This is a genomic window from Thermoanaerobacterium sp. PSU-2, from assembly GCF_002102475.1.
GTDB lineage: Bacteria > Bacillota > Thermoanaerobacteria > Thermoanaerobacterales > Thermoanaerobacteraceae > Thermoanaerobacterium.
This window is the reverse complement of sequence record NZ_MSQD01000001.1, coordinates 57,672-115,342: the sequence shown is the minus strand read 5'-3', so window position 1 is coordinate 115,342 and position 57,671 is coordinate 57,672. Positions and strand designations below refer to the sequence as shown.

Sequence of the window (57,671 nt, the reverse complement as noted above, 5' to 3'; positions counted from 1 at the left end):
ACTCCTGAGGAAGCTTACCTGTACTTAACAAAACTGAAAAGCGTCCTTGAATACTCTGAAGTATCTGACTGCAAAATGCAGGAGGGATCTTTGAGGGTTGATACAAACGTATCAGTAAGACCTGTTGGCAGCAAAGAGTTTGGGACAAAGATCGAGCTTAAAAACTTAAATTCATTTAAAGCAGTTCAGAAGGCATTGGAATACGAAATAAAAAGGCAGATAAAACTCATAGAGGGCGGAGAGACAATAGTGCAGGAGACTCGCCGTTGGAACGAGCAAAAAGGCATTACAGAGTCGATGCGCTCCAAAGAGGAAGCCCACGATTACAGGTATTTTCCAGATCCAGACCTTGTGCCAATAATAGTCTCTGATGAATGGAAAGAGGAAATAAGAAAATCACTTCCTGAAATGCCTGAGCATAAGAAGGAAAGATTTGTCACACAATATGGCATTCCAGAATACGATGCATCTGTAATTACTTCATCAAAACCATTAGCAGACTTTTTTGAGAAGTGCGTTTTAGAGTACTCATCAGCTAAAACAGTAAGCAATTGGATAATGGGTGAAATGATGAGGCTTTTAAAGGAGACGGGAAAAGAAGTCGAAGAAGTTTTGATTAAGCCACATCAGATGGCTTCGCTTTTAAACTTGATAGATAATGGTACTATTACGGGTTCTATCGCTAAAACGGTCTTTGAGGAAATGTTTGCGACAGGTAAAAATCCCGAAGAAATCGTAGAGGAGAAAGGTCTAAAGCAGCTTAGCAATGAAGATGAACTTAGAGAGATTGCATTAAAGGTCATCGAGGATAATCCAAAATCTGTTGAAGACTATAAAAATGGCAAAGACAAGGCAATAGGCTTCTTGGTTGGACAAATAATGAAAGCAACAAAGGGGAAAGCAAATCCACAATTGGCAAATAAAATTTTATTAGAAGAGCTCTCAAAATAAATATTATTATTTTTTAAATTTAAGCATACACTATTAGAAACGGTGTATGCTTTTTAAATTTAATATTATTTCAGAATATACTAAAAAATACAAGATAGTAGTATTACATAAACAATTTTCACTGAATTTTTAATATATACTTGTATAGCAAAACATCTAATGATATAATAAATAAAAATCCTCGTAAATTGTTTTAAAATTGTGAACAGTAAATTTATCTCAATATCGCATGCATAGTATATTATGAGTAAAATGTTCTTAAACATGCAGTAGATTTTGATTTTCGGTTGTACTTTAAATTAAAATTTTGTGTTGCCAAAGAAGTTCTTCAAATAAATCATACATAGCTGGGGGTGAGAGATGAGGACTTATTTTTGGGGGGAGTAAAATCAAAAATATTATATTTTGATGGGAGGAAATTTTTGATGAAGAGAAAAAATTGGTTAGCTTTATTGTTGACATTGGTATTAGCACTTTCTGCTTTATTGGCAGGGTGTTCAGCAAATAATAACAGCAGCTCTCAAAGCAAAAACAATAGCAGTTCAGGTACTCAAACTGCAAAGACAGATGAGCAAGTTCTGACATTAAATTTAGCAGCAGATCCGCCAAACTTAAACCCATTTACTTCAACAGATGTTGCATCATTTGATGTATTGAATGATGTTCTTGAAGGATTGACAAGGTATGACAAAGATGGACAGCTTAAGCCAGGTTCTGGCCTCGCAAAAAGCTGGGATATATCAAGTGATGGTCTAACTTATACTTTCCACTTAAAAGATGGGATAAAGTGGAGCGATGGAAATCCAATAACAGCTTATGACTTTGAGTACTCTTGGAAGAAAGTATTAGATCCTAAGACAGCATCACAGTATGCATATCAATTTTATTACATCCAAGGCGCTGAGGAGTACAACTCTGGCAAAGGCAGTGCTGACCAAGTAGGAATAAAGGCCCTTGACGATAAGACGTTACAAGTCAAGTTAAAAGCTCCTGCGCCACAATTCTTAGGTCTTACTGCATTTGGAACATATTTGCCACAAGAGAAGTCTTTTGTAGAAAAAGTAGGAGTCGATAAATTAGGTTCAAGTCCAGATACATTAGTTTATAGTGGTCCATTCGTATTAAAGCAGTGGAATCACGATCAAAATCTCGTTTTAGAGAAAAATCCTGATTACTGGGACAAAGACAGTGTTAAGCTACAGAAGGTTAATCTTTTGATAATAAAAGACGCAAATACACAAGCTCAAAATTATGACAATGGTACGCTTGATCAGATGAGGGTTCCAAGCGATCTGATGGATAAGTACAAGAATACAAAAGAATTTTCAATAAAGCCTGTTGCTACCAACTGGTATATACAATTCAATGACAAGAAAGGCATATTTAAAAACGTAAATATCAGAAAAGCATTTACATTGGCTATAGACAGAAAAGCATTTACAGAGCAGGTTTTGAAGAATGGCTCTATACCGGCAGAGTCGATAGTGCCGCCAGGTGTACCTGGATATAACGGGGAGGATTTTTCAAAGCAAGACGGTTCACCATTCTTTAAAGACAATGATGTGCAGGCTGCAAAAGATTATCTGAAGAAAGGGCTTGAAGAATTAGGCTTAAAAGAATTGCCTACAATCACATTTACAGCAGATGATACAAGTGCAGCTAAAAAGAATGCTGAAGCGTTGCAGCAAATGTGGAATCAAAATCTTGGCGTAAATGTGCAGATAAAGAATGAGGCATTTAAGATAAGATTAGACGATATGAATAAAGGAAATTACGATATGGTATTGGCTGGATGGGGCGCAGACTACAATGACCCAATGACATTCCTTGACATGTGGGAGACAAACAACGGTAATAACACTGCTTTCTACAGCAATCCAGAATACGACAAGTTGATTGATGATGCAAAGTCGACGCCAGACTTGAAGAAGAGAAACGATGACATGATACAGGCGGAGAAGATTGCCATGAATGATATGGCTATAGGTCCACTTTACTTCCAAGCTTATGCAATTGTCACAAAGAGTTATGTTAAAGATCTAATTGTGCCGAATTTTGGTACTGATTGGGAACTTAAGTGGGCATATATAGAAGGTAAGAACCAATAAGAATTCATCAATGAGGATGAACCGGGGTCAATTCCCCGGTTTTTGCATGTTTGCAAATTTTCGTGCAATTCAACAAAGATTTTAACCAACTCTAAAAAATTGCCGAAATGCTTTAAAATATTGAGATTGATTGCCAATGGTGCTATACTTAAAAAGTATTTAGTTTACAAATAACAATATTTTCGTGAAATTTTTGTGGCAGAATTTTTCATAGTTTAAAATAAGTAAATTATATCGGTTTCTTTGTAAATGTAACGGGTAAAAATTTGTTATTGATTAATAAATCTAAATGTAATAAAATTTATGTATATAAAAAATTCAATTATCATATAAATCAAAAAATACAAATAGCGGGGGGTGTTTTTAGGTATAGCTGGGGGTAAGTACTATTTATTTTCACTTTTATTTACTATAGGAGGAAAATTGATAAAGTGACATAAGAATATATTCACAATCAGTGAGCGCGATTGTTACAGTCCGCGGGGGGATTACTGCAAACAGTATGTAAAATATCAACAATGATAAACAGGTATTGAATCTAAATTTAGTTAACATATATATGGTAAACGAATATTTATAGGAGGTGTTTTGGTTGCTAAATTATTCAATTAAAAGATTTGTATACATGCTGATTACAATATGGGTAATCATAACATTGACATTTTTCTTGATGCACATGATACCAGGTGATCCTTTTACGAGTGAAAAAAAGGTTCCACCGCAAATAAGACAAAATATGTTGGCAAAATATCATCTCGATAAACCTCTCATTGTACAATATGGGTATTATTTGGATAATTTAATGCATGGTGATTTAGGAATCTCCCTCAAATATTTAAATAGAACAGTAGACGATATAATTAAGCAATCTGCTCCAGCTTCATTCCAGCTTGGAGTGCAATCAATTTTCCTTGGTGTTGTCTTCGGATTATTTTTTGGAATTGTTGCAGCATTGAAGCGTGGAGGCGGTTGGGATTATTTTTCGATGTTTTTAGCGATAATTGGAATTTCCGTTCCAAACTTCATAATAGCTACGCTTTTGCAGCTTCTTTTGGCATCTAAGCTAAAGTTGCTTCCTGTGTCGGGATGGGGTTCATTTAAATACACCATATTGCCATCCATCGCTTTGTCATTCGCTACACTATCTATAATTTCTCGTATGATGAGAACAAGTATGTTAGACGTCATTGGGCAGGATTATATAAAGACGGCAAAAGCGAAAGGACTTTCACAGTTGCAGATAATATGGAAGCACATGGTTAGAAATGCCATTATGCCTGTTGTGACAGTATTAGGTCCATTATTTGCTGGAATAGTGACAGGAACGTTTGTCATTGAACAGATTTTCAGCATACCAGGTCTTGGAAAGTTCTTTGTGCAAAGCATATACGATGAAGATTATTCCATGATATTAGGTACGACCATATTTTATAGCATCATATTGGTAGTCATGATGTTCATAGTGGATATTGCCTATGGACTTATAGATCCAAGAGTAAGACTGGCAAAGGGAGGAAAGTAGAATGGTGGACATAAGCAAGGATAAATTTGAAATAGTAGGAGCAAATGCTTCTGAAAGCCAGTCGATTGTAAGACCAAGCATTAGTTACTGGCAAGATGCATGGAGAAGGCTTAGAAAGAACAAGGTTGCTATGGGATCTTTGATTTTCTTGATACTTCTCGTTATAATGTCGATAATAGGTCCACATTTGAGGCCTTTTGACTACGCTCATCAGGATCTGTTCAATACAAATAAGCCATTTTCTAAAGTTCATTGGTTCGGGACAGACTACCTTGGAAGGGATCTTTTTGTAAGAGTTTGGATGGGTGCAAGGGTATCTTTATTTATCGGTGTCACGATTGCCTTACTTGATGCGGTAATTGGAGTTACGTATGGCGGTATAGCCGGTTATTTTGGCGGGCAAGTTGACAATATCATGATGCGTATTGTCGATATACTTTATGGCATACCTTACTTAATACTCGTAATTCTTTTGATGGTTGTGATGGGTCAAGGTTTATGGACTATCATTACTGCAATGGTTATGACGGGATGGGTAGGTATGGCCAGAATAGTTAGAGGTCAAGTGCTGCAGCTTAAGGAGCAGGAGTTTGTGTTGGCTGCTAAGACACTTGGAGCTAGCCCAGGCAGGATAATATTGAGGCATTTGATACCGAATGCACTGGGTCCAATAATAGTGTCAATGACGTTTGATGTTCCTAATGCAATATTTGCAGAAGCATTTTTAAGTTACATCGGTCTTGGCATAAGGCCGCCTCTGGCAAGCTGGGGTACGCTTGCGAATGATGCTACACAAGTTTTGCTAATGTATCCAATGCAGCTTTTCATACCGGGCTTCTTCATAAGCATAACGATGCTGGCATTTAACATGCTTGGTGATGGCTTGAGAGATGCATTAGATCCAAGGCTTCGCCGTTAAAGGAGGTAAGTATTTTGGGAGATAGAGAAGTATTGTTGGATGTACAAAATTTGGAATATTCATTTGACACGTATGCAGGCGAAGTAAAGGCAGTAAGAGATGTCAGCTTTCAAGTTATGAAAGGTGAATCGTTAGCCATAGTCGGAGAATCAGGATGTGGAAAATCAGTCACGATGCAGGCTGTCATGAGGTTAAACCCTGAGCCTCCAGGTAGGTTTAAAGGTGGAAGAATCATATTCGACGGGAAAGAGATATCAAAGTTTAGTGAAAGGCAAATGCAAGCAATAAGAGGATCAGAAATAGGCATGATATTCCAAGATCCTATGACATCTTTAAACCCGACAATGACAATTGGAAAACAAATTGCCGAAGTGATTTTGAAGCATCAGAAGGTTACACGAGCTGAAGCGATGAAAAAAGCTAAGGAAATGTTGGACGTAGTAGGTATACCAAATGCTGAAAGGCGTATAAATCAGTATCCACATGAATTTTCGGGTGGCATGAGGCAGAGGGCCATGATTGCTATTGCATTGGCATGCAGGCCGAAACTTCTCATTGCTGATGAACCTACTACTGCGCTTGATGTTACGATACAAGCGCAAATTCTCGATTTGATGAAAGATCTGCAAAGAGAATTCAATACGTCTATAATAATGATTACGCACGATTTGGGTGTTGTTGCAGATATAGCAGAGAGAATCATAGTCATGTATGCAGGTAAAGTTATAGAGACAGGCACATCTGATGAGATATTTAAGCATCCACAGCATCCTTATACATGGGGACTTTTAAAATCTGTTCCAAGACTTGATGCTCAGAATAAAGAGAAGCTTGTGCCGATTGTCGGAACGCCTCCAGATTTGTTTGCGCCTCCTGTAGGATGTCCATTTGCTGCAAGGTGCAACTATGCTATGAAAATTTGCTATGAGGCTCAACCAGAGTATACCAATGAAACTGATACGCATAAGGTTGCCTGCTGGTTGAAGCATCCATACGCGCCGAAGGTTGAAAATCCTTTTGAAAAGGAGGCGTACGCAGGTGAAAGATAATGTAATACTGGAAGTTAAGAATTTGAAAAAATACTTTCACGTCAGCGGCGGTGTGTTAAAAGCTGTTGACGATGTAAGTTTTAGCATAAAAAAAGGTGAGACATTGGGGCTTGTTGGTGAGTCGGGATGTGGAAAGTCTACTACAGGTAGAACTATAATTGGTCTTTATGAGGCTACAGGTGGTTCGGTGATATTTGACGATATACCTGTTCATAAAATGAACAATGAAATAAGAAAGAAATTTGCAAGAAAAGCTCAGATGATTTTTCAGGATCCTTACGCATCGCTGAATCCTCGCATGACTGTTGGCGATATCATAGGAGAGGGGATAGACATTCATGGTTTGTACACTGGAAAAGAGAGGAGAGAAAGGATATACAGCCTTCTTGAGATGGTAGGTTTAAATAAAGAACATGCCAATAGGTTTCCTCATGAATTTTCTGGTGGACAAAGGCAGAGGATAGGCATAGCAAGGGCAATGGCAATTGAGCCAGAGTTTATAGTCTGCGATGAGCCTATATCAGCATTAGATGTGTCCATACAAGCCCAGATTGTAAACTTGCTTATGAATTTACAAGAAGAAAAGGGATTGACGTATCTCTTTATTGCTCATGATTTAAGCATGGTAAGGCATATAAGCGATAGAGTTGCAGTTATGTATTTAGGATCGATTGCAGAACTTACACAAAGCGGTGAACTGTATACAAATCCATTGCATCCATATACACAAGCGCTTCTTTCTGCTGTTCCAATACCTGATCCGGAAGTGGAGAGAAAGAGGGAGAGAATCATACTTGAAGGAGATGTGCCAAGCCCAATTAATCCTCCTTCAGGATGTAAATTTAGAACAAGGTGTAAATATGCCATGGACATATGTAGCCAAGTTACGCCACAATTGAAAGAGGTTGGAAGTGGACACTTTGTTGCATGTCATCTTTTTGATAAATAAGGCACTCGTTTGAGTGCTTTATTTTTTTGCATTGTAGTTTTAATTTCAAAGTAATAACGTTTAACATCTTAATAAAATCTTAATATGTTTGTAACTTGTCTGTAATATATGTATAATAATATATAAATATGATGAAAAAAATGCCGATTTTATATGCAAAGGGGGGAAAATGTTGAAAAAGGTCATCGCTTTTTTTGCGCTTTTACTGCTTTTGTCTACGTTTTACATAACTGCCTATGCATATAAAGCTACGATTGTACTTGATAACAAACCTATAAGCTACAATGTGCCTGACGTGTCGATTACCGTCGATGGAGGAAAATTTGACACTGGCAATAATCCGCCGCTTATCATTGACAATAGCACAATAGTGCCGCTTAGAGCAATTAGCGAAGGATTAGGTCAAAAAGTCGACTGGGATGGTAAGACTCAGACAGTTACTGTGACTTCAAAGGACAAAGTAATTAAATTGGTTATAGGTAAAAATTACGCTACAGTAAACGGCAATAATGTATCGTTGGATGTTCCAGCAAGGCTTATAAACAACAATACGACGTATGTGCCTATGAGGTTTTTGTTTGAAAACTTAGGTTATGATGTGAAATGGGTCGCAGACAAATACCTAATTCAAGCTACTAAGAAAGTAGATCCTCCCTCTGCAAACAATGTTAATATTGTGAGTTTTACATCAAATTACACAAATGGTATGTATACCATAACTGTTAAAGGTGATGGACCTCTAACGTATACGCGTGGTTCTGTAAATGATGACAGCAGCATAAGAATTTACTTTGACTTCAACAATGCGATAAATACTGTTGCTAATAAGCAGATAAAGATAGACAAAAATGGCTTAAATCAGGCCTACATAGGGCAGAACAAGTTACAACCAGCAGTAACAAGACTTGTTGTGAATATGGACTATTCAATGCCATATACTATAACACAGTCACAAGATAAAAAAGAATTTGACATATCGTTTAAAATAGGGCAAAATAAGGTGACGAACATTTTAGCTGCTAAGGTCAACAATGGCGATCAGATAACGATAAATACAGATGCCGACCACTTTAGCCCATCCAGATATGGTGATAACAAGATCATTATAGATGTGACAGGTGCAAGTCTGACAATGTCTGATGGTAAACTGGCAGGTAGCATATCGTATACCGGAAACGTAGTTACAGGGATTAGGTATTCTCAGCTTGATGCCAATACAGTAAGGATTGTTGCGGAGACAAGCCTTAAAGCAGATTTTAGTGTTCAACCAACTCCTCAGGGCGTATTGCTTACAATAACAAAACCAGACCCTAACAAAAAGCAGTTAGTATACATAGACCCAGGGCATGGAGGTTCTGATCCAGGTGCTGTAGGTGTCGGAGGGATACATGAAGCAGATATTAATCTTGCCATTGGATTAAAATTGAAGACGCTGTTGGACAATGGAGGATACAGGACTATGATATCCAGGACAACAGACACTGATGTGGGTCTTTATGACAGGCCTTCACAGGCAAATAATGCAGGTGCAGATGTCTTTGTAAGCATCCATTCTGATTCTTTTGAATCGCCGTCAGCAAACGGCACAACAGTTTTGTATTACCCAAACGGTTACAATGGCGATACAAGAGATGAAAAGACATTTGCACAGATAATTCATGATGATCTGATGAAACAGATAAATACCACTGACAGAGGGCTTTCAGAAAGGCCTAATTTAGTCGTTCTCAATCAGACGAAGATGCCTGCTGTTTTGGTGGAGACTGGATTCGTCACAAGTCCTACGGATGCTCAGCTTTTGACTGATGAAAATTTCCAGTGGAAAGTTGCACAAGGAATATACAATGGGATTGTCGATTATTTTGACAAATTATCTAATGGCAGCATAAGCATGACTGTTTCAAACTCCGTATATGGCGGCAATTAAAACAGGCAACAAATCGCCTGTTTTTTTTATATGCTTTCTTGTAAATTGATTTAAAAGGTTTTAAAATAATATTATGGTTTGCGCTCTGGATAATGAAAATTAAATAAGGCTAAAATTATAATATAAAATATAAAGGAGCTGAAGAAATGAAAAGAGTAGATGGAAGGGATTCCAGATCATTAAGACCTATAAAGATAACGAGAAATTTCAACAGATACGCAGAAGGATCTGTTTTGATAGAAGTCGGCAATACAAAGGTCATTTGCACAGCATCAATTGAAGATAAAGTACCGCCATTTCAAAAAGGGACTGGCAAAGGATGGATTACAAGTGAGTATTCAATGATTCCGAGAGCTACTGAAACCAGAACACAGAGGGAGTCAACAAAAGGCAAACAATCAGGACGCACCATGGAAATCCAAAGGCTCATTGGAAGAGCATTGAGAGCTGTTGTTGATCTAGATGCGTTAGGTGAGAAGACAATATGGATTGACTGCGATGTAATACAGGCTGATGGTGGAACAAGGACTGCTTCTATCACAGGTTCGTTTGTGGCACTTGTAGATGCCATGAATAAACTTAAGGAAAAAGGCGCTATAAGTAAACTCCCTATAAAAAGTTTTGTCGCTGCCGTAAGCGTAGGAATTGTAGGCAATGAGAAGCTTTTAGACCTTTGCTACTTAGAAGATAGCAATGCACATGTTGATATGAACATCGTCATGACGGATAAAGGCGAATTCATCGAGATACAAGGAACTGGTGAAGGTGGGCCTTTTAGCAAAAGTGATTTTTCAGAGCTTTTAGAATTGGCGGAGGAAGGCTTGAATAAAATCATACAGGTTCAAAAAGAATCATTGGGAGATATATCATTAGAAATTGGAGTTGAAAGCGATGAAAATAGTTGTAGCGAGCCACAACAAGCATAAAGTGGATGAGATAAGGGAATTTTTTAAAGAAGATTATGAAGTATTGTCGGCAGACGACATTGGATCATATGATGAAGTAGAAGAAACAGGGAAAACGATTGAAGAAAATGCTCTTTTAAAGGCCAGGGCTATAGCAGATTTAACTGATGAACTTGTAATTGCTGATGATACAGGTTTGTTTGTGGACTATTTAGATGGTGAACCAGGAGTTTATACTGCAAGATTTGCCGGTGTAAATGCCACATACGAAGACAACAACAACAAGCTTTTAAACTTATTAAAAGGTGTTCCGATGGAAAAGAGGAAAGCTACTTTTAAAACCGTAATAGCATTGATTTACAAAGGAAGAGAAGCTATAATAGAAGGAAAAGTGGATGGTAGGATAATTGATGCTCCAAGAGGACAATATGGCTTTGGGTATGATCCTATATTTTATGTTGATGAAATAGGAAAGACATTAGCAGAGCTTAGCTTAGAAGAAAAAAATAAAGTAAGTCATAGGGCAAATGCTTTGAAAAAATTAAAAGAATATATAAAAAATAATTTGGAGGACCGCAAATGAGACTATTTGTTACAAGTGATACTCACGGAATGTTGCAATCAGTCAGGAATATTTTAAAAAATATTAAAAATATTGATTACATTATACACTTAGGTGACTATTACAAAGATGCAGAAGCGCTGGATAAAGAGTTTGGAATACCAACTGTATATGTATATGGTAATTGCGATTTTGGCGACAAAGAGAAGTACGAAAAGATTATTGAAGTAGCTGGTAAAAAAATATTATTAACACATGGGCATAAGTACTATGTCAAATTTGAAAAAAGCATCATAATAGAAAAAGCCCGGGAATACGGGGTTGATGCTGTGTTTTATGGCCATACCCATGTGCCGCTAATATATAGGGCTGGTGATATGCTTGTATTGAACCCTGGAAGCCCTTCAATGCCGCGTGAAGGGTCATCACGGACAGTATCCATAGTAAATATAGAGGATGGCATCATTGTGCCGCAACTAATAAATATAGATGATATGGAGGAATACATTGGAAATAAAAAAAGTGGAACAAAATTTGAATTTTAGGTGTTGACAAAGATAAATATTCCTGATATAATTTAAAACTGTCAGAGCGATGAGGCAGAAACAAGCGATGACAACTGTATATGCGGGTGTAGCTCAATGGTAGAGTTCTAGCCTTCCAAGCTAGCTACGTGGGTTCGATTCCCATCACCCGCTCCAATATGCGCCTGTAGCTCAGTTGGATAGAGCAACGGACTTCTAATCCGTGTGTCGGGAGTTCGAATCTCTTCAGGCGCACCATTTTTTGGAGAATATGATTTATGTTTATAATATGGTGGGTATAGTTCAGTTGGCTAGAGCGCCAGATTGTGGCTCTGGAGGTCGTGGGTTCGAGCCCCACTACCCACCCCATTGATGGGATGTAGCCAAGTGGTAAGGCACCAGACTTTGACTCTGGCAGTTCGTAGGTTCGAATCCTGCCATCCCAGCCAGCATGACCCATTAGCTCAGTCGGCAGAGCACCTGCCTTTTAAGCAGGGTGTCCCGCGTTCGAATCGCGGATGGGTCACTTAAAAAGATATTGAAAGAGAAACAATCTGGCGTTAATGCGGGAGTGGCGGAATTGGCAGACGCGCTAGATTCAGGTTCTAGTGCCAGTCATGGCATATGGGTTCAAGTCCCTTCTCCCGCACCATATATCATGCGGACATAGCTCAGTTGGTAGAGCATCACCTTGCCAAGGTGAGGGTCGCGAGTTCGAGTCTCGTTGTCCGCTCCATAACAATATGCGCCATTAGCTCAGTTGGTAGAGCAGCTGACTCTTAATCAGCGGGTCTGGGGTTCGAGTCCCTAATGGCGCACTAGTATTTAAGGATTTTAAAATAAAAAAAGTGCTTGAGAAGTGCTTAAAAATTAAAAGTGTAAAAAGTGCTAATGTGAAAATGAAGGGGTATCCGTTAAAAGGCGGATATCTTTTTTTATTTCCGCTTTAATAATTATGCAAATGATGGTTAACTGTAAAAGCTATGTGTACAAAAATCTACAGAGTATATTGAAGTTAGTATAAGCTACTAAAAAAGTTTATACTCCCTTTTTTGACAGTTAAAGAAAAGAAAAAGCTTAAGAAGCATTGAAAATATTACATTTTGCAACTTATTGATGCTTATAAAAAGTGAGTAATGTTTTTGAAAGTCCTCAAGAATACTGCAATTAACGCTATTTTAAATATCGGAAATTTCAATCAGAAAGTTAAGATATTTTTTTAAAAAATTATTCATATTACTCATTTTTAAATAAATGAAATTTGACACAAAAATGGGCTAATTGTAAGGCTTTAGGAACTATTTGAAATGCTGTAACTGTCAAAAACCTGGGAAATTATTAATTGAATTCCTTATTGAATAGTGCAATAAAAATAAAAAAATATATTGCATTTGAATTTCGATATGATATAATAAAGTAAATAATATGAAAAATTTGGTTTAAGGAGGAAACTAAGATGAATAAAAAAAGCTTTAACTTTGAATAGTTCAAGTGTTTGTAATATTGTTTAATATGATAATGGTTTAATAATTTGGCAATACTATTAAAATCGTGCAATTAAATCCAATAAAAGGTGGAAAAATGTGAGTAGAAATATTTTTCTTTTCATATCATTACAGGTAATTTCTGATATAGGGGATTGGATAGATAGAATTGCTGTTTTAACATTAGTATACAACATTAATAACTCATCTATAGATATGTCGTTTTTGTCTATTATGATGCTATTGCCCTCATTAATCTTTGGAGTATTTGCTGGAAAAATAGTTGATATTTATAATAAGAATAAAATTCTAATTTTAGGAGATTTTTTTAGAGCTATCTTAGTTTTTTTAATACCTTTTTTTAAAGAATATGTTTTTATTATAATTTTTATTGTATCTAGTATTTCTATATTCTATGATACAGCTAAAAGTAGTATATTGCCGGAAATAGTTAAAAAAGACAGATTAAGACAAGTGAATAGTTTAAGCAGTTCATATAGTTCATTAATGATGGTATTAGGGCCTTCAATTAGTGGTTTTATTATTTCAAAATTTGATATTAAATATTGCTTTTATATTGATTCTTTGACTTTTCTATTATCTATGGTAATGATTTTCTTGATAGAATTATATAAAGATGAGTCCCAAAATGATGTAGAATTGGATCGAACAGAAAAGATTTCATTTATCGAAGGATTAAAGTATATAAAAGATAATTGTATAATTTTCAATACATTATCAATAAATATGATAGTTGGATTAGCCGCTGGCATGTTAAATGGATTGCTAATCATGTATGTTTATAAATTTTTAAAAACAGATTCGCAGGGATATGGTGCAATTCTTACTTTTAAAGGGTTAGCAATGATACTGACTTCACTTGTTTTATATAAATATCTAAAAAATGTGTCAGTTGATGTTATTTTTAAGTTAGGATTGATAGGGTTAGGAATTTCTACTACTGTATTTCCATTAAATACATTCTTTGTTTTAGCAATTTTGATACAATTTTTTAATGGAATATTCAATGCATTATATTCCATTTCAAGGACTACAATTATACAGGAAAATTGTGATAATCAATACCTTGGGAGGACATTTAGCATGAATACAATGTTAATAAATATAACATCGATTATTTCATTAGCATTTGGGGGTATTGCAGCAAAATTTTTGGGCGTAAGGGCAGTACTGTTAATAGGTGGTTTTATAGTATTAATTAGCGGATTTGTAGCACGAAATAAAATACATTTAGAGTTAACATCTTGAAAAAGCAAAATATATATTCTAATGAAATAAAAAACGTAAATTCATTAAATGTTTTATCTTTTATACCAATAGTCTTTAGAAATCATTTATTGTATAATAGATATTAATTTAAGACTTAAGACAGTATATAAAAAAGAAAGTGGGAAATTTATATGGAATTTTCAACTCAAGGTGAAAGGCTAAAGAAAATTAGGAAAATGCTTAAGATGAAACAGAGAGAACTACAGGATAAAAACATTACCAGAGGCTTTATAAGCATGATTGAAAGCGGTAGAAGCACTATGAGCAAAGAAACAGCTTCTGTCATAGCAGAGAAATTTAATAAAAGAGCCAAAGAGATTGGCATAAATCTAAACATAGATGGTGAATACCTTTTAATGACGCCTGCTGAAGAAGCCGAATATTATTGTGTCCAAAAATTAAAAGAGATTAACAATGAAGATGATTTAAGCAAAATAAATGAATTGCTTGAAATTGCAGAAAAATACGGAAGAAAGCGAGTAAACGCACTGATAAGCATTAAAATTGGCGACATAATGTATAATGCAAATAAATATATAGATGCAATATTGAACTACAACAAAGCCCTTGAACTATTGATGATGTATGGATTCAAGGAACAGATACCATACGTTTATAATATGTTAGGCGTTTGCAAGATGAATATAACTGATTATGCAGAAGCAATATTTTACTTTGATAAAGCCATGAGTTTTGCTGATGAAATAAACGATAAAAGCATAAGAAATAAAGCGATTTATAACATTTCATTATGTTATAAACACATTGGCAAATATGATGATGCAATAGAATATGCTGAGAAATTTCTTAAAGATTGTAACAAATCAGATGAACTTATTAACTATATTTATGCAAGTTCTATAAAAGCCAATTGCTTTAGAACGATGGGCTTTCTTGAAAAATCTTTAGACGTATATAAAAATTTACTAAACGGTGTTAATGATGAAAATTCAATAGCAGGATTTATTTACAGCAATATTGGCGAAATTTACGCAGATCTAAATGATTATGAAAAGTCTTTAGAGTATCTTGATAAAGCAGAGAAGATAAGGCGCAGCAAAGATGAAAAATCATTGTCCCATACACTTATTGAAAAAGCCAACGTGTTATTTAAAATAGGGGACACCAAAGAATCTATAAGTCTCATGGAAGAAGGCATTTCGATAGCTAATAAAAACAATGACATAGAATACATCATAATGGGAAATTACAGATTGGCTGATATTTATAAGCAATTAAACGATAGAGAAAAAGAAATAAACACATACAACAAAATATTGGAAGTTGTCAAAAATATAAACAGCGTAAAAGAATTGTTAAAAGTTCACATAAAGCTATCAAAATTGTATTTAGAAGATGATAATGTAGACAAGTGTAGAAATCATTTGAGTGAGGCTGATAAAATTGCAGGATCAATGAGACTGTATTCGAATATTTTTATAAAGCCTCGTTGACTTTATGGTATTATAAGAAAAGAGGTAATATCATTGTTAAATTCAAAGATAAAAATAAATAAGCAATTTGTCTTCGTTTGGTTTGCTGAATTAATATCTATTCTCGGAAGTGGCTTAACAGACTTTGGACTAAGTGTATGGATATATGAGAAAACAGGCAAAGCTACGCCATTGGCTATTTCTATTCTTTTTTCAGTATTGCCTGCAATATTTCTTTCGCAGATTGCAGGTTTTGTTGCTGATAAGTTTAATACAAAAAGAGTAGTTATATTCTTTAATACAGGAGCTGCTATTGTGTCTTTCGCTTTTATTTTCCTTTTAAGAAATAACTATTTTAACTTATTTATTACTTACATAATTATTTTATTGATTGCAGCATTTAATCTGTTTGAGAGTGCTGCTGTGCAATCATCAATCGTCTACATTGTAGACAAAGAAAATCTGAAAACAGCAAATGGTATGAATCAAGTAAGTGATTCATTAAATAACTTATTGACACCTGTAATTGCAGGCATTCTATATACATTTATAGGATTACAAGGAATCATTATAATTGATCTGGTGACATACGTCATCTCCATGGCTATCTGGATGTTCTTCCCTGCAAGAATATTTAATAAGGAATTTGAAAATGAAAAAGTGAGAGAAAACAGATGGAGCTGGAATCAATTTATTAATAATTTGAATGATGGTTTTAAGTTTATTTTTGCAAGAAAGGGGCTTACATTATTGGTATTTCTCTTTGCAATTGCTAATTTTCTGGATAATCTTGCTGTTGTACTCATTACTCCTTTAATGCTTTCAATTGGAAACAGCACTCAGTTAGGTATTGTTCAGACATTTGGCGGAATTGGCATGTTTATTGGTAGTTTTATTGCTACATTACATAAAAGCGATGCTTCCTACACAAAAACGATAAAGAGTTGTATTCTTAGTGCGTCAGTTTTCTTACTTTTAATAGGAATTAGGGCATCGTTTATTACCGTATCGCTTTGCAGAATGCTATTTTTGCTATTTATTCCGATTTCAAATGTGGCTGCTGGGACACTTTGGCAGTTAAAAACGCCTAAGGAACTGCAAGGACGTGTTTATACAGCAAGATCCATGATTATTCGTTGCATTATGCCTGTGGCATATCTTATTGTAGGTCCTATTACAGATGTTGGATTCAAAAACATTCTTACTGTAGACAATAGATTCATTGATTTTATTAAGAATCTATTAGGTGTAAGTGTGCTGAATTATCGATTGGTATTTATTCTATCCGGAATCACATTGTTTATTGTTACATACTCATTTTTTAAAAATAAATCTCTATCGGATATAGACAAATTGCCAGATTATGCAAAATAAACATTATGCTTTGACAGCATCACGATAGACAGTAATAATCGTGGTATAATTAGAGTGTACAGCACAGAGAGTGGGGACTATTTGAGATTCAAATTCGTAAAATAAACTGATGGGGCTTTCTTTTTGTATAACCACCTTTCCATAACAAAATGTTCAAAAGGACGTATAGTAAAATAAGGGAATATAAAGAAACCGCGCCGTAAAATCTTCCTTTATGAGGTGAAAAGTGATGGATAGATTATACGAGAGTTGTTGGGGGATTGATGTACACACCAAAAAATGATAGTTGATTGTTTAAATGTGGCAATGATAAGGAAATCTGTGAGTACGGAACAACAACAGCAGAATTAAGAGAACTCACTGCATGGCTACTTAATGAAAGGTGTGAAATGATAGCCATGGACAGCACTGCTTCTTATTGGAAACCATTATACAATATATTCGAGCTTTTCGGATTAGGTGCTATAGTAATAAATGCAAGAGACATGAAGGCTGTTCCTAGACGGAAGACAGATGTAAAAGACGCAGAATGGATTGCAGATCTTTTTCAGCATGGTTCTCAAGTATAGCTATGTTCATGATAGGGAACAAAGAAAATTGCGCGACAACTCGCTATGGAGGTTTTAAAGTTGTACAAATACTTATTAATTTTTATCGGCACAATGATAATAATTTTTGTCGCAGATTTTATTTTTAGATTAATTTTTCATAAAGATATTCGAGATATAAGCAAAAGCTGGAAATATATTTTGTATTATTCTTTAATTTTATGTGTTTTGTTTTTTATAGCTTATTGGATATTTCCTAATGTTTTCTTTAAATAAGTATAATGCCTGTTTCAAGCCAAAAACATACTAACGAAACTTGCTAACATTTTGCTAACGCAATAAATAAAACTACTTAAAAAATAAAATGATCAGCGGGTCTGGGGTTCTAGTCCCTAATGGCGCACTAATATTTAAGTCAATCAAAGGGTATCGAGATTTTATCGATACCCTTTTTGTATGCGAAATCACTTTTTAAATAAAAACACACTAAAAAACAAAAAAGTTTTTGAAAGATATTAATGGCGCAGAGTTTAAAATCAAAGCGTCATTCTTTCATTCTAAACTGGGTGTTATACAAATCTTTGTAGACGCCTCCTTTTTTTAAAAGTTCTTCATGGCTTCCTTTTTCAACTATTTCACCATTTACTACAACAAATATTATGTCTGCAGCAATTATGGTGGATAGACGATGGGCGATGACTAAGCTGGTTCTGGACTTTAAAAGAGGTTCTAATGCTTTTTGTATATAAAACTCAGAATTGGAGTCGAGTGCTGATGTAGCTTCATCAAATATTATAATCTTGGGATTTTTTAGTAATGTCCTTGCAATGGATATGCGTTGTTTTTCACCGCCAGACAATTTTATACCTCTATCTCCTACAATTGTATCGTATCCGTTAGGAAGAGATTCGATAAAATCGTGAATATATGCTGCTTTACACGCATTTATTATTTCCTCATCTGTGGCATCTTGGCGTGCAAAAAGTAGATTTTCTTTTATAGTTGTGTTAAAAAGGTACGTATCTTGTGTAACCATTCCTATATGGCTTCTTAGAGAGCTAAGTGAGATATTTCTTATATCTACTCCATCCAAAAAGATTCCTCCCATTTTCACATCATAAAGTCTGGGAAGAAGATAAGTAATGGTAGTTTTCCCAGCCCCGCTTGGTCCAACTAAAGCTGCCATTTGACCAGACTTTATTTCAAAGTTGATATCTTTAAGAGTATCGTGCAGACCATCATAGGAAAAATAAACATGATCGAATTTGATATCACCTTTTACATCATTAATAACCAATGCTTCTTCTTTTTCATAAATTTCGCTTTTTAGATCTAAATATTGAAAAATTCGTTCGAACAATGCCAATGATCTAATAATATCCACGTGTATATTTGAAAATGTGTTTACTGGGCCATATAGCCTTGATATTAGTGATACAAACATGACTATTCCGCCTATTGTAATACTGTTATACTTTATGAGTATTATCCCTCCAACCAAATATATAAGCATCGGCCCTATTGCGATAAAAGTTTGTATTGTCATAAAAAACCATCTGCCAATGATCGTTTCCCTTATTTGAAGTTGTGTCACTTCATTATTTACTTTTTCAAATTCTTTATATTTTTCTTTTTCTTTTGTAAAGAGCTTAATAAGGAACATACCGCTTATATTTAGAGTTTCAGTTATTATGTTTGTCAATTCAGCAAGTTTTGATTGGGTTTTAAGTGCTATTTCCCAGCGTCTTTTGCCAACCTTTCTTGTAGGTATTACAAACAAAGGCAATGTCAGAAGGCTGACGATGGCAAGCATCCAATTTGTGTAGAACAAAGTTGCTGCAGTTGTTAGAAATACAAATATACCAGATAAAAGCTGAATAAACGTATTTGAAAATACACTTTCTATTCCACCAATGTCGTTATTGATTCTGGAAGTTATTTCACCTGTTTTTGCATTAGAGAAAAAACTTATAGACATATGTTCTAAGTGGTTGTACATGATGGATCTTAGGTCTCTAATTATACTTTTTGAGACAATGTTGTTTAGATATGATTGTCCAACAGTAATAATATTAAGCAATAATGTCGTTGCAAACGACAAAAGAATATATACAACCAAAAGCGTCAAGTTTTTCTTTGGCAGTGCAATATCTATTACGTTTTTAGTTAGTATAGATGGGACTACGCCTAATATGGAAGTAAAAATAACAGTCATAAACAATACTATCATTAGCTTCCAATATGGCAAAAAATACTTTAGTATGCGTAAAATAAGTGATTTCGTGATGTGAGGCTTTTCATCAGTTTCTCTGTAAAATCTCTTGCCACGATATCCCATTGATTGCATTTGAATCATTCTTTCGTTAAAAGAAATTACGAATAAATTATATCAAAAGTATTGTTAATGTGTCAAAAATGTTTTTCTTAAGGAAGCCATGAAGTACGCCAATATGCTATGACAATGAAGTCCCTATTGTATACAAGCATAAAGAAGATGAACTTACTTATTCTGTTCATTGTGATATAATAATGGATGGGATTTGAAAAATAGAGAGAAACCACTATTCTAAGCATTTTGGGTGATGAAGGGATATGGTTCGCAGTCTACTAAGTATAGATTGGGATTACTTTATTCCTTTAAAAAAAGAGTGGTTGAATTCCTACACTGAGACACCAAGAAATATAGAGTGGATATGGTATAAAAGGTATTTAGAAAGCTCTTTAAGAGGTGTTGACTTAGAAAAATCGATAGGCATATCCTTGCGGTTGAATAATTTTTGGAATAAGATAAGAGAACATTTCAGTTTTGCAAAAGACATTGAAGTATACGTATCTGAGTCTCACATGTTGTCATATCATATAGCTATAAAAAATGAATGTGAAGAAGTGTACTCTTTAGATGCGCATGCTGATTTAGGATATGGGGGAATTAGTTCGGTAAACTTTAAGTTAAATTGTGCTAATTGGATGGGTAAACTGCTAAATGAAGGTCGGATAAAAAGGGCTCATATAGTGTACAGCCATCATACAACCGAAAAGCCAGAGGATTTTAAAGATTTTAATAAACTTTTTACGGTCAGGTATTACAATGATATTGATGCATTGCCTAAGGGTATATATACGGCAGCTATACATATATGCAGATCGGGTGCATGGACACCTCCTTGGCTTGACGATGAGTTTTTTAAGCTTGTAAATAACCTAAACCTGCCATATAAAGTGGTTAAACTTTATAAAAGGAAATGGGACATTGAAAAAACGCAACTTTCAGACCTACTTTATTATCTCAATTTTTCATAAAAGATCCATGGATAGTATGTATAGATATTCTTAAAAGTAAAAGGCGTTAACCTAAAAGTGGGTCAACGCCTTTTTTCTATGTAAATCTCCATTACAACCTATAAATTTTTGGTGCGGATGAAGGGATTTGAACCCCCACGTCAAAGACACTAGATCCTAAGTCTAGCGCGTCTGCCAATTCCGCCACATCCGCACATAAATCTTTATGTCAAAAAACTTAACAATGGTATTATAATTAATATTCGCTAAAATGTCAATAGCAGATAAGGACAAAAAGCTTATTTCGATATACAAGTTTCCGCATACATACTGCTAATATATACTTAGTAACAAAAAAGTTATATCTCCATAATATATAGAAAGAGGAGGGATATAGATGCCTAACAATATAGTTTTTAATCCAGTGGCGGAGCAACTAAAAACTTTGGTTCATGGAATGCAAGGCACAACACCAACACCTCTATTGTTAGATTCGACGACAGGAAAGCTTTTGTCAACTGTTGATGGTTCTGTGACTGTAGCAGGTACAGTAACGGCACAAGGAACTTTAACGGTTACCGCATCAAACTTTGATATAAGACCTCTAAGTGGTGCAACTGATTCTGTGACTATTAGCAGCGGCACAGTTACAGTCGCTGGTACAGTGACTGTAACAGCATCATCGCTGGATATAAGGCCTCTTACTGCTTCAACCGATTCATTTACACTTGGAAGCAGGACATTCTTAGAAGACTCCACAAGCATTGCAGGCGTGACTGGAACAGGTGTTGTTCTAATGGAGAATACAGGCAACAAATCCATGTACTCTTATTATATAACGAATACAGGCACTAATACTATTTCCATTAAACTCCAGATAAGTCCTACTACTACTGACACCTATTTTGTTGATGACATCAATAGTATTAGTCTGGCAGGCGGATCTATTACAGTCTTGACTGCTATTAAATTTATGCAGTATACAAGATTGTATTACGACACAGGTGGTGCCGCAGCCACTGCAGAATTTTATTATAACGCTCAGGTTTAACGATGGGGCTTTATGCCCCATATGTTTTCGAAAGGAGGATTCAAATGTTAAGCCTGTGCATGATCGTAAAAAATGAAGAGGACAATCTTGAAAGATGCCTTAAAAGTGTTTACGACGTAGTCGATGAAATTATAATCGTGGATACTGGCAGTACTGATAAAACTGTTGACATAGCGAAAAAATTCGGTGCAACAGTATTTTACTATAAATGGAATAATGACTTTAGTGCAGCCAGAAATTTTTCATTAGATAAGGCAAAAGGCGATTGGATTTTGCTGATGGATGCTGACGACGAGCTTGATGAAGATGGTAAAAAAATGATAAAGGTGCTTTTGAAAGACGATAAAATTGATGCATATTTGTTTGAAACCATAAGCTATGTAGGAGATGAAGAAGGATCAGATGCTCTTTCCAACTTAAATGTAAGGATCATTAAGAATAAAGATGAGTACAGATTTACTGGAGCCATTCATGAACAGATATTGATTTCAATATTAAATCATGATGGAAATGTAGCAGAAGTTCCGATAAAAGTTTATCACTACGGCTATTTGCGCAAAAACATCAAAGAAAAAGATAAAAGAAATAGAAACATGTCTATACTTAAAAAAGAGCTAAAAAGAGATCCAGATAATCCTTTTCACAATTTCAATATTGGAGCAGAGTACATGGCGTTGGGCAATTATGAGCGTGCGTATAATTACTTTAAAAAGTCATTTGATTGTTCAAAAGATGTTAAGACTGGTTATACGACAAAACTGATTATCAGGATGATTATTTGTTTAAATCAACTAAATAAGGTTGACGAAGCATTTAGTTTATGCAATGAGTCCATTGAAAAATACCCAAATGTAACGGATATAATGTTTTTAAAAGGTATGTTATATCATAGAATTGGTCATCACCAAGAAGCAATAAATTGTTTTAGAAGATGTATAGACATGGGGGAACCACCGCTTATTGATAGGTTTATAACTGGTGTAGGCGGATTTAAAGCTTACCTTGCCATGGGGGAAGTTTTTATGGATATAAAAGATATTGACAATGCTATTGAATGTTTTTTAAATTCATTTAGACTTAATCCCTCCAATAAAGCAATACTGTATAAATTATCAAACGCTTATTTCAGCAGATACGATGAGAAAACTGCAATAGAAAAAATTGTTTCGCATTTTGATGTGTCACCTGAAGCGTATACGATTATAAGCGATATATTTTTTTTAAATGGCAAGTATCATGAATCGCTAAAATTTATAGACATGGCACTAAATTCACTGAAGAATAATATAACGTATTATATAAAAGGAAGAACATTGATGTATTTACACAGATATGGTGAAGCCGTAGAATATTTTGAAATGATAGATTGCGGTGAATACACCCTTGATAGTCATATTAATAATATTATTTGCTGCTTATTAATTGGTAAAGATATAAAAAATCCAATGTTGTCGTTAAAAAAACACTTTATAGAGGCTTATAAAGTATTTTACAAATTTGACCTATTGCTTAAAAAAGATGTGGTATTGCCAATAGGCGTTGAAGACACTGGCACATATACAAATGTTATTTTTATTATACTCGATAAATTATTTGAGATTCAGGAATTTGATTTGTTTGAAAAATCTTTAAATATGCTTAATATGGTAAATGAGAAAGATGTTTTGTTGAGATTAGGAAAACTTTATTATCGGCATGGAGCGTACAAACTTGCTGAAGAAGAATTGACACGTTCTATGAAGCTATTTGATATAATCGATGAAGAAGGTATGATTATATTAAGCAGTTTGTGTGGGCAAAAGGAAGATAAAATTAGTTGATTGTTTTGATTTTGATTGTAGGGGTGATGAAATGCCTTCTATAATTATACAGCCATCCACAAAAGATACGTCATTAGAATCGGGTTACCCCAACAGCAATAGAGGAAGTGATCCTACACTTTGGATCGGTAGGTATTACATTGGTTTTTCTGGGAAATCGGTGTATAGAGCTCTTATACAGTTTGATTTAGGCATGGTGCCACAAGGTTCTATCGTGGTTGAAGCTATTTTAAAGCTTTATTTCAATTATGCAACAAATCCATCAATTCCTGCATATATTACACCGTTTTTAATTGTGGATGAATGGGATGAAAATACAGCAACATGGAATAATGGGCCGAATATTGATGAAACAGTATTTGGCTCTACCAAGGCTGTGACTAAAGAGGGCTGGTATGGATTTAATATAACGAATATAGTTAATGGATGGATAAGTGGCATCTACAAAAACAACGGGATAATGCTTAAAACTCCAGAGGCGCAAAACTTTGAAACGAAAAGTTTTTATTCTAAAGATGAATCAATAAACATATCTTTAAGACCAATGTTACAACTGACTTATATAGGAGGATACCCATTTACGCTAAACGAAAGAAGATTTGTGAAGGCGAAGTTTACTTACACGGCATATGATGATGAAAATTTTACAGATGTAAATGATTGCTCATCATATGACAAATATACGTACTTCGTGTATAATACAAGTGAAAATCCAGTTATAGTAAAACTCCTCATAAGTCCTGGTGACGATTTATGGATAGAGGATGGCAATGAAATAATTTTAGATGCAGGCAAAACAGTTGCATTGGTACCTTATTTATTTTCTCAATATTCAAGGTTATCATATAAAAACAAAGATGCAGGAAAAGGAGCAAACATTACCGTGTGGTTTGAGGCACAAGTTTAAAAAATTGCAGCACAAATTAAAAAAATGCATTATAATATTAATAGTATAATATCGAATGAAGAGGGATAGTTTTAAATGAATAAGACAAAGGAAAAGATATTTAATGCAGCCATAGATATAATTTCTCAGAAAGGTTTCTATAAGGCTACAATGGATGAAATTGCAGATAAAGCAGGGGTGGCCAAAGGAACCCTCTATTATCACTTTAATAGCAAAGATGATATATTGATATTCTTAATAGATGAAGGATTGTCGCTTTTAAAGAATCAAATACTGGAGAAAATAAGCCACATGAAAAATTCTGTAGAAAAACTAAGGGAGATAATTGTAGTTCAGTCGAATTTTTTATTTAAGTACAAAGATTTTGTCCTTATATTGCTAAGTCAATTGTGGGGAAAAGAAGATATTCAAAATAGCTTTAGAGAAAAAATATACGATTATTTAAAGATTATTGAGGACATCATTGATGAAGGAATTGAAGAAAAGCTAATAGAAAGATGTGATAAAAAACTGCTATCTTCTGCTTTTTTTGGCATGATAAGCTCTCTTATTATCTTTCAATTTAGAAATAATGATGTTATAGACCCGGAACATATAGCAGATAGTGTTATTGAATATACATTTAATGGAATCCATTATAGAGATTAATCTTTATAATGGTTTTTTTATTGACTTTTAAGATCAAAGATACTATAATAAGTTAGAACTGACTAGTCAGTATAATAAATATTGGAGGTGTATTCATGATAGGTGTGATTTTTAATGAGCTTAAAAGATTGGCACAAAACAGATTTATTAGATTAGCAGTCATAGTGATTATTTTTATGCCACTATTGTACAGCTTTCTTTATTTGTATGCATTTTGGGATCCATATGGCAAGTTAGACAAACTTCCAGTTGCAGTTGTGAATCAGGATAAAAGTGTGCTATACGATGGAAAATATAAAAGTTTTGGGGATGACATTGTAAAGGAATTAAAAAGCAATCATGATTTCAAATGGAATTTTGTAAGCTATGATGATGGTTTAGATGGTTTAAAAGGCAATAAATATTATTTTATGATAGTGATACCAAAGGACTTTTCCAAAAATATTTTAAGTGTCAATGGCAATGCCGTAGAAAAAGCTCATATTCAGTATATAACAAATGACAAAAAGAATTTTTTGGCGACACAGCTTGGAAATAAAGCCATAGAAAATTTGACGCAAAAAATATCTGATACGATAAGGAAAAGCTATATAGATACTGTTTTTTCAAATGTTAAAGACATGGGAAATGGTTTAAAACAAGCTTCTTTAGCGGAAAAACAATTATCAGACGGCGCAAAAATGCTAAATGACGGTGTGTCAAAATTAAATGATGGCATTAACAAAGCTTTGGTTGGAACAAATCAATTTAAAGATGGGTTGTACAATTTAAGTATTGGGGCAAATAATGCATCTTATGGTGCTTCAAATTTAGCAAATGGCGCTCAGATTTTATCTCAGAAATTAGATGAAGTGGACAAAAACAGCAATTTGATTTTAAATGGAATGAATAATCTAAAGAGTGGTTTAAATGGAGTGAGTCAAGGTCTTAATGCAATAAGCAACAGCATAAACCAATTGAAAAGCGGCTCGACCGCTGTAACAAATGGTTACGATCAAATTGGTCAGAGTCTATCGTCATTTTTGACAGAATTTGATTCGGTAAGCAATGGATTGAACAGTATTCAGACAAATTTGGATAGTGCCGTTGCTGCATTAAACAATTATGTTGATAAACACCCCGAGGCCATGTCAGATTCGGATTTTAAGATGGCGGTTACCGTTGTGTCAGAATCAAATTCAGGATTAAAACAAATAATCAACGGACTTGAAACTAACAAGGCCAAGATTGATGCATTGAACGATTCTCTTAAAAAATTAGACAGCGCTACTAATAATTTAACAATTGGATATGACAAATTGAATGATGGAGTATCACAATTGCAAACAGTAGTAACACAAATTATAAATGGTGAAAATAATTTAAGCAATGGCATTTCTCAGTATGCAAATGGAATATCGTTGTTAAATCAAAAGATGAGCGACATTACATCCGGGCTTTTAGAACTTAATGATGGACTTAATGCATTAAAACAAGGTGCTTCTAGTTTATACAATGGCTCTAAAGACTTAAATAACGGGTTGGTGACGGTATCTAATGGCAGCAAGCAGATACAAGAGAACATGGAGAAACTATACAAAAATCAAGATCTTCTTTATAAAAAACTTAGTGATGCATCTGACAAAATAGAAGTGATGAGTACAACTGATGAGAAAAAGAGCATGATAAATGAACCTATTATTCTTGATACTAAGAGATTAAATCCAGTAGCGAATTATGGCATTGGGTTTACACCGTATTTCATACCTTTATCACTTTGGGTTGGCGCATTGATTTTATTCTTTATAATTGATATTTACGATAAAAACGGCTATAAAGATATTAGCAACGCTTCAATTGTCGTAGGTAAACTGCTAAGCTTAAGCATTTTAGGAATTTTTCAATCGATAGTTTCTGGTTTTGTATTGATAGAAGCACTTAAATTGCCTGTGAACAATTTGCTATACTATTACGTTATAAATGCTGTAATGTCTGTGGTTTTTGTGTTTATTATCGGATTTTTTGTAATGCTTCTTGGCATGGCAGGAAAATTCTTCGCCGTTGTTCTTTTGATGCTGCAGTTGACATCATCTGGTGGCGTATTCCCTATGGAATTAGAGCCGAAATTCTTCAATATTTTAAATCCATTTTTTCCAATGACATATGGCACTCAAGCATTGAGAGAGGCTATTTCAGGTTCTAATATTGGGCTAATTATTCACGACTTGCTTATCTTAGCATGTTTTGGTATTTTATTTATGCTTTTGTCAATTTTGCTGTCGGGAAAGGTAGGAGATAAGAATAAAATAGATGAAAAGTTAAATGCTGCAAATTAAATTCACATAAGATTCACATAAATATTTAATAATTTTGAAACTGCCAATGATAGACAAACCTACGATTCAGTATATAGTTGAAGAAGCCGTAAACTCAGGTATAGAGGATATACTCATAATAACACGAAGAAACAAAAGAGCGATAGAGGACCACTTCGACAGATTGATAGAATTGGAATTGGAGATAGAGGTATAAACAAAAAAATCTTGTGTAAATCTTATAGAGGTGTTAAAATAAATAAGTAATTGAATAAGACAGTTCGAAACCATCCTGTCTATAAACAAAACTACGGGCATTGCAAATCAAAAGTTTGCATATATGAGCACAGGTGGACTGTGCTCTTTTTCATTATGTTTATGGAAGGATGTGATAACTGGAAATTTTAGGAGGTATAGCATGAACGGAGAATTTTTAAAAAAGAAGTACAGCCTTACTCAAAAATTGACTATCTCTGGATTGGTAATGGCATTGTACCTTGTTGTAATGTACTTTACACAAAATTTCGCTTTTGGTCAGTACCAAATAAGAATAGCCACATCGATTTATGCCTTGGCTGCTATTTTCCCATTTTTGATATTGCCGATGGGGTTAAGCAATATGCTTAGCAATATTTTAATGGGAGGCTTAGGGCTTCCTGATATGATTGGAGGCTTCTTTGTAGGCATATTGACGTCGTATGCAGTTTACCTTATTAGAAAGTATCGTCTAAATGATTGGTTTATCTCAATTCCTATAATATTATTTCCAGGCCTTATAGTGCCAATTTGGCTTTCTGTTTTGCTTAAAATACCGTATCATATATTGGCCATAAGCGTTACAGTAGGTCAGATTATACCTGGAATTGTAGGCGTACTGTTAGTCAAACAGTTGAAAAACAAATTATGATGGAGTGTGAGTATCATGTCAAGAGATGAGAAAGAGCTTAATGGATTATCTCAATTAGGGAATAAAGAGACTAAGTACATTTTCGATTACGATCCATCTTTGCTTGAAACATTCCCTAATAAACATCAAGAGAATGACTATTTTGTAAAGTTCAATTGTCCTGAATTCACAAGCCTTTGCCCTAAGACTGGACAGCCTGACTTTGCAACAATATACATTTCGTATGTTCCAGACAAGCTGATGGTTGAAAGTAAATCATTAAAGCTTTATCTTTTTAGCTTTAGAAATCACGGGGATTTTCATGAAGACTGCGTAAACATAATCATGAAGGATTTAATAAAACTGTTGGATCCAAAATACATCGAGGTTTGGGGCAAGTTCACTCCAAGAGGTGGAATATCTATAGATCCTTACTGTAACTATGGAAGGCCTGGTACGAAGTGGGAAGATGTGGCACAAAAAAGGCTTTTTTACCATGATATGTACCCTGAAAAAGTAGATAACAGGTGATTTTGTGATATAATATAGATATCAGTTGGCGTTAAAGGAGATGCAATACATGAAAATCGGGATAATAAGCGATACACACGGCGATTATACATCTTGGGAAAAAGCCATTAGCTATCTTCAAAATGCTGATTTGATACTTCATGCAGGTGATGTTTTGTATCATGGCCCTAGAAATGACATTCCATCTGGATACAATCCTAAGAAACTTATTGCTGCCATAAATGATTGCAAAATACCTATATTGATATCGAAAGGAAACTGTGATGCATCTGTAGACCAAATGGTATTGAACATCCCTATTCAATCGCCTTACGTCTTTGCAGTGATTGAAAACAAAAGGTTTTTAATACAGCACGGCGACAATATAAGCCAAGACGAAATACATGATTTGATTTTCAGGTACAAACTTGATTATTTTGTTACTGGACATACCCATGTTCCAGTGTTAAAGAAACATGACAACTGCATAATTGTAAATCCAGGTTCTACATCTTTAAGCAAAAGAGATGATGGAATAAATACTATAAGCATAATTGATGACGATGGCATATATATTTTAGACATAGAGACAGGTAATAAGATACTTGAAATAAAAAATTAAAACCACCTAAATGGGTGGTTTTAATCATATCTATAGGACTTTTACTATCTTTTCATATCCATTTCTCTTTAACCTTGGATAAAGCGTTTTGCTTTCATCGAAGTACCCGAGAGATATAAGCATTACTACGACCTTGTCATCAGGTATACCAAATGCTTCTTTTAACTTATCTTCTTCAAAGCCGATCATTGCATGTGAGTCAACGCCATAATATTTTGCGGCGTACATTATGGACATGCTTAAAAGAGATGTATTTCTGACGGCAAAATTGTTCGCCTTTAAGTCTGTATTGTAAAGCATATTTTTAGCAAAATCGATACTGCCTTGTATCTTGTCATCAGGAATTCCCACATCTCTCATGTACCACCATGCAGGATTATCTTCCTTATATGCGTTTTTATCGCCTATCATGATTAAAGTAACCGGAGCATCAAGAATCTTTGGCTGTTTCAATGCGACATCATAAAGTTTTTCCTTTGCTTCCTTTGACTTTACAGCGATTATTTCCCAAGGTTGTAAGTTGAATGCTGAAGGTGTTAATGCAGCTAAATCGATTATCTTTTTTAATGTCTCTTCATCAAGTTCTTTATTTTTATCAAAGAAATTGACAGAACGCCTTTCTTCAAATACTTCTTTTAAATCTTTCATAATATTTCCTCCTAGTTTTGAAGTTACACTTAAATTATACTACATCTTTTTAAAAAAACAAAGAATTCCTATAAACATACTATGTAATATGATTAAACTGAAAAAAGTTGTATAATATATGTGGACAAATTTTTGCATTGGAGGTCTTTTTATGGATTGGAATGAGATAAGAGAAAAAGCAAGGGAAAACATGAAGGGCTATTGCAGAGGATGCAAAAGATGTGATGGCATTGCATGTGCTGGTGAAGTCCCCGGCATGGGAGGCACAGGCACGGGAAATGGCTTCATTGAAAACATAAAGGCATTAGACAGATGGAAAGTCAAGCTGAAGACGCTTCATGATGTCCTAAAGCCCGACATAAACACATCTTTTCTTGGCTTTGAAGTCAAGATGCCTGTTTTTGCTGCTCCAATGACAGGACTTAAGGGAAATGCAGGTGGATATTTGTCTGAGCGTGATTACGATATTATGGTTGCAGAGGCGTGCAAAAATGTAGGAACGATATTTATGTCAGGCGATGCAAATGATAAGGACATGTATCCTGCAGGCATCGATGCTATAAAATCAACAGGTGTTTTAGGCATACCATTTTCTAAACCTCGGACAGTAGATGAGATAATAGAGAAGGCGAAAATTGCTAAGGAAGCAGGTGCTATAGCGTTTGGCGTTGATGTGGATGGAGCTGGGCTTATCATGATGGTAAGAAGCGGTCAGTTTGTAGGTCCAAAATCGAGAAAAGAGATCGAGATGATAGCTGAAAATATTGAGCTTCCTTTAATATTAAAGGGTATCATGACGGTAGAAGAGGCGATGATAGCGGCAGAAGCAGGTGCAAAGGCAATTGTCGTTTCAAATCACGGAGGAAGAGTATTAGATCACACGATGGGGACTGCTGATGTCCTACCTGACATTGCAAAAGCTGTTGGTGACAAAATCGATGTACTTGTGGATGGCGGCGTAAGAACAGGCATAGACGTTTTAAAGATGCTGTCATTGGGAGCAAAAGCCGTCTTAATAGGAAGGCCTATAATGATTGCTGCACATGGAGGAGGAAGAGAAGCCATAGAGTTTTATCTCAACAAGGTTTCTGACGAGTTGTATCAGGCCATGATCCTCACTGGATGCAAGGACTTAAAGAACGTACCAGAAGTGTATAAAGCAAGCTGATATTAAAAGATAGAAATGAGGCGATTTTATGACAAACCATAAAGTTGATGAGTATTTAGAAAAAGTTTTAAACTGGAAAGATGAGTTAGAAAAGTTAAGAGAAATAATGTTGGAGTTTCAATTAGAGGAAGATTTAAAATGGGGTAAGCCATGTTACTCATACAATAAGAGCAATATAGCCATACTGATAGGATTTAAGGAATACTGTGCGATTTCATTCTTCAAGGGCTCTTTGCTAAATGATGAAAAAGGAATCTTAATTAAACCTGGCGAAAATTCTCAGGCATCTCGACAGATTAGGTTTAAAAGCATTGAAGAAATTGCTGAAAAAGAAGATGTTTTAAAGGAATACATCACTAAGGCGATTGAAATTGAAAAGCTGGGAATGAAAGTAGATTTTAAAAAGAACGATGAGACTAAAATACCTTATGAATTTCAGATTAAATTAGACGAAGATCCTATTTTAAAATCAGCTTTTTTTGGATTGACCCCTGGACGACAGAGGGCATACATTATTTATTTTTCTCAACCAAAACAATCTAAGACGAGACAGGCAAGAGTCGAAAAATATATAGGAAAAATTTTAAGCGGGAAGGGATTAAATGACTAAACGGCGGGTGTTTCCGCCTATTTTATTTTTACAAAACATTGCAAAGACTATTGACATTTATGTATTATAGTGTTATATAATTATATAACAGTATAAAACTTAAGGAGGTTGTTTTATGAGAAATAATTTGATTGAATCGATTGTCTTCCTTCTATCGATTATCGTGATTCTTGTTGGATTTGCAGTTGTCATTTCTAAAAAGACGTTTAATACGCAATTGCTTAAGAGATTTAATGAAAGCAGAATGGTGAGGCTGATCTTTTCATTGGTATGTATATTTTTAGCTTGGATTATGCCATGGTTTTCTGTTAAGATGTTGATGGCTATCGGGGCTTTTGGATTTTTAATAAGCATCTTTCCGATTAAAAGGAATGCTTCAAGTATATCAATAGGGATTGCGGTTACACTTTTTGTACTTGTTGCATTATGGCTTGTAGGACTATACTCTTATCAAGGTGTTGGAAGCGTTTCAAATAGCGTATTGCGGATAACAAACAGTTTTCCAATAGACGTTAAGAGCACAGCGGACAATAGTCTTCGCATTGATGGAAGCGAAAGAATAATGCCTGATAAGAAAATATCATTAAAGGATGCAAAGAATGTCAATATAGCAGTAAAAGGTGGAATAGAAATAGAGTTTACAAACAGTGACACTATTTACATTCCATCTGAATTGAACGTGGAAAGCGATAATGGAAATTTGACAGTTTTTGAAAAAAGTCCAAAACAAAATGTTACTTATGTGATCGAATTGGGAACTAATCCAAATGAGGCTGTAGATATAAGATCCGCAGGCATTGAGATCACTGGAAGCGGTAATTTCAATAATTTCAGTTTAAATTCTGCAGGTTCTTCAATAAATGGTAATATATCTTCTAATAATGATGTGTATTTGAGTTGTGCTGGACTTAAAGTGAGTGGAAATTTAAAGGGAAAAGTTTTGAACATTAATAGTTCTGGCACAACTTTGAATGGGGAATTAGATTTTAACAAAATAATTGTCAATTCAACAGGTTTAGCTATAAATGAGATGTCAAAATTTAGCGAGCTAAATATTAATGCTACTGGACTTTACGGCAGAATCGATATTTTAAACAGCAGCAGTGAAAGAGGAGATCTTAGTGTGAGTTCAACAGGCGGGACATTAACTGTAGTAAATAAGAACAAAGCACCCGTAGACATCAATACTTCTGGTTTTATAAAAATAACTAAAGAGTGATTGCAAAATGTTGAGAAAAGTAGATAAACACAGTGGAGTTCCTGCCTATCTGCAAATAGTAAATATGATAAAATCAGAAATTTTGCTTGGGAACCTTCAAAAAGGATCGCAGCTATCTTCAATACGTGAATTGCAACAAATTTTTGATGTGAATATAAATACTGTATTAAAAGCATTGGAAAAGTTAAAATCAGAAGGGTATATTGAAGCGGAACAGGGTGTAGGATACTTTGTTAAAAAGGATTTTGATGTGGATAAAAAGATTATAGAAATAATAAAAACATGTGTAACTAAGTTAAAAGACAATAGTATAGATTATTATACAGCTATATTGATATTTGAGGAGGTCTGGAAAAATGAGCGATTATAAGACTGGTTTTTCATTAGAGCTTAAAAAGATGGACGTGTATCTTGAAAAAGAATTAACGGAAAAGACAGGTAGAATTGCGATTTTGATGTTGATTCTTTTATTGCCAAATTTTTTTGTTAAGGAATTTGCAATACTGTTTTTATCATCATCGCTGCTGATACATGATATACGGCATCAAAATGTTGAAATTCTATATTCTCTGCCTTTTTCCAAAAAAGAAATGTTTAGTTTCAACTTGATTTTTTTATGCCTTGCCGTTTTTATTACTTCCGCTTTTGGAGAAATTTTTATAGACAATACGATTGTTGAAAAATTAGAATTTATTTTAAGAAGTTTGATTTTAATATTTTCAATATTTGGCATTCAGGTGATACTCTCTGAATTCAATATTGATGCAGTAGTCTTTAGCTTTATTGCAGAGATTTTTGATGCAATTTTAGGCAATTTTGGGACACCCGACATAAATAGTTCTAATTTTAACCCTTACAGTTTGATAAGTTTTACAAAGCAGGGGAATTTGGTCATGTCACTTGTGTTTTCAATATTGATTTGTTTTATTAGCTATTTAGTATACACACGAAAGGACGGTGAAAATCCTCATGAAGGCTTTGGAAGTAATAAACTTAAGCAAACAGATTGATGGCAAACAAATTATATCAGACGTAAGCTTTTCTGTGCCAGAGGGAGAAATAATTGCACTTGTTGGGCCTAATGGTGCAGGGAAAACCACCACATTAAAATGTATAATGGGTATTATAGGAAAAGATGCGGGTGAAATATTCATTTTTGGGCAGCCTTTTAGTACAAAACTTAAGACGGATATGGCGTTTGTTTCAGAAAACAGAAAAGTTTTTGCTAATTTAAGTTTAGGAGATTATCGAAAGTTATATGAGACACTTTATCCAAATTGGGATGACAACTTTTTTAAAAGTCTCATATCTCGATATGGATTTAATCTAAAACAAGAGATGCAAAAATTTTCAGAAGGACAAAGGACGCTTCTATTGTCGATTTTAGCTTTTTCTACAAATGCAAAACTCATTATTCTCGATGAGCCGACTCAGCATCTTGATCCAGCAGTAAGATTTGAGCTTATAGAAATGATAAAAGAATATGTCAATGACAAAAAAGGAACTGTATTGCTTTCTTCTCATGAGATATACGAGTTAGAGGAGTATGCCACAAGCTTTGCTATCATAAAAAACGGGAGAATAATTTACACCGATTCAATAGATGAAGCGAAACAAAAGCATAGGATACTAAGTGCAAACAAAATTGCAAAGGACATGAAAGTGATAGCTGTAATCAATGACGAGGTTTTGGTTAAGACAGATGAAGATGTGGGCGATTATCCCCGTTTAAATCAAATTATTGTTGGCTATTTAAAAAGTACAGATGAAATTTTTCAAACAAGTTATTCACTTTGATGATTTGATTTGATAAAATATCTTTATATATAGATATAGTTGAATATGTTCAAAGGGGGACATTGAAGTGAAAAACATTGTCATTTATGATTCTACATTGAGAGACGGAGCTCAGTCACAGGGGATTTCTTTTACAGTATCAGACAAAATAAAGATTGTTGAGCTTCTAGACGATTTTGGCGTAGATTACATTGAAGCTGGAAATCCTGGTTCCAATCCCAAAGACATGGAGTTTTTCGATATTATAAAAAGAAAAAGTTTGAAAAATTCCAAGTTGATAGCATTTGGCAGCACGAGGCGGGCAAACACGCCGGTGGAGAAAGATGCTAATGTCAGTTCGCTTCTATTGGCGGAGACAGAATATGTGGCAGTATTTGGGAAGTCATGGGACTTCCACGTTAGTGAGATATTGCGAACGACTTTAGATGAAAATCTCAATATGATATATGATACGATAAATTACTTGAAAAAGCAGGGCAAAAAAGTGGTATTTGATGCAGAACATTTTTATGATGGCTTTATGGAGAATCCTGATTACGCATTGAAAACAATTCAGGTGGCGTATGATGCAGGAGCAGACAGCATTTGCCTTTGCGATACAAAAGGTGGTATGTTTCCTACAGAGATATACGACATAACCAAAAAGGTTGTAGATAAATTTGATTGTGAGATAGGCATACACGCTCACAATGACAATGGTATGGCTGTTGCCAATTCTATAATGGCTGTAGAGGCAGGTGCAGTACAAATCCAAGGAACGATAAACGGATATGGTGAAAGATGTGGAAACGCAAATCTGTGCACGATTTTGCCAAACTTACAGTTTAAAAAAGGAATAAAATGCGTTGAAGACGACAAGATGAGAGAGCTTACGGTACTTTCAAGAAGAGTAAGTGAAATAGCCAACGCGGCACCAGATGAAAGAGCACCGTATGTAGGCAGAAACGCGTTTGCCCATAAGGCAGGTATGCATTCAGATGCTGTTTGCAAAAACACAAGGTCGTATGAAATCATCGATCCAGAGCTTGTCGGCAACGAAAGAGTGCTTTTATTATCAGAGGTAGCTGGCAGAAGCGCTTTAATAGGTATAGTAAATGAAGTAGACCCAACCATAGACCGCGACTCTGATAAGACGAAAGAAATATTAGATAGACTAAAAGAAATGGAATCTAAGGGATATAAGTACGAAGGTGCTGAAGGTTCGTTAAAGCTTTTGATATTGAAGACTCTGGGGCTGTATAAACCTTCATTTAGGCTTATAGAATTTAAAGTAATAGTCAATGAACCATCTGTTGACGATGTAAATTCGTCTGCCCTCATAAAGATAGAAGTAGACGGGCAAGAAGAAATAACCGCTGCAGAAGGCGATGGACCTGTAAACGCACTTGATAAGGCAGTCAGAAAGGCTTTAGAGAGGTTTTACCCGGAAGTCAAGGAGATGAAACTTACAGACTACAAAGTAAGAGTGTTAGATTCTAATTCTGCTACAGCAGCGAAAGTAAGGGTAATAATAGAATCGTCTGATGGAAACGAAGTTTGGAGCACCATTGGTGTGTCGACAGATATAATAGATGCCAGTTGGATAGCGCTTGTAGACTCAATAGAGTATAAACTTAATAAAAAATGATGAAAAGAGACTGCTGCACAAATGACTGAATAGTTCACAGTGCATCAGTCTTTTTTAATACGCAGTTTTACCTTGAGACGCCTTAGCATATGTAATAAAATAAATATGTGATTTGTTTTTGTGGGAGCTGATAAATTGAAGGAGATATTTTTTGGGCCTTTTTGCAACAATATTAGAGATATGCTTATTGAAAAGTCGATGGAAACTATAAGAAATGGGAAAAAGGTTTTATACATATTGCCTTCCCGTGAGGCTATGTTTGATGTAAGAGATAAGTTTATCAGATTAAATGGCGGCATCGTAGATGCGGATATATTTGTGTTTGAAGATATGGCGATGCTTTTGTGCAACGATTTTATAAAAAATCACACAGTAATATCGACTTATGAGATGAAAGAAATCTTGAGAAGCATTTTGCGAAAGTCTTACTACAATGGCTACTATCGAAATGTAAAAGATAAGGCAGGATTCTTAGAATCTGTCTTAAGCTTTATAAAGACAGCAAAGAGAAACATGATAGATCCTAATGATATCAAAAAAATCGCCAATGGTTTAGAAAGAAATGTGTTAAGAGAAAAGTTGAATAATTTGGCGGAAATTTACATTAATTATGAGGATTACAAGAATAAAAATGGATTGATTGATGTAGATGACATTTCAGTTAACGCCATACAATATGTCAATATTTCAAATTATTTTAGTAAGATAGGAATTGTCGTTGTAGACGGCTTTATAAATTTAGACGGTGTAAATATGCAATTGTTGAGGAAGATGGCCTTAAATAGCGATTATGATATTTACGTGAATATTCCATTTAAAAATGAGTACAATGAAATCTTCATAAAAAACGGCATCGTGAAAGACTTATTGGAGATTGGATTTAGGCTAAATGAAATGATGGAAGAAAGTATAGATGGCAGCAATGCAGAGAAAGTTTCTAAATACCTGTATTCAGGAAAAGAGATTATTAAAAGCGTAGACGGCACTATTATGATACTGAATAGTCCATCGATTGAGCATGAAGTAAGAGAAACTGCAAGGTTAATAAAGAAGAAGATAGTCTTTGAAAAAGTAAAACCTGAAAATATTGCTGTGTTTGTAAGGAATATCGATGACTACAGAGAAAACATAATTGACATTTTTGACGAGATGGGCATTCCTTTAAGGTTTAATGATGGCAAGAAATTAATATCAATGATGATTGCCGGTGATATTTACAGTTTGATTACATATAAGATAAATCATGATTTTAAAAGCTTTGACAGCATAATGAAATCAAAGTATCTGATGCCTAATGAAATAATTGATGTATACAATAAAGTATCAAAGCTGATAGATGTATCTCATAGCAATTATGAAGAAGAAATTTTATCTGCATTAAACGACGACGAGTTTGAAAGATTAAAAAAATACATCCGTATGCTTGTAGATTTCAAAGAAAAGCAGTATAAAGATATAAGTGAGTTTCTGGAAAGCATTTTAAATATCATAGAGATGCTTAAAATCGACTTAAACATAATGTCATTGTACGAATCAGGCGTGATAGACGGAAGGAACTTAGTATACAGTTTAAAAGCATTAGAAGCGATGAAACAAATTTTAAAAAATGTTGTGGAACTAAAAAAGCGGTATGGAGGAACTTCTTCTGATGACATTGAGGCTATTCAAGAGGATTTATTAGACATGATGGCAAACTGCGATATAATGATCAAAAATCTTGACATTGAAGGTGTGAAAGTGGTAAATCCGGATTTGGCAAGAGGACAGAGATACAATACAGTGTTTATCCTTGGTGCAAATGAGGGGGATTTTCCAAGTACATCTTCTATCAATCCGATTTTTGATTCACAAGACGAAGCTTATTTGAAAAATAGCCATCTTTATGTATTTAGCCGAAACTTCGAAATAGAAAGGGAGAAAATAAGGTTTAATTCTTGCATAGCTTCTTCTTTAGGTGATGTTTATATATCTTACAGAACGACAGATGAAGAAGGCAATAAAATGATTAAATCACCATTTGTATATGAAGTTGAAAGTCTTTTTGATGAAATATCATTGGGAAAAGTAGTTGCTCCTATTGTTTACATGAAAGACAGATTTGCTTATGAAGTTAGCAATTTATCCAGCGAAGATGAAATAATGTATTTTTTGGCAAATTCGAAATGCGATGATGTTGACTTGAACATTTTGTCATATAGGACAAATCTTGCAAAAACGTACCAAGATATTAGTTATTTATCATCATTAGAGAGAAAAAGAGTGACATGCAATGAGATGAATGAATACACAGGCAAAATACGCAAAGAAGAAAATTTAAAGATACTTGATGGGGTTCACTTAAGCGCATCAAGTTTAAACAGTTATGTTGCTTGTCCTTTTAGGTTTTTTGTTGAGACGCTTTTGGACATCAAAGTTTCAGATGAGTCAATTGAATTCAAGAAAAACATGGGCTCTACATACCATGAGATTTTGATGAAATACTACAGCGAAAATAAGGATCTTTACGATGTAAATGAAGAAAAACTTAAAGATGTGATTGATAAAACTTGTGAGAAATTAGATGGCATTAAGAATGATATTATACTTGAGAAGTTTAAAAAAGAGATGTATGACACTTTATTTAAGCTTATAGCAGATGATATATCAAATAGGCTTAATTATTATAGGAAGACTGGCGCTGAGCTTATTCCATCAATGTTTGAAAAGAAATTTGAGATAGACAGTCATTACGGTGGTTACAGTTTCTACGGCAAGATAGATAGAATCGATTTAGAGCGAAGCATAGATGGCAATTTGACGGGGAAATACCTTATATACGATTATAAGTTAGGGGCAGTAGGAGGGCTGAGGCAGTGCGTAGATGGTTTGGATTTTCAATTGCCTACGTATTACATGGCTGCAGAAGAAATTCTAAGAAATGAGCTTGGCATAAAAAATCCATCCTGTTTAGGATTGTTGTACTACAGCGTAGAAAATGTCAAAAGAAATGGGATTATGCTTGATGAATACAAGAAATACATTTTTAAAGGGAATGCAGGTCCTAAAGATGTATTAAGCGAAAGTAGCTTTGATGTAATAATGGATTGGATCGAAAAAAAGGGAATTGAAAATGTAGGCAGAATGATGACAGGTTCTTTTAATCTGCCTGAAGGATGCCCATACGATGATTCTAATATTAGATGTCCTTATGTATCAATATGCAGGTATGATAAACGTGAAAGCAAAAGAGGTGAAAATGGTGCGTAGCGTGTTGATTGAAGAAGATCTAAGCCAAGAGCAATTAAAAGCTCTTGATATAAGTAAAAATGTAGTACTAAGGGCTGGCGCAGGTTCTGGCAAGACGAGAGTGTTGACTAAAAGGTACATAAAGCTTTTAAGTGATGTGGCTGGTATCAAGATTGACGATATTGTCGCAATAACATTTACTCGAAAAGCTGCTGCTGAAATGAAAGAAAGGATAAGAAAAGAGATAGAATTGCTGTGTAAATTAGATAAGGACAGCAAAAAGTGGATAGTGCTTAGAGATTCACTGATATTTGCCAACATCGATACAATTCACGGTTTTTGCGAGAAAATGATAAGAGATAATTTTGCTGAAGCCTCAGTCGATCCTAAGTTTTCTATTATGGATGAAGGGGAGGTTAGCACAGCAGTTAAAAAGATAGCAGGAATTGCGATTGATGAAGTGATAAACGATAAAAACAACAAATATATGTTAGAGACTGCATTAAAAAAATATCCTTCAAAGATATTTACGGGAAAAATGTTTCAATCTGAGGTAATAAGCTTATATTTCCGCATGAAAGAAGCCGGACTATCAGTTGAAGACATAAAATTATCTTTCGACAGCGACGAATCAACAAAAGCCATGGAAAATTTGGCGCTTATAATCTTAGAGAAAATAGAGGAAAATTATAAGGCATTCAAATCAAGCAAGAATTTGCTTGACTTTAACGACTTAGAGATGATTGCTTTAAGACTTCTTTCTAACGATATCATAAGAAATGATTATTTTGAAAGATACAGATACATTCTCGTAGATGAATTTCAAGACACCAATCACCTTCAAAAAGAGATTATTTTAAAGCTTACTGAGAAAGATGGAAAGATTCCAAATGGCAAATTGTTTATTGTAGGAGATATAAAACAGTCAATATACGGTTTTAGGGGGACGGATTTTAGGATATTTGATGAGTTTTGCAGAAAAATAGAAGTAGATGGAAAAGTGCTTAATCTAAGCAATTGCTACAGAAGCACAAAAAACATCATATCAACAGTCAATGGTGTCTTTAAAAATTTGATTGATCCATACGAAGAATTGAAGTATCAAAGCTTTGCCGACGAAGGCCCTAAAGTAGAGCTTATTACTTACAAAAAAGATGATATAGTAAATGAAAAGAATGAAAGATATAAAAAGATAAAACAACTTTTGAAAGACGATGACAATAAAGGAAAGCTTAATGAGTTGCTGATGGAAGACGGAGCTTTGGCTAATTCAAGAAAGGATTTTCAGGGCAAGATTATAGCAGGTAGGATTTTAAAGCTTGTAGGCGAAGGATTTGAATATAAGGATATTGCCGTACTTTTAAGAAGCAGGTCAAGTCTTAAAAGCATTGAAGGCACACTTGCGGATTGCGGCATACCGTATTGCATCATAGGTGGGATTGGATTTTGGGATAAGAGGGAGATAATTGACATCATTTCGGTTTACAAATTGGCTTTTGACACATTGGATGAAATTGCGCTTCTTACAGCTTTAAGATCGCCTATTTTTGGATTTAGCGATGATGATTTATTTGCTTTCATGAATATGTATAATGGCGAATCTGCAGATGATTTATTGGAAACATTAAAAAGATTTTCTTCAATGTTTGGTGACGATAAATGGGTCATAAAAAGAGCCTGCAACATTTTGGATAAGATTTCGAAAATGAATGGTATATACAGTCCGTATGAGATATTCAAGATGATTTTAAAAATCACAGATTATAAAAAACTTTTGATTTCTTTGCCAAATGGATATCAAAAATTCAGAAATGTGGAGAAATTGGAGAGTATAATCAAAAGCTTTGAAGAAAAAGGCATACTCGATCCTAAAGATCTGATTGAGTATTTAGATGCTTTGAAAGAGTCATCAGGGCTTGATTCTGAAGCTTTTTTGGATACTGAAGAAAGCAATGCCGTTAAGATTATGACTATTCATTCATCAAAAGGACTGGAGTTTGATGCTGTAATAATACCTGACATGGATAAAGCTACTGATGGCATATCGGTGAGGAAGGCTCCTTTATTTGTGTTAGACGAAGAAGGCTATATTTTTGGCATAGGTGTCAACGATGATGGAGATTTGGATAAATCGGCAAACAGCTTATATAAAGAGGAATATGACAAGTATCTTGAAAAGGAAAATATGGAGAGCAGGAGGCTTTTTTATGTAGCTTCTACAAGGGCAAAGAAGTTTTTAGCGTTTATAGGGCAAATGAAAGACAATGTAGATGACATTGACGAAGACAGCAAACTAAACTCATTTATGAAACAGTTGCTGTTTGCTATTAAAGATGGTTGTTCTAACATAGACTACATTGATGGCAGTTGTTTACAATCATATGCAAAAAACAAGCCTGATTATGCAAAAGAATTGGATGAAAATGTAAATAAAATGAAACTATTTGGTGAATTGATAGACAAAATACCTCTTAACGTTAAAGGCAACGTTTCTGTAACTGCATATATTGATTATCTGACGTGTCCTGTGCTTTACTATTATAAATGTATTGCGTCGCTTGATGATGGATATGTGGAATCAGATGAAAACAGCGATGATATTTACTCAGAAAATGATGGAAAAATAAGTGCTTTAGAGAGAGGGACGATTATTCATAAGATACTTGAAACTTTAGATGATGATGACTATATTGATGTAAGTAGTGTAAATGATGAAAGCATCAAAAGGTATATTGACAATTACTACATGCTGAAAGATGAACATAGAAAGAAGATAAATGGCAGACTACTAAAAAGATTAAAGGAGTATAAATTTAGGGTGCCCATAAACGACAACATAAATTTAAACGGAGTAATCGACAGAATCGACATATACGAAAATGATGGAAATATTGAAGCGTACATTTTTGACTATAAGACAAATAAAATAGATAGCGATGATGATTTGGAGAAAATGGCAAGACATTATACACCACAGATTCATCTTTATTCGTATGTTTTACGGCGCTTAAAAACAATCAGTGGTTTTTCACCAATTTTGAAAGGTGCTTTTTTGTACTTTTTAGATGTAGGCAAGTACGTTGAAGTTGACATTTCTGATCTTTATGTCATGGAGACATTAGGGAAAATCTGTGAAGCTGTGCCGTTCTTATTAGGTGCTAAAGGGATTGAAGAATATGTCAAGCGAAAAAGTGAATATTGCAGTATGTGTTTATACAACAAAATTTGCAAATAGTATTGGATTTTCGTCTGTAATATGTAATAATATGGTTAAGTATTATTTAATGGGGGGTGGGTAGATGACAGACCCAAGGTTAAAAAGGCTTGCAAATCTGTTGGTGAATTACTCTACAAAAGTCAAAAGAGGAGATTTTGTATTGGTTCAAGCAGGTGATATCGCTATACCGTGGATAAGCGAAGTAGTTAGGGAGGCAGTTAAGGCAGGGGCTCATGTTGAGACATTGGTTGACATTCCTGATGTATCAGAGATTATTTTGAAAAACTCTACCGACGAGCAACTTCTCATGGAAAAGTATATTCAAAGAATCGCTCTTGAAAAAGCGGATGTTTGGCTTACCGCGTGGGCTAACAAAAACACAAAAGCTAATTCAAATGTAGATCCAGTTAAGCTTAAATTGGCAGCAAAAGGAGCAGCTTCATGGAGGAAAGTCTACTCTGAAAGAATGGGCAATGGTTCTTTAAGGTGGTGTGGCACACAATATCCTACACAGGCAGATGCACAAGAAGCTGAAATGAGCCTAAGTGAATACGAGGACTTTGTCTATGGCGCAGGTTTATTAGACAGCGATGACCCTATATCATTGTGGCAAAAGATACGCATGGAGCAAGATATATGGGTTGATTATCTGAATAAAAAGTCAGAACTGCACATAGTATCAGATGGGACTGACATATACGTCAATACATCAGGCAGGAAGTGGATAAACTGCAGTGGCACAGAGAACTTTCCTGATGGAGAGATTTTTACATCACCTGTTGAAAACAAAATCAATGGTCACATTACTTTCAGTTTCCCAGGAATATACATGGGTAAAAGCATAGAAGGTATATACCTGGAAGTGGAGAATGGACTTGTCGTAAAAGCCACGGCAGAAAAAGGCGAAGATTTATTGCACGCTTTGATGGACACAGATGATGGTGCTAAGCGTTTTGGAGAAGTAGCCATAGGCACCAATTACGGCATACAAAAATTTACGAGAAATATGCTTTTTGATGAAAAAATAGGAGGCACGGTACATATGGCATTGGGTGATTCCATGCCTGAAGCGGGTGGTAAAAATCGTTCTGCCATTCATTGGGATATGCTTTGTGACATGAGGCAAGGCGGAGAAATATATGCAGACGGTGAACTTTTCTATAAAGATGGCCATTTTATTAAAAGTGTTTTGTAAGCTGAAAAAAGGCGTTGGCATGTAGCCACGCCTTTTTAATATTATACTGTAGGTTCTTGCTTATCGAGTACAAATACACCTGGTACTAAAAGCAGTATTATGACAATTATCAAAACTATCCATACCCAGTAATAATCGTCTTTTGGCTTCTTCTTGCAGTCAGTTCCAGACATTACAATACCCCCTTTTTATATAGATGGGAATAGATACAATAACATATTATGATAAAAAAATATTTTTGTTACGGTATAAAATATTCATTGTTTCTACAAATAATGATATAATGATTATGTCAAATGTTAAAATTTTTTGTCGTTTTTTCGATATAATGTATGGAACTTAGATATGTAAGGAGGTCAATAATGCTAAATCGATGCTTCTGTGGGGGAGATGTAAAGATAGAGATGGCAGAATATGAGTTGATTAAGGGGAAAAAGACGGTAGTTTATAAAAATGTTCCAACTTACGTTTGTCAAAAATGCGGTGCTAAATATTACGACACAGAAGTATTGGATAAATTACTGAAAAAAGAAGAGAGAAAGTCGCTTTTTGGTTTGATTTAAGCGTGATTTTTAAGGTGTAAGGGAATGAAAGTAGTCGTTAATAAAGAAGATGCTTATTTGACGTTGAAGGAGTTTTTGCTAAATAAAGGCTTTTCTCCGACTCTAATAAGAAAGTACAAAAATCGCGGCAAGATGCTTGTAAATGGAGAAATTTCGATAGTTAATAGGCTTGTCTTTGAAGGGGACGTTGTGGAGCTTTTGTTGGATGATGAAAACACATCAGTAAGGCCTGAAAAAATGGATTTACATATATGCTATGAGGATGAAGACATTTTAGTTGTCAATAAAGATGCTGGCATTGTTGTCCACCCTACAGCCGGGCATCCTGATGGCACACTGGCAAATGGTGTTGCCTGGTATTATGAAAAAAATAACATTAAGGCGCCAATAAGGCCTGTCAATAGGCTTGACAGAGATACATCCGGCTTAATCATTTTTGCCAAAAATCCTTTTATGCAAAATTATCTGCAAATAGTATCTCCTATGAAAAAATTGTACATTGCAATAGTCGAAGGAGATATGGATGGCAGAGGAACGATAGATTTGCCTATAAAAAGAAAACCAGGCAGCACAATTGAGCGAATGGTAGACGATGAAGGAGATACGGCAGTGACACATTTTCGTTTACTAAAGAGAGGAGAAAGGTTAAGCCTTGTAAAGTTAGAATTAAAAACAGGCAGGACGCATCAGATAAGAGTTCACTTAAGCCATATAGGGCATCCTATAATTGGTGATACGCTATATGGCTCGGATACATCTTATATAAAAAGGCAGGCACTCCACGCTTATAGACTCACATTTAAGCAGCCTTTTATTGGAAAGTGCATCTCTCTCTATTCGCCAATTCCAGATGACATGAAGGCTGTTTTAAAGAATGCCTTCTAAGTCAAAATCAGGGATGAAGCTTTCTGATGCACTTTCATCATCTTGGACAAATCCGTTTTCCAAACCTAATTCAAAGAAATATTCTATCGCTTCTTCATATTCTCTGTTGCTTATTCTTCTATTTAACTCTTGGTATTTATTTGCATTGTAAAATGGTGTATATTGTCCCATAAGGCTTACATACACTTCGTTAGACAGATTATCCTTTATCCACTTCAGTATCCTTTTTGTCTCATCTAATTTCCCTGGCAATATCAAATGGCGTATAATTATTCCCCTTTTCATTATGCCGTCACTGTCAAAGACAGGGTCACCTACTTGACGATACATTTCTAAAATCGCCTTTGTGGCGTACTCAAAATAATGTGGTGCATTAGAGTATTTTACAGCCACTTCATTGCTGTAATATTTTAGGTCAGGCAAGTATATATCTATGAGCCCTTCTAAAGATCTTAGAGATTCTACACTCTCGTAAGCATTTGAGTTGTAAACGATAGGTATGCTAAGCCCATTATTTCTCGCTATGATTATAGCTTCTTTTATTTTTGGAACAAATATTGTAGGTGTTACGAGATTGATATTATGAGCACCTGTTTTTTCTAAATTCATAAAAATATCTGCCAGTTTTTCTGGTGAAACACTTACTCCAAAATTTTCTTGGCTGATTTTGTAGTTTTGGCAAAATACACATCTTAAATTGCATCCTGTGAAAAATACTGTTCCAGACCCTCTGCTGCCGCTTATGCAAGGCTCTTCCCATTCATGAAGATATGCTTTTGCCACATGTATTTCACTTGACATGCCGCAAAAGCCTACTTTTGTACTGCGATCAACATTGCAATTTCTCGGACATATATTGCATACTTCCGATACCATTTAAAACACCTCATAAGTATTTTAACATATTTAGTGTATAAACAAAGTATGAAAAATTCCTCTAGAATTTATAATTAAAATATAACTTTTTGCCAACAAAATGAATTGACGAAGTGTCTATAGATTGTGTTAGTTTAGATTGAGGAGGGAAAAAATTGCATGACGAAAAACAAAAAAATGACGATGAATTTATAAAAATATATATGAAGTACAAAACACCTGTGTATTTTTATCTTTTATCTATCCTGAAAGATGCTGGACTTTCAGAAGACATCATGCAAGAAACATTCATAAGAGTGAGAACAAACATCTATAAATATGGCTCTATTAATAATTTACGAACATGGATAATGAAAATTGCTCGGAATCTTGCTTTAAATTGTTTGCGGGATAGAAAGTTTGAATTATTAAATTATGAAGAAATAAATGCTAATGTTGAAGAAGCTGTAAATGTTGATGAGTTTGTGACGGATTCTATAATGATAAATGATGTGCTGAATTATCTCAGTAATGATGAGAGAGAAATATTTTCGCTACATGTTTTTGGATGTTATACGCATAAAGAAATCAGTGAGATTTTGAATATTCCACAAGGTACTGTACGGTGGAAATATTCCATAATCAAGAAAAAACTTCGTAAATTATTAAAAAATATTAGGAGATGATATTATGAAGTTGCATTACTTTTATAAGGAGTGTCGCAAGTATGCTAATGAGCATACGCCAGATGTATTAGAAAAGGTATTGAAGGCACCTTTAAACGAAAATACAGAAAATACAAGCGTAGAGCATCAAAAAAGGTCAGTATGGAATTATTTATTGACATCATTCATAGCAGCAGCTATTTTAATGTCTTTGTCAATAATATTTATTAATATACATTTTTGGGGATCAAATAGGGAAAATGGAATAGTTCCTAAGGTTACTTTAAGTCCATCATATAATATTGTTTATGCAATGCAAAAAGCTTATGACAATGTCAAAACTATTGTAATTGAGGGCAAAGAAATATCAACAAACATGAAGACAAATGTGGTTTTATCTAATAATTCCTGGAAAGAAATATATGCTGGTCCATTAAACTATAGATATGAAACACATGATTTTATAAGAATTGTAAATGGTGACAAGTCATGGAATTATTACAAAGACTTAAATCGCATTGAAATAATTCCTTCAGATCCATCTGGCTCACCTTTCTTAGCCCTTAAATCAAAAATAGATGATATAGCAAAAAATGATAGTTATAAACTGGTAGGCAGCGAAAAAATAGGTGGAATTGATACCAATGTAATTGAAGTAACATCAGGTAATTCTAAGGATGATAGCTGGATAGACACTTATTGGATAGATAAAGAGACAAATTTCATTTTAAAACAAGAAACTGTCCATAACAACATTAAAACTGTAATAATGTATAAGACAGACTTTACTTCTGGCGTTGACAAGGAAAGTTTAAAACCTAATTTTCCTTCAAACGTTCCTGTAATTGATAGACTAAGTGATTTTGATATTTTTCGTTCAATTAGTGATGCTCAGAAAGCTGTAAATTTTGATATAATTGTACCAGATAAGATTCCTAAAGGTTTTAAGCTATTTGAGGTACGGAAATATAAAAATGAAAATGCTATTGAGCTTGACTACTACAACGAGGATTTTACAAAATTTATATTTATACAAGAATATCATAAAGATAAGACAACTGTAAATATTATGTCAAATTTAAATGACGGCGTATTAAAACAATTGAAGGATGATTTGAATAAATAGGCAAATATATTTTATTGACATAAATTAGATAATAAATGATATTTAAAATAAGCATATGAGTGAGAGAAAATATATTCTCACTCATACGCTTATTTTTATGACACTCATATTTAAGATTGAAAAACCTGATCTAACGGTTTTTCACCCCATACTGCAACTGGACCAGCATTGTATCTTTTTACAAGGTGATCTGAACTTATATTTCCGAAAATTCCGTCTACAGTTATATTGTCCCAAGCTTGAAAAGACATTAAAGCATTTTTAGTTTCTGGTCCCAATATGCCATCTGCTTTGCAGTGACAGCTTGAAATTAAATAGTATCTGCCGACGGCATTTAATGCATATTGTAATCTGTACACATCTTGTCTCGTATTGCCCTCAGTTAATGTACGCGTAAAGGGATATGTCATTATTTTCACCTCGCTTTTATTATTTTTTGAAAGGAATTCATCGGCCGATTTACCCTTCTATATAGAAAAGAGTGTTTTATTTTTAAAATACAACCTTTTTTAAAGGTATTTTTAAATTTAATTTTTTCTTAATTATTTTTAATGTTTATGTAATATTTTACAGTTCAATTAGATGTATAATAATGTTAAAAGTATCAGGGGGATGTGAATATGAAAAGATTTTTAGCTTACCTTTTAATTTTAGCTTTATTTTTAACTGGGTGTGGAATTGGGGTCAAACAAAGCAATACAATTAGTCAAAATATAATATCTAATAGTTCTTCAAAAACAAATGAATCTGATATTATGTGGAAATGGTCTTTTAAAGACAATCATAAAACATTAGAGAATCTACAGATTTTCAAGTCAACAGATAGAGGTAATTCATGGACTGAAATAAATTTACCTATAAACATTCTTCCAAAAGATGCATATAGTGACGTCTATGTAGAAAATGTTGTCCCATATTTTTTAGACTCTAATGATGGTTGGATTTCATGGATAAATAATAGTGATACTACATTGTATGTGATTAAGACAACAGACGGAGGCAAAACGTGGAACAAATTAAGTTATAAACTGCCACAGCAATTGTCACAAAGCATCTCGAAAATCCAATTTGTAACGCAAAGTACAGGATGGCTACTGGCTGTATCTGATGCAGCAGCGGAACAGCAAATTAAATATTTACTCAAAACAAATGATGGAGGTAAGACATGGCAAAAAGTCAATGTTACTTCATCAGATTCTTATTCGGGCTTGCCAATTGTAGGAACATCAATTGATATGAAATTTTATGGTACAGATAATGGATGGATAGGTGTATCAAATCCGGTATCAGCGGATGTGATCCTGTATAGAACAGTTGATGGTGGCAATACGTGGAGTAAAGTTTCAGTTCCTACACCACAAGGCTATGAAAAGTATTGTATCTTGTCGGCTACAGTACCTGTATTTAAAGACGATAAAAATGGGACATTAGATGTCGATTTTTATATGGCAAATAATGTCAAATCTGAAAATCACACTGTGACTTATGTGACAAATGATGGTGGGAACACTTGGTCAGCAAATGTATACGCGTATGATGAAAATAAACATATATTTGTAAAATTAAACACAAAAAGTGAGATTAAAAAATTTGATTTAACAAATTATGTAATAATGAAAGATTACAAAATTACAAGTGTTGCTGATGTAAAATCTGTATCTCTGTCTTATGGCAACAAATTCATATATGTTAATTTCAATTTGCCTGAAGATACTGACAGTATAATAATTAATGCTAATGATGGAAAGTTTATAAAATTTGGTGATAGATATGGAGGCGCGACTAATGGGGTTTGGTCTCCTAACCATGATGAATTAGCTTTTACATCCGGCACAATAGGTAAAGGTGGAGTATATTTGTACGATGCTGAAAATAATGTTTATAAAAATTTTCATGTTCCTTATATTAATGTTGCGAAAATTTTTTGGAATAACGATGGTGATCGCATTGCTTTTATAGGCGAAAAGAATAGTGATTTTGAACTGTGCACTATTGATTTAAAAGATGGCAAATATTCAGTTGTCAATAAATTAAATTCCGAAGATATAAAATCATTTAGCGAGAAATCTGTTATATGGAAGTAAAGACAGGTTGCCACATAATATTGTTAAAGATTTTGGGGAGGTGTGCACATGAAAAGATTTTTTATCGCTTTGCTGGTTTTAACAATATTCTTAAGTGGGTGTGGAAGTATTAATAATACAAATATTCACTCAAAAGATAACTCTTTAAACAATAAAGCAAAAGCAGAAATTAACTCAACTTCAAAAATTAATTCGAAAGAAGCAGATTTGCAAAAGTCTAAAATAGATAATAGTAATATTTATGATGTTTTAAAAACAATTAAACCTCAAATACAGAAAGTTACGAATGTGCCAGTTATATTGCCAACCTATGTGCCAACAATTGAAACACTTAATTTTCTTGGCTCTTCTGTTAGAAATAATAAATACTATGCCATTAAATATGAAGCTAATAAAGATTATTATTTTATCGCTATAGATACTATAAATGCGATTATTCCTATTAACGATGAACGTTTAACTTATGTTCCGGTCGGTTTAGACCCTCTCACATTTTTTTTGCTTTCGGCTGGTGAAAACAAATTTAAAGATGAGATTAAATATCCAATAATTAAACCTAATAAATCATTTAAAAAGGTAGTAATTGACGGTGTAGAATTTTTAACAGGCGAAAATTTTCCTGGACAGTTAGCATATACAAAATATAATAATTGGGATATTTATATACGGGGTTATGATAATAATGATATGATAAAAGAAGTTAAAAGTTATTTGTCATATTTTCGATTATTTAAAAGTGATATAAAAGAAGGAGAAATTTTTATTGAAAATAACTCTTTCCAATACATAAAATGGACATCAAAAATAGGTTACAATTATTGGTTATATCCACATGCCAGTAATATGGACGTGATCAAAATGTTTAATAGTTTATTTTAATGAAAATATTCAATAGATCTTACTTATTTTTCAGATCTATTGAATATTTTTTTAATTAGATCCTAAATCCGCCGTAATTGCCAGGTGAACGGTCTTTATCTACTTCTACATTACATAATTTAACAGGATTTGACTTCGTACTGATTTCGTATTGATAAATATTATATCCTGGATAAATATTTCCATTGCTCCATGAAGATGTTTGCCAAACATAAGAAACTCCCCACTTACCTTTTATATAGTTAACAACTGCATAACCTCCATACACACCAATATACCATTTGCTTCCGCCATTCATTTTTGCATATTGTTGCATCGCATCACCTACACCATGGAAATAATTATTTATGTTGGGTAAATCATTGCTTGCATCGTAATCAACAGCAAAATATATAGCACTATTGTATGGCTGCCCTACTTCTCCTGCTCTGGAAACTGCATCAAGGCAATCATTATAGCCTTGGTTATAAGTAAAATAGCTTGCATATGTCGGATTCGTTTCATAAACAGTTACTATATCAATCCCGTTACTAGATATTGTTTTTGCTTCACTTTGTGTCAAATTTTTTGTATTATTGCTAGTAGCATAATATCTGCATATAAATTTTATTCCATTTTGTGCAAAGCAACTAACAGTGTTAGCTGGAACTGCATACATATAATCTACACCTTCTACACTCATCATTTTCACCTCACTTTCGTTAGTTTTTTAAGAAGGATTTTATCGGCCGATTTACCCTTCTATATTATGAAAGAGTGCTTTATATTGAATTTAACAACCAATTCTCAATGATTTTTTTCTAAAAACTTTCTCATTTTCTCTAAAGCTTTCTTTTTTGTCTTGCTTACCGCTTGTTGTGATATATTTAATTTGGCTGCTATATCTATTTCTTTTTTTTCATATATGATTGTCTCCAGTATTATCATTTTTTGTAGTGGTGTAAGCTTATTCAAAACCTCTTGTACAAAGATTTTGTTCTCTACATTTTCATATTCAAAATTATCAACTATAATTTCTTTATCATCAAGAATAAGAAATTCATTTTCTTTTATTTTTACATTCTTTTTTGAGAGTCTTATATATTCATTTTTCATGCCTTCAGCTATATAAGCTATAATTTTATTATCATCAAAATTTATCATTCTTCTCACCTTTTTTATACTTTTTAACAGTTTTTACAAGCCATAAAATTATGTCTTCTTCTGCACCGTCATAGCCCAATTTTCTTTTATATTTATTTATCAATGGCTTAAATCTCTGAATTAGCTCCCACAGTGCATCTTTATCCCCTGTATTTATATCGTTAATCAACTCTTTTAGACTTCTTCTCATTTTCACTATTAATAGTATGATAAGTACCTATGGCCGATGATGCAGCCAATATAGAATTTAATAAATACAGGGGAATATCCTTAAAAGAAAATTTACCAGTTACAGCCGATGTAAATGTAATGATGGAGAATGAGATAATAAGGACAAGCAGCTGTGTTGGAATTTTCTTTATTAATTTTAACTTTTTTATGAGTTGGGCTATGAGGATTGTTGCTGCAACATTACCTGCCAACGTGCTAAGAGATGTATAATTGAAAAACTCTTGCAACTTCAACACCTCCATAAAAGGAAAAGTTTTAAAATTATCTATTTTCCTTTTATCTATTAAAGAGTACCTATTTATAAAAAATACAACCCATTAATTGTAGTTTTTAAGAAAAACAATTATATAAATAAGAAAGTAAAAACAGGGCATAACAATTTATTTGCCCTGTTCCCCATCGAAATCTATTATTTTGTGCATATTATAGCATAATTTTAAATTAATGTAATTTATTTTAATAATTTTTAATAATTTGTAATATTTGCGTAATAAATAATGAAACGATTAGTTGTATAATATTATTAAAAGTTTTAAGTTGGAGGAAGATTACATGAAAAGATTTTTTATCGCTTTGTTGGTTTTAACAATATTCTTAAGTGGGTGTGGAAGTAAAACAAGTAATGTTATAAAGAATAATAATGCTAAGCAAACATATAATTTTCAGTATATTAAAATGACGACACAACACAACGGTTGGGCTTTAGGGGGAAATAAAATTTATATTACTAGCGATAAAGGTAAGACATGGATTAATGTATCACCTGCCAATAAAAATAACATTTTTTCATGGTACTTTTTAAACGAAAATTATTCTTGGGTGCTATATTCAGATGGAACTTTATATGAGACTAGAAATAAAGGTAAAAGTTGGGTTGGTTCGAAAGTTCCTTTTACAATGGGTAAATTATTTTTTCTTCAAACGAAGGAAGAATTGAGTGGTTGGATGTTAAAAGAATATGGACCGGCATCTGGAGATAGTCCTGTTGATGTGTATAAATTAATAGGTAGCAAATGGACACTTATTAGCAAAGGGAAAATGCCAAACAATTCATTAATAGATGATAATTCAATTTCATTTGAAGGAGAAAAGACATCTTTCATTTTTTTGCCTGATGCTAAGACTGGTATTATCACAGCAGAATATCGTATACCGGGAAAATATGGATTGTACTTAAGCAGTAATAGTGGTTATACATGGAATAAAAAAGATATACCATTACTTTCAAAATTCAAAGATGATAGCATTTTATTTTATTCTCCTAAATTTTTTGATTATGAGAAAAAAACTATTGTAATTTTACCAGTTTGTATTTACGATATTAAGCATAACGATTACCGAATAATTTTTATGGACAGTAGTGATGATGGTTCAACATGGAAAGAAGTATCGTCATTTTCAATAAAAGAAAAACCGATTGAGATAAATTTAGTAGATAAAAATAATTGGAATGTTTTAATAAACAATGTATTGTTTATCACAAATGACAACGGTAAAACGTGGAATAAAGTTAATATCCCTAAGAATACAGTACAAATACAATTTATAGATTCTAAAAATGGGTGGGCTTTAGTTAAATCACAATTGGGTACAAACCTACAATACAGTAATAATGGTGGACTTTCATGGGAAAATCTTTTTTAAAAGAAGAAGAGAAGGCGATAAATTTATTATAAAGCCTTCTCTTTTTCGTTATATTCTATTATAATTTCCATCCTCCAGCTGCATCATTTGATATGTCTAGATCTACATTTATTGAACAAAGTGTTTGATTTGAAGCTGTCTGCCTTAAATGATATCCGGACCATGGATTTGTATTTCTGCCACCACTCCAACCTGGCGCATATGCTTGGAAAAAGTAAGTTGCAATTCCTTGATCTTTGCACCATGTTAGTACATCATAACTTCCATAAACACCAATTTTATAATGTACAACTTGTTCGCCAGCCTTTTGGCGTTCGTAAATATACTGAAGGTATCCATCATTAATTCCTTTAAAATAATCCAAAATACTTTGCTTTTGGGTCGTAGTAGCATCAAAATCAACTGCAAAGTATATAGGAGTATCAGCGCTTTGCTCTAAATCAGCGGCATAATTGAATGCATTATCTCCATCTAATTTTCCCTGATTGTACGTAAAATAACTAGGACTATTGGCAGGACCATCTTCCCATATAGATACGATATATAACCCTGCCGAAGAGATTTTTTGTACTTCAGTTGCTGTTAAAGCTTTCCACGTATTTGTAACAGCAAAGTATCGTCCTATAAAGGTTTTACCCTGATTTTTTAAACATGTTAAAGCGTTAGACACATTTGTTGCTGTATGAATTCCATTACCCATTTTTTTACCTCACTTTCGTTAGTTTTTTAAGAAGGATTTTATCGGCCGATTTACCCTTCTATATTATAAAAGAGTGTTTTATTTTTAAAATACAACCTTTTTTAAAGGTATTTTTAAATTTAATTTTTTCTTAATTATTTTTAATGTTTATGTAATATTTTACAGTTCAATTAGATGTATAATAATGTTAAAAGTATCAGGGGGATGTGAATATGAAAAGATTTTTAGCTTACCTTTTAATTTTAGCTTTATTTTTAACTGGATGTGGAAGTGATACTATTAAAAGTAATAATATGAGTTCAAATTATAAAGATTTAAAACCTATAGAATATTATACTATATATAGCAATTTTCTAACTTATACAGATATGTCTGAATTTCCAAAAGAAGGAATATATGTGTTTAAAAATGATAAAGAATGGAATGAATTTAAAAAAGAACATTTTGAGGATGTTGTATTTTTGAGTAATAATCAATTTCCTAATATTTCACTCGATACTACAGACAAAAATCTTATTTGTGTTGTAATATATCCACCGAAACCTACATATGTTCCACAATTTTACATTAAAAATATTAAAGTGAATAATAAATATTTATATATTTACACTGATACAACCGGTATTGTAAAACAGACTTCAGGCATAGATGAAAATACCATTTATGTCATATTGGTTACCATAAAAAAAGAAATAATCACAAATAATATTATTTCACGATTGGAATAAATTTGAATTTTTAAAAATGTCACATGGAATGAGGGAAAAATATTTTGTGTATTTAGATTAACAATCTTTAATCATTTGTAATGTTTGCATAATAATAATGAGATAATTAGATGTATAATATTGTTAAAATTTGTAGGGAGGGGTTATATATGAAAAAGATTTTTATAAGCTTGTTGATTTTAACTTTATTTTTAAGTGGATGTGGAAGCAAACCAAGCAGTAAATTGCAAAAGGCTCAATTTTCAAATACAGTAAAAAATGATAGCGAAAATATAGATGAACCACATATTAACCAACATATTCCACAGCTTATTACATATAACGGTGATCATGTATCAGTTTGGGTGAATCAATTCTTATTTGTTGAAAATGGTGATTTAAAAGAAAGTTATAACGGTGATAAAAGTTATATAAAGCTTAGTTATGCAAAAGACAATATTATAAAGACTATTGATTTAACTTCATACGCGTTAAAGTACGATTCGTTCAACGGCATTGATTATATAACTGCTTCTCCGTCAGGAAGATATATTGTTTTAGAGTTTTCTCAAGACGTTCCAATTAGTGTCATTGTTGACACTGACACAAATAAAAGCAGTATATTATGGTATGATGAATCAAAAAAAGAAAGCATGATGAGAATTTCATTTAACCCCAATAATGAAGATGAGTTTGCTTTTTTGCCGTCAGCAGAAGTAAATGGTCCGAACGGAAGTCATTTTTTAAAACTTTATGAAATGAAAACTCATAAGATAAATACGGTAGGCGAAATCTCAGAGAAAGATATGACGATGCAAAATTCACTGATACAATGGGGAAAAAACACAATCAGTGTTATTTCACTGGATAAAAACAAAGTATTTAATTTCACATATTAATCAGGTTTAAAAATAAGATAAAGAGGGGTCCTTGTATGAAGGTAAAAAATGTAATGATATTTGCAATAGGAATAATAGTTGGTATACTGCTATCTCAAATGTTAACAAGACATACAAGCATTTATGACAGCAATAGCAGTGGGATATCTGAAAATGTTCAAAGTGTCGATATGGAAAATCCAATATCACAAAAAGAAATTTTAAAACAATTGAAAACAAACCCAACTTTTGATGTGTCACAAATACCAGTTGTAGGCTCAGATATCTATGGGCATGTTTGGCAGGATTTAGGTACAAAATCAAATTCATTTACTTCTTGGAAAGTGCCTAAAGCATGGCAAAAATATATTTATTCTGAAAGCGACAAAACCGATCCTGTATCCATAAGCAATGGAGCCAACGATAAATTTTTGTATATAACATTGCAAGGCGTTGTCTTTCTATATTTACCTCCTGACGGAAGGTATTGGTGCCCTGTACCGATGTTTGGGGATATACCGCCAGGTTCTGTAATAATTGCACAGCATGTCCCTTTAAAGACCGCTGTTGAAGCTGGTGTAATTCCTGTATATCATGGTCAAGCATTTACTAAAAGCTATCCTTTGCCAAAGGAGTGGCAGGATGCGCTAAGGTAGTTAATGAGTGATAGAAATAAACAAACCAATTAGTTACAAATAATCTAAAGGGGGTCAATTTATTTGCTCATTATATTGATTTTTGCAATAGTGATAATATATTTGATTATTTCTTCAAAATATCCAGAATCTAAAAGACCAAAGATTAGGTATGCTGTAGCTTTTTTTCTTTGTATACTTCTTGCAGTTCATCTTTACTTAGACTACTTTAGAATAGGGTCGTTTAATTCGCTGGTATTAAGCAACTTCCACAGTTCAAAGATCGTTTCGGTTATGTTGGCTAAAAACACTGACAATACTAAGGACAGCAAAATAAAAAGCACCAATGATGCAAAGACAATAAATGACTTGATATCGTATTTAAAGCAATTTAAACTTGTGCAGTAT

At 33.7% G+C, this 57,671-nt stretch carries 53 protein-coding genes, 9 tRNA genes and 2 pseudogenes (2 of these 64 cut by a window edge); 54 read left to right on the top strand and 10 right to left on the bottom strand.

The annotated features are described in order from the left end of the window. From gatB to BVF91_RS00580, 22 genes and pseudogenes are all read left to right on the top strand, one after another. Window positions 1-951, top strand: partial view of an Asp-tRNA(Asn)/Glu-tRNA(Gln) amidotransferase subunit GatB gene (gene gatB, locus BVF91_RS00685; protein WP_085111854.1) — the 3' portion only. Its footprint begins 480 nt before the window's first position; only the last 951 of its 1,431 coding nucleotides appear in the window; its start codon lies beyond the left edge, outside the window; its stop codon occupies window positions 949-951. Between the two features lie 425 nt (window positions 952-1,376). Next, the gene (locus tag BVF91_RS00680; protein WP_085111853.1) at window positions 1,377-3,059 is read left to right on the top strand and encodes a peptide ABC transporter substrate-binding protein; all 1,683 of its coding nucleotides are present in this window, start codon (window positions 1,377-1,379) and stop codon (window positions 3,057-3,059) included. A 592-nt stretch (window positions 3,060-3,651) separates the two neighbouring features. Next, on the top strand, window positions 3,652-4,581 hold the full coding sequence (locus tag BVF91_RS00675) for an ABC transporter permease (protein WP_013787532.1): 930 nt from the start codon (window positions 3,652-3,654) through the stop codon (window positions 4,579-4,581). Window position 4,582: 1 nt separating this feature from the next. After that, window positions 4,583-5,500, top strand: coding sequence for an ABC transporter permease (locus BVF91_RS00670; RefSeq protein WP_085111618.1), 918 nt, complete (start codon window positions 4,583-4,585; stop codon window positions 5,498-5,500). 14 nt (window positions 5,501-5,514) lie between these two features. After that, entirely contained in the window at window positions 5,515-6,549 is a 1,035-nt protein-coding gene (locus tag BVF91_RS00665; RefSeq protein WP_085111617.1) for an ABC transporter ATP-binding protein, read from the top strand. Next, a complete protein-coding gene (locus tag BVF91_RS00660) occupies window positions 6,539-7,498 on the top strand; it encodes an ABC transporter ATP-binding protein (protein ID WP_085111616.1) in 960 nt (319 codons plus the stop codon). Before BVF91_RS00665 ends, BVF91_RS00660 begins: the two co-directional genes overlap by 11 nt. A 172-nt stretch (window positions 7,499-7,670) precedes the next feature. After that, the gene (locus tag BVF91_RS00655; protein ID WP_085111615.1) at window positions 7,671-9,425 is read left to right on the top strand and encodes an N-acetylmuramoyl-L-alanine amidase; all 1,755 of its coding nucleotides are present in this window, start codon (window positions 7,671-7,673) and stop codon (window positions 9,423-9,425) included. Window positions 9,426-9,571: 146 nt separating this feature from the next. Continuing rightward, the gene (gene rph / locus BVF91_RS00650) at window positions 9,572-10,351 is read left to right on the top strand and encodes a ribonuclease PH (protein ID WP_013787537.1); all 780 of its coding nucleotides are present in this window, start codon (window positions 9,572-9,574) and stop codon (window positions 10,349-10,351) included. Continuing rightward, window positions 10,317-10,913 (top strand): XTP/dITP diphosphatase, encoded by a 597-nt coding sequence (locus tag BVF91_RS00645; protein ID WP_085111614.1) that lies wholly within the window; start codon window positions 10,317-10,319, stop codon window positions 10,911-10,913. Before rph ends, BVF91_RS00645 begins: the two co-directional genes overlap by 35 nt. Further along, on the top strand, window positions 10,910-11,437 hold the full coding sequence (locus BVF91_RS00640; RefSeq protein ID WP_085111613.1) for a metallophosphoesterase family protein: 528 nt from the start codon (window positions 10,910-10,912) through the stop codon (window positions 11,435-11,437). Before BVF91_RS00645 ends, BVF91_RS00640 begins: the two co-directional genes overlap by 4 nt. Window positions 11,438-11,519: 82 nt before the next feature. After that, window positions 11,520-11,593 (top strand) — tRNA-Gly (locus tag BVF91_RS00635). 4 nt (window positions 11,594-11,597) lie between these two features. Then, window positions 11,598-11,674 (top strand) — tRNA-Arg (locus tag BVF91_RS00630). Window positions 11,675-11,708: 34 nt separating this feature from the next. Continuing rightward, a tRNA-His gene (locus tag BVF91_RS00625) sits at window positions 11,709-11,785 on the top strand. Between the two features lie 4 nt (window positions 11,786-11,789). After that, window positions 11,790-11,865: transfer RNA gene (locus tag BVF91_RS00620), tRNA-Gln, on the top strand. Window positions 11,866-11,869: 4 nt separating this feature from the next. Next, window positions 11,870-11,942, top strand: a tRNA-Lys gene (locus tag BVF91_RS00615). 39 nt (window positions 11,943-11,981) lie between these two features. Beyond that, a tRNA-Leu gene (locus BVF91_RS00610) sits at window positions 11,982-12,068 on the top strand. 8 nt (window positions 12,069-12,076) lie between these two features. Then, a tRNA-Gly gene (locus tag BVF91_RS00605) sits at window positions 12,077-12,152 on the top strand. 9 nt (window positions 12,153-12,161) lie between these two features. Continuing rightward, window positions 12,162-12,234, top strand: a tRNA-Lys gene (locus tag BVF91_RS00600). A gap of 765 nt (window positions 12,235-12,999) precedes the next feature. Beyond that, a complete protein-coding gene (locus tag BVF91_RS00595) occupies window positions 13,000-14,169 on the top strand; it encodes an MFS transporter (RefSeq protein WP_085111612.1) in 1,170 nt (389 codons plus the stop codon). 152 nt (window positions 14,170-14,321) lie between these two features. Further along, complete coding sequence (locus BVF91_RS00590; protein ID WP_085111611.1) at window positions 14,322-15,644, top strand: helix-turn-helix domain-containing protein; 1,323 nt, start codon at window positions 14,322-14,324, stop codon at window positions 15,642-15,644. Window positions 15,645-15,677: 33 nt separating this feature from the next. After that, window positions 15,678-16,997 carry an MFS transporter gene (locus tag BVF91_RS00585; protein WP_168170169.1) on the top strand — a complete coding sequence of 440 codons (1,320 nt, stop codon included), beginning with the start codon at window positions 15,678-15,680 and terminating at the stop codon, window positions 16,995-16,997. A 229-nt stretch (window positions 16,998-17,226) separates the two neighbouring features. Next, window positions 17,227-17,618, top strand: a pseudogene (locus BVF91_RS00580) (IS110 family transposase); the annotation flags it as partial. A 471-nt stretch (window positions 17,619-18,089) separates the two neighbouring features. Here BVF91_RS00580 and BVF91_RS00570 read toward each other — a convergent pair. Further along, complete coding sequence (locus tag BVF91_RS00570; RefSeq protein WP_206198990.1) at window positions 18,090-19,892, bottom strand: ABC transporter ATP-binding protein; 1,803 nt, start codon at window positions 19,890-19,892, stop codon at window positions 18,090-18,092. Between the two features lie 245 nt (window positions 19,893-20,137). Between BVF91_RS00570 and BVF91_RS00565 the strand changes: the two genes are divergently transcribed. Beyond that, window positions 20,138-20,845: an arginase gene (locus BVF91_RS00565; protein WP_085111608.1), complete on the top strand. Its 708-nt coding sequence runs from the start codon at window positions 20,138-20,140 to the stop codon at window positions 20,843-20,845. A gap of 109 nt (window positions 20,846-20,954) precedes the next feature. Here BVF91_RS00565 and BVF91_RS00560 read toward each other — a convergent pair. Continuing rightward, window positions 20,955-21,038 (bottom strand) — tRNA-Leu (locus tag BVF91_RS00560). 183 nt (window positions 21,039-21,221) lie between these two features. On the opposite strand from BVF91_RS00560, the gene BVF91_RS00555 reads away from it, so the two are divergent. From BVF91_RS00555 to yfcE, 9 genes and pseudogenes are all read left to right on the top strand, one after another. Next, window positions 21,222-21,875 (top strand): DUF6385 domain-containing protein, encoded by a 654-nt coding sequence (locus BVF91_RS00555; RefSeq protein ID WP_085111607.1) that lies wholly within the window; start codon window positions 21,222-21,224, stop codon window positions 21,873-21,875. 44 nt (window positions 21,876-21,919) lie between these two features. After that, a complete protein-coding gene (locus BVF91_RS00550; RefSeq protein WP_085111606.1) occupies window positions 21,920-23,695 on the top strand; it encodes a TPR domain-containing glycosyltransferase in 1,776 nt (591 codons plus the stop codon). 31 nt (window positions 23,696-23,726) lie between these two features. Further along, window positions 23,727-24,602 (top strand): DNRLRE domain-containing protein, encoded by an 876-nt coding sequence (locus BVF91_RS00545; RefSeq protein WP_085111851.1) that lies wholly within the window; start codon window positions 23,727-23,729, stop codon window positions 24,600-24,602. 75 nt (window positions 24,603-24,677) lie between these two features. Continuing rightward, window positions 24,678-25,250: a TetR/AcrR family transcriptional regulator gene (locus tag BVF91_RS00540; RefSeq protein ID WP_085111605.1), complete on the top strand. Its 573-nt coding sequence runs from the start codon at window positions 24,678-24,680 to the stop codon at window positions 25,248-25,250. A gap of 95 nt (window positions 25,251-25,345) precedes the next feature. Beyond that, window positions 25,346-27,565, top strand: coding sequence for a YhgE/Pip family protein (locus tag BVF91_RS00535; protein WP_085111604.1), 2,220 nt, complete (start codon window positions 25,346-25,348; stop codon window positions 27,563-27,565). Between the two features lie 40 nt (window positions 27,566-27,605). After that, window positions 27,606-27,755, top strand: a pseudogene (locus BVF91_RS00530) (sugar phosphate nucleotidyltransferase); the annotation flags it as partial. A gap of 207 nt (window positions 27,756-27,962) precedes the next feature. After that, window positions 27,963-28,451, top strand: coding sequence for a QueT transporter family protein (locus BVF91_RS00525; RefSeq protein ID WP_085111603.1), 489 nt, complete (start codon window positions 27,963-27,965; stop codon window positions 28,449-28,451). Window positions 28,452-28,466: 15 nt separating this feature from the next. After that, a complete protein-coding gene (gene queF / locus BVF91_RS00520) occupies window positions 28,467-28,961 on the top strand; it encodes a preQ(1) synthase (protein ID WP_085111602.1) in 495 nt (164 codons plus the stop codon). Between the two features lie 49 nt (window positions 28,962-29,010). Beyond that, window positions 29,011-29,562, top strand: coding sequence for a phosphodiesterase (yfcE, locus tag BVF91_RS00515; RefSeq protein ID WP_085111601.1), 552 nt, complete (start codon window positions 29,011-29,013; stop codon window positions 29,560-29,562). A 30-nt stretch (window positions 29,563-29,592) separates the two neighbouring features. On the opposite strand, the gene BVF91_RS00510 is transcribed toward yfcE, so the two are convergent. Beyond that, on the bottom strand, window positions 29,593-30,210 hold the full coding sequence (locus tag BVF91_RS00510; protein ID WP_085111600.1) for a nitroreductase family protein: 618 nt from the start codon (window positions 30,208-30,210) through the stop codon (window positions 29,593-29,595). Window positions 30,211-30,361: 151 nt separating this feature from the next. Between BVF91_RS00510 and BVF91_RS00505 the strand changes: the two genes are divergently transcribed. From BVF91_RS00505 to BVF91_RS00460, 10 genes are all read left to right on the top strand, one after another. Next, window positions 30,362-31,378, top strand: coding sequence for an alpha-hydroxy-acid oxidizing protein (locus BVF91_RS00505; protein ID WP_085111599.1), 1,017 nt, complete (start codon window positions 30,362-30,364; stop codon window positions 31,376-31,378). Between the two features lie 28 nt (window positions 31,379-31,406). Beyond that, window positions 31,407-31,988 (top strand): YdeI/OmpD-associated family protein, encoded by a 582-nt coding sequence (locus tag BVF91_RS00500; RefSeq protein ID WP_085111598.1) that lies wholly within the window; start codon window positions 31,407-31,409, stop codon window positions 31,986-31,988. Window positions 31,989-32,103: 115 nt separating this feature from the next. After that, window positions 32,104-33,207, top strand: a complete 1,104-nt coding sequence (locus BVF91_RS00495) for a head GIN domain-containing protein (protein ID WP_085111597.1) — start codon at window positions 32,104-32,106, stop codon at window positions 33,205-33,207. A 7-nt stretch (window positions 33,208-33,214) separates the two neighbouring features. Next, on the top strand, window positions 33,215-33,577 hold the full coding sequence (locus tag BVF91_RS00490; protein WP_085111596.1) for a GntR family transcriptional regulator: 363 nt from the start codon (window positions 33,215-33,217) through the stop codon (window positions 33,575-33,577). After that, on the top strand, window positions 33,564-34,217 hold the full coding sequence (locus BVF91_RS00485; RefSeq protein ID WP_085111595.1) for a hypothetical protein: 654 nt from the start codon (window positions 33,564-33,566) through the stop codon (window positions 34,215-34,217). Before BVF91_RS00490 ends, BVF91_RS00485 begins: the two co-directional genes overlap by 14 nt. Further along, window positions 34,177-35,004: an ABC transporter ATP-binding protein gene (locus BVF91_RS00480; protein ID WP_085111594.1), complete on the top strand. Its 828-nt coding sequence runs from the start codon at window positions 34,177-34,179 to the stop codon at window positions 35,002-35,004. Before BVF91_RS00485 ends, BVF91_RS00480 begins: the two co-directional genes overlap by 41 nt. 67 nt (window positions 35,005-35,071) lie before the next feature. After that, window positions 35,072-36,631, top strand: coding sequence for a citramalate synthase (gene cimA / locus BVF91_RS00475; protein ID WP_085111593.1), 1,560 nt, complete (start codon window positions 35,072-35,074; stop codon window positions 36,629-36,631). 135 nt (window positions 36,632-36,766) lie between these two features. Continuing rightward, window positions 36,767-39,877 (top strand): PD-(D/E)XK nuclease family protein, encoded by a 3,111-nt coding sequence (locus BVF91_RS00470; protein WP_206198989.1) that lies wholly within the window; start codon window positions 36,767-36,769, stop codon window positions 39,875-39,877. Beyond that, window positions 39,795-43,091, top strand: coding sequence for a UvrD-helicase domain-containing protein (locus tag BVF91_RS00465; RefSeq protein ID WP_240495747.1), 3,297 nt, complete (start codon window positions 39,795-39,797; stop codon window positions 43,089-43,091). The genes BVF91_RS00470 and BVF91_RS00465 overlap by 83 nt, the downstream gene beginning before the upstream one ends. Window positions 43,092-43,155: 64 nt before the next feature. Further along, a complete protein-coding gene (locus BVF91_RS00460; protein ID WP_085111592.1) occupies window positions 43,156-44,268 on the top strand; it encodes an aminopeptidase in 1,113 nt (370 codons plus the stop codon). Between the two features lie 41 nt (window positions 44,269-44,309). On the opposite strand, the gene BVF91_RS13550 is transcribed toward BVF91_RS00460, so the two are convergent. Then, window positions 44,310-44,441, bottom strand: coding sequence for a hypothetical protein (locus BVF91_RS13550; RefSeq protein ID WP_274893191.1), 132 nt, complete (start codon window positions 44,439-44,441; stop codon window positions 44,310-44,312). 189 nt (window positions 44,442-44,630) lie between these two features. Between BVF91_RS13550 and BVF91_RS00455 the strand changes: the two genes are divergently transcribed. Then, entirely contained in the window at window positions 44,631-44,831 is a 201-nt protein-coding gene (locus BVF91_RS00455; RefSeq protein WP_085111591.1) for a YgiT-type zinc finger protein, read from the top strand. A gap of 24 nt (window positions 44,832-44,855) precedes the next feature. Next, complete coding sequence (locus tag BVF91_RS00450) at window positions 44,856-45,716, top strand: RluA family pseudouridine synthase (protein ID WP_085111590.1); 861 nt, start codon at window positions 44,856-44,858, stop codon at window positions 45,714-45,716. Here the strand turns inward: BVF91_RS00450 and BVF91_RS00445 are convergent. Continuing rightward, window positions 45,699-46,592, bottom strand: a complete 894-nt coding sequence (locus BVF91_RS00445; RefSeq protein ID WP_085111589.1) for a radical SAM protein — start codon at window positions 46,590-46,592, stop codon at window positions 45,699-45,701. The genes BVF91_RS00450 and BVF91_RS00445 overlap by 18 nt on opposite strands. 155 nt (window positions 46,593-46,747) lie before the next feature. Here BVF91_RS00445 and BVF91_RS00440 point away from each other — a divergent pair, with 155 nt between their 5' ends. Together BVF91_RS00440 and BVF91_RS00435 are read left to right on the top strand one after the other, a co-directional pair. Continuing rightward, a complete protein-coding gene (locus BVF91_RS00440) occupies window positions 46,748-47,257 on the top strand; it encodes an RNA polymerase sigma factor (RefSeq protein ID WP_045410697.1) in 510 nt (169 codons plus the stop codon). 4 nt (window positions 47,258-47,261) lie between these two features. Further along, window positions 47,262-48,362, top strand: a complete 1,101-nt coding sequence (locus BVF91_RS00435; protein WP_082243658.1) for a LolA family protein — start codon at window positions 47,262-47,264, stop codon at window positions 48,360-48,362. A 110-nt stretch (window positions 48,363-48,472) separates the two neighbouring features. Here BVF91_RS00435 and BVF91_RS00430 read toward each other — a convergent pair whose 3' ends face one another. Next, window positions 48,473-48,772 carry a peptidoglycan-binding domain-containing protein gene (locus BVF91_RS00430; protein ID WP_045410696.1) on the bottom strand — a complete coding sequence of 100 codons (300 nt, stop codon included), beginning with the start codon at window positions 48,770-48,772 and terminating at the stop codon, window positions 48,473-48,475. A 210-nt stretch (window positions 48,773-48,982) separates the two neighbouring features. Here BVF91_RS00430 and BVF91_RS13435 point away from each other — a divergent pair, with 210 nt between their 5' ends. Together BVF91_RS13435 and BVF91_RS00420 are read left to right on the top strand one after the other, a co-directional pair. Beyond that, the gene (locus BVF91_RS13435) at window positions 48,983-50,446 is read left to right on the top strand and encodes a YCF48-related protein (RefSeq protein WP_240495746.1); all 1,464 of its coding nucleotides are present in this window, start codon (window positions 48,983-48,985) and stop codon (window positions 50,444-50,446) included. Between the two features lie 48 nt (window positions 50,447-50,494). Further along, a complete protein-coding gene (locus BVF91_RS00420; RefSeq protein ID WP_085111588.1) occupies window positions 50,495-51,325 on the top strand; it encodes a hypothetical protein in 831 nt (276 codons plus the stop codon). A 55-nt stretch (window positions 51,326-51,380) separates the two neighbouring features. Here BVF91_RS00420 and BVF91_RS00415 read toward each other — a convergent pair whose 3' ends face one another. The 3 genes from BVF91_RS00415 to BVF91_RS00405 all read right to left on the bottom strand — a co-directional run bounded on the left by BVF91_RS00415 (window position 51,381) and on the right by BVF91_RS00405 (window position 52,637). After that, a complete protein-coding gene (locus BVF91_RS00415) occupies window positions 51,381-52,007 on the bottom strand; it encodes a DUF1906 domain-containing protein (RefSeq protein ID WP_168170168.1) in 627 nt (208 codons plus the stop codon). A 104-nt stretch (window positions 52,008-52,111) separates the two neighbouring features. Further along, entirely contained in the window at window positions 52,112-52,468 is a 357-nt protein-coding gene (locus BVF91_RS00410; protein WP_085111586.1) for a sigma-70 family RNA polymerase sigma factor, read from the bottom strand. Continuing rightward, window positions 52,455-52,637, bottom strand: a complete 183-nt coding sequence (locus tag BVF91_RS00405) for a hypothetical protein (RefSeq protein WP_240495745.1) — start codon at window positions 52,635-52,637, stop codon at window positions 52,455-52,457. Before BVF91_RS00405 ends, BVF91_RS00410 begins: the two co-directional genes overlap by 14 nt. 50 nt (window positions 52,638-52,687) lie before the next feature. Here BVF91_RS00405 and BVF91_RS00400 point away from each other — a divergent pair, with 50 nt between their 5' ends. Further along, window positions 52,688-52,909, top strand: a complete 222-nt coding sequence (locus tag BVF91_RS00400; protein ID WP_085111584.1) for a hypothetical protein — start codon at window positions 52,688-52,690, stop codon at window positions 52,907-52,909. A gap of 342 nt (window positions 52,910-53,251) precedes the next feature. Continuing rightward, complete coding sequence (locus BVF91_RS00395; protein ID WP_085111583.1) at window positions 53,252-54,343, top strand: VPS10 domain-containing protein; 1,092 nt, start codon at window positions 53,252-53,254, stop codon at window positions 54,341-54,343. Between the two features lie 58 nt (window positions 54,344-54,401). On the opposite strand, the gene BVF91_RS00390 is transcribed toward BVF91_RS00395, so the two are convergent. Beyond that, window positions 54,402-55,043, bottom strand: coding sequence for a DUF1906 domain-containing protein (locus BVF91_RS00390; protein WP_085111582.1), 642 nt, complete (start codon window positions 55,041-55,043; stop codon window positions 54,402-54,404). Window positions 55,044-55,255: 212 nt separating this feature from the next. Between BVF91_RS00390 and BVF91_RS00385 the strand changes: the two genes are divergently transcribed. The 4 genes from BVF91_RS00385 to BVF91_RS00370 form a co-directional block, all read left to right on the top strand. After that, window positions 55,256-55,771 carry a hypothetical protein gene (locus BVF91_RS00385; protein WP_085111581.1) on the top strand — a complete coding sequence of 172 codons (516 nt, stop codon included), beginning with the start codon at window positions 55,256-55,258 and terminating at the stop codon, window positions 55,769-55,771. 149 nt (window positions 55,772-55,920) lie between these two features. Beyond that, window positions 55,921-56,649: a hypothetical protein gene (locus BVF91_RS00380; protein ID WP_085111580.1), complete on the top strand. Its 729-nt coding sequence runs from the start codon at window positions 55,921-55,923 to the stop codon at window positions 56,647-56,649. Between the two features lie 35 nt (window positions 56,650-56,684). Next, entirely contained in the window at window positions 56,685-57,284 is a 600-nt protein-coding gene (locus BVF91_RS00375; protein WP_085111579.1) for a hypothetical protein, read from the top strand. A 63-nt stretch (window positions 57,285-57,347) separates the two neighbouring features. Then, window positions 57,348-57,671, top strand: partial view of a hypothetical protein gene (locus BVF91_RS00370; RefSeq protein WP_085111578.1) — the 5' portion only. Its footprint extends 252 nt past the window's final position; the window shows 324 of its 576 coding nt (coding positions 1-324); it begins with the start codon at window positions 57,348-57,350; its stop codon lies beyond the right edge, outside the window.

Excerpts from the sequence above, each read along its gene's own strand:
- BVF91_RS00680 (WP_085111853.1), top strand. The coding sequence starts at position 1,377 with ATGAAGAGAAAAAATTGGTTAGCTTTATTGTTGACATTGGTATTAGCA.
- BVF91_RS00670 (WP_085111618.1), top strand. The coding sequence starts at position 4,583 with ATGGTGGACATAAGCAAGGATAAATTTGAAATAGTAGGAGCAAATGCT.
- rph (WP_013787537.1), top strand. The coding sequence starts at position 9,572 with ATGAAAAGAGTAGATGGAAGGGATTCCAGATCATTAAGACCTATAAAG.
- BVF91_RS00645 (WP_085111614.1), top strand. The coding sequence starts at position 10,317 with ATGAAAATAGTTGTAGCGAGCCACAACAAGCATAAAGTGGATGAGATA.
- BVF91_RS00640 (WP_085111613.1), top strand. The coding sequence starts at position 10,910 with ATGAGACTATTTGTTACAAGTGATACTCACGGAATGTTGCAATCAGTC.
- BVF91_RS00590 (WP_085111611.1), top strand. The coding sequence starts at position 14,322 with ATGGAATTTTCAACTCAAGGTGAAAGGCTAAAGAAAATTAGGAAAATG.
- BVF91_RS00570 (WP_206198990.1), bottom strand. The coding sequence starts at position 19,892 with ATGCAATCAATGGGATATCGTGGCAAGAGATTTTACAGAGAAACTGAT.
- BVF91_RS00565 (WP_085111608.1), top strand. The coding sequence starts at position 20,138 with ATGGTTCGCAGTCTACTAAGTATAGATTGGGATTACTTTATTCCTTTA.
- BVF91_RS00555 (WP_085111607.1), top strand. The coding sequence starts at position 21,222 with ATGCCTAACAATATAGTTTTTAATCCAGTGGCGGAGCAACTAAAAACT.
- BVF91_RS00550 (WP_085111606.1), top strand. The coding sequence starts at position 21,920 with ATGTTAAGCCTGTGCATGATCGTAAAAAATGAAGAGGACAATCTTGAA.
- BVF91_RS00545 (WP_085111851.1), top strand. The coding sequence starts at position 23,727 with ATGCCTTCTATAATTATACAGCCATCCACAAAAGATACGTCATTAGAA.
- BVF91_RS00540 (WP_085111605.1), top strand. The coding sequence starts at position 24,678 with ATGAATAAGACAAAGGAAAAGATATTTAATGCAGCCATAGATATAATT.
- BVF91_RS00535 (WP_085111604.1), top strand. The coding sequence starts at position 25,346 with ATGATAGGTGTGATTTTTAATGAGCTTAAAAGATTGGCACAAAACAGA.
- BVF91_RS00525 (WP_085111603.1), top strand. The coding sequence starts at position 27,963 with ATGAACGGAGAATTTTTAAAAAAGAAGTACAGCCTTACTCAAAAATTG.
- queF (WP_085111602.1), top strand. The coding sequence starts at position 28,467 with ATGTCAAGAGATGAGAAAGAGCTTAATGGATTATCTCAATTAGGGAAT.
- yfcE (WP_085111601.1), top strand. The coding sequence starts at position 29,011 with ATGAAAATCGGGATAATAAGCGATACACACGGCGATTATACATCTTGG.
- BVF91_RS00510 (WP_085111600.1), bottom strand. The coding sequence starts at position 30,210 with ATGAAAGATTTAAAAGAAGTATTTGAAGAAAGGCGTTCTGTCAATTTC.
- BVF91_RS00505 (WP_085111599.1), top strand. The coding sequence starts at position 30,362 with ATGGATTGGAATGAGATAAGAGAAAAAGCAAGGGAAAACATGAAGGGC.
- BVF91_RS00500 (WP_085111598.1), top strand. The coding sequence starts at position 31,407 with ATGACAAACCATAAAGTTGATGAGTATTTAGAAAAAGTTTTAAACTGG.
- BVF91_RS00495 (WP_085111597.1), top strand. The coding sequence starts at position 32,104 with ATGAGAAATAATTTGATTGAATCGATTGTCTTCCTTCTATCGATTATC.
- BVF91_RS00490 (WP_085111596.1), top strand. The coding sequence starts at position 33,215 with ATGTTGAGAAAAGTAGATAAACACAGTGGAGTTCCTGCCTATCTGCAA.
- BVF91_RS00485 (WP_085111595.1), top strand. The coding sequence starts at position 33,564 with ATGAGCGATTATAAGACTGGTTTTTCATTAGAGCTTAAAAAGATGGAC.
- BVF91_RS00480 (WP_085111594.1), top strand. The coding sequence starts at position 34,177 with ATGAAGGCTTTGGAAGTAATAAACTTAAGCAAACAGATTGATGGCAAA.
- BVF91_RS00465 (WP_240495747.1), top strand. The coding sequence starts at position 39,795 with ATGATTCTAATATTAGATGTCCTTATGTATCAATATGCAGGTATGATA.
- BVF91_RS00460 (WP_085111592.1), top strand. The coding sequence starts at position 43,156 with ATGACAGACCCAAGGTTAAAAAGGCTTGCAAATCTGTTGGTGAATTAC.
- BVF91_RS13550 (WP_274893191.1), bottom strand. The coding sequence starts at position 44,441 with ATGTCTGGAACTGACTGCAAGAAGAAGCCAAAAGACGATTATTACTGG.
- BVF91_RS00455 (WP_085111591.1), top strand. The coding sequence starts at position 44,631 with ATGCTAAATCGATGCTTCTGTGGGGGAGATGTAAAGATAGAGATGGCA.
- BVF91_RS00450 (WP_085111590.1), top strand. The coding sequence starts at position 44,856 with ATGAAAGTAGTCGTTAATAAAGAAGATGCTTATTTGACGTTGAAGGAG.
- BVF91_RS00445 (WP_085111589.1), bottom strand. The coding sequence starts at position 46,592 with ATGGTATCGGAAGTATGCAATATATGTCCGAGAAATTGCAATGTTGAT.
- BVF91_RS00435 (WP_082243658.1), top strand. The coding sequence starts at position 47,262 with ATGAAGTTGCATTACTTTTATAAGGAGTGTCGCAAGTATGCTAATGAG.
- BVF91_RS00430 (WP_045410696.1), bottom strand. The coding sequence starts at position 48,772 with ATGACATATCCCTTTACGCGTACATTAACTGAGGGCAATACGAGACAA.
- BVF91_RS13435 (WP_240495746.1), top strand. The coding sequence starts at position 48,983 with ATGAAAAGATTTTTAGCTTACCTTTTAATTTTAGCTTTATTTTTAACT.
- BVF91_RS00420 (WP_085111588.1), top strand. The coding sequence starts at position 50,495 with ATGAAAAGATTTTTTATCGCTTTGCTGGTTTTAACAATATTCTTAAGT.
- BVF91_RS00415 (WP_168170168.1), bottom strand. The coding sequence starts at position 52,007 with ATGAGTGTAGAAGGTGTAGATTATATGTATGCAGTTCCAGCTAACACT.
- BVF91_RS00410 (WP_085111586.1), bottom strand. The coding sequence starts at position 52,468 with ATGATAAATTTTGATGATAATAAAATTATAGCTTATATAGCTGAAGGC.
- BVF91_RS00400 (WP_085111584.1), top strand. The coding sequence starts at position 52,688 with ATGGCCGATGATGCAGCCAATATAGAATTTAATAAATACAGGGGAATA.
- BVF91_RS00395 (WP_085111583.1), top strand. The coding sequence starts at position 53,252 with ATGAAAAGATTTTTTATCGCTTTGTTGGTTTTAACAATATTCTTAAGT.
- BVF91_RS00390 (WP_085111582.1), bottom strand. The coding sequence starts at position 55,043 with ATGGGTAATGGAATTCATACAGCAACAAATGTGTCTAACGCTTTAACA.
- BVF91_RS00385 (WP_085111581.1), top strand. The coding sequence starts at position 55,256 with ATGAAAAGATTTTTAGCTTACCTTTTAATTTTAGCTTTATTTTTAACT.
- BVF91_RS00380 (WP_085111580.1), top strand. The coding sequence starts at position 55,921 with ATGAAAAAGATTTTTATAAGCTTGTTGATTTTAACTTTATTTTTAAGT.
- BVF91_RS00375 (WP_085111579.1), top strand. The coding sequence starts at position 56,685 with ATGAAGGTAAAAAATGTAATGATATTTGCAATAGGAATAATAGTTGGT.